General features: G+C 61.9%; 48 protein-coding genes and 1 tRNA gene (1 of these 49 cut by a window edge). 20 read left to right on the top strand and 29 right to left on the bottom strand.

Annotated elements, in window-relative coordinates:
• The first annotated feature begins 38 nt into the window (after positions 1–38).
• On the top strand, positions 39–509 hold the full coding sequence (locus tag I5R65_RS17420; RefSeq protein WP_196872200.1) for a phosphatidylglycerophosphatase A: 471 nt from the start codon (positions 39–41) through the stop codon (positions 507–509).
• A gap of 132 nt (positions 510–641) precedes the next feature.
• The gene (locus I5R65_RS17415) at positions 642–1124 is read left to right on the top strand and encodes a CinA family protein (protein ID WP_180669091.1); all 483 of its coding nucleotides are present in this window, start codon (positions 642–644) and stop codon (positions 1122–1124) included.
• Between the two features lie 88 nt (positions 1125–1212).
• On the opposite strand, the gene pyrF is transcribed toward I5R65_RS17415, so the two are convergent.
• Positions 1213–2031: an orotidine-5'-phosphate decarboxylase gene (gene pyrF / locus I5R65_RS17410; protein ID WP_180669090.1), complete on the bottom strand. Its 819-nt coding sequence runs from the start codon at positions 2029–2031 to the stop codon at positions 1213–1215.
• A gap of 165 nt (positions 2032–2196) precedes the next feature.
• Here pyrF and I5R65_RS17405 point away from each other — a divergent pair, with 165 nt between their 5' ends.
• Genes I5R65_RS17405 through I5R65_RS17395 form a run of 3 tightly spaced genes read left to right on the top strand, consistent with a single transcriptional unit; the run spans position 2197 to position 4216 of the window.
• Positions 2197–2790: a LemA family protein gene (locus I5R65_RS17405; RefSeq protein ID WP_180669089.1), complete on the top strand. Its 594-nt coding sequence runs from the start codon at positions 2197–2199 to the stop codon at positions 2788–2790.
• A gap of 21 nt (positions 2791–2811) precedes the next feature.
• Positions 2812–3687 carry a YgcG family protein gene (locus I5R65_RS17400; RefSeq protein ID WP_180669088.1) on the top strand — a complete coding sequence of 292 codons (876 nt, stop codon included), beginning with the start codon at positions 2812–2814 and terminating at the stop codon, positions 3685–3687.
• Position 3688: 1 nt separating this feature from the next.
• Entirely contained in the window at positions 3689–4216 is a 528-nt protein-coding gene (locus I5R65_RS17395) for a TPM domain-containing protein (protein ID WP_180669087.1), read from the top strand.
• A 6-nt stretch (positions 4217–4222) separates the two neighbouring features.
• Here I5R65_RS17395 and I5R65_RS17390 read toward each other — a convergent pair whose 3' ends face one another.
• From I5R65_RS17390 to dacB, 7 genes are all read right to left on the bottom strand, one after another.
• On the bottom strand, positions 4223–5383 hold the full coding sequence (locus tag I5R65_RS17390) for a JmjC domain-containing protein (RefSeq protein WP_180669086.1): 1161 nt from the start codon (positions 5381–5383) through the stop codon (positions 4223–4225).
• A gap of 10 nt (positions 5384–5393) precedes the next feature.
• A complete protein-coding gene (locus I5R65_RS17385) occupies positions 5394–6182 on the bottom strand; it encodes a hypothetical protein (RefSeq protein WP_180669085.1) in 789 nt (262 codons plus the stop codon).
• 12 nt (positions 6183–6194) lie between these two features.
• Positions 6195–6761 (bottom strand): hypothetical protein, encoded by a 567-nt coding sequence (locus tag I5R65_RS17380; RefSeq protein WP_180669084.1) that lies wholly within the window; start codon positions 6759–6761, stop codon positions 6195–6197.
• 160 nt (positions 6762–6921) lie between these two features.
• Positions 6922–7356, bottom strand: coding sequence for a hypothetical protein (locus I5R65_RS17375; RefSeq protein ID WP_180669083.1), 435 nt, complete (start codon positions 7354–7356; stop codon positions 6922–6924).
• Positions 7357–7470: 114 nt separating this feature from the next.
• Positions 7471–8841 (bottom strand): HlyD family type I secretion periplasmic adaptor subunit, encoded by a 1371-nt coding sequence (locus tag I5R65_RS17370; protein WP_180669082.1) that lies wholly within the window; start codon positions 8839–8841, stop codon positions 7471–7473.
• A gap of 37 nt (positions 8842–8878) precedes the next feature.
• On the bottom strand, positions 8879–11044 hold the full coding sequence (locus tag I5R65_RS17365; RefSeq protein WP_180669081.1) for a peptidase domain-containing ABC transporter: 2166 nt from the start codon (positions 11042–11044) through the stop codon (positions 8879–8881).
• Positions 11045–11493: 449 nt separating this feature from the next.
• A complete protein-coding gene (gene dacB, locus I5R65_RS17360; protein WP_180669080.1) occupies positions 11494–12939 on the bottom strand; it encodes a D-alanyl-D-alanine carboxypeptidase/D-alanyl-D-alanine-endopeptidase in 1446 nt (481 codons plus the stop codon).
• A 342-nt stretch (positions 12940–13281) separates the two neighbouring features.
• On the opposite strand from dacB, the gene I5R65_RS17355 reads away from it, so the two are divergent.
• Positions 13282–14487 (top strand): diguanylate cyclase, encoded by a 1206-nt coding sequence (locus tag I5R65_RS17355; protein ID WP_180669079.1) that lies wholly within the window; start codon positions 13282–13284, stop codon positions 14485–14487.
• Between the two features lie 273 nt (positions 14488–14760).
• Here the strand turns inward: I5R65_RS17355 and I5R65_RS17350 are convergent, their stop codons facing one another.
• Positions 14761–14943 (bottom strand): hypothetical protein, encoded by a 183-nt coding sequence (locus I5R65_RS17350; RefSeq protein ID WP_180669078.1) that lies wholly within the window; start codon positions 14941–14943, stop codon positions 14761–14763.
• A gap of 863 nt (positions 14944–15806) precedes the next feature.
• Here I5R65_RS17350 and mgtA point away from each other — a divergent pair.
• On the top strand, positions 15807–18569 hold the full coding sequence (mgtA, locus tag I5R65_RS17345) for a magnesium-translocating P-type ATPase (protein ID WP_180669077.1): 2763 nt from the start codon (positions 15807–15809) through the stop codon (positions 18567–18569).
• Between the two features lie 85 nt (positions 18570–18654).
• Here the strand turns inward: mgtA and I5R65_RS17340 are convergent, their stop codons facing one another.
• The 9 genes from I5R65_RS17340 to I5R65_RS17300 all read right to left on the bottom strand — a co-directional run bounded on the left by I5R65_RS17340 (position 18655) and on the right by I5R65_RS17300 (position 28721).
• Entirely contained in the window at positions 18655–19773 is a 1119-nt protein-coding gene (locus tag I5R65_RS17340; RefSeq protein ID WP_180669076.1) for a HAMP domain-containing sensor histidine kinase, read from the bottom strand.
• Entirely contained in the window at positions 19770–20405 is a 636-nt protein-coding gene (locus I5R65_RS17335; protein WP_180669075.1) for a chemotaxis protein CheB, read from the bottom strand. The genes I5R65_RS17340 and I5R65_RS17335 overlap by 4 nt, the downstream gene beginning before the upstream one ends.
• Complete coding sequence (locus tag I5R65_RS17330) at positions 20402–21253, bottom strand: protein-glutamate O-methyltransferase CheR (RefSeq protein ID WP_180669074.1); 852 nt, start codon at positions 21251–21253, stop codon at positions 20402–20404. The genes I5R65_RS17335 and I5R65_RS17330 overlap by 4 nt, the downstream gene beginning before the upstream one ends.
• Positions 21238–24738: a response regulator gene (locus I5R65_RS17325; protein ID WP_180669073.1), complete on the bottom strand. Its 3501-nt coding sequence runs from the start codon at positions 24736–24738 to the stop codon at positions 21238–21240. The genes I5R65_RS17330 and I5R65_RS17325 overlap by 16 nt, the downstream gene beginning before the upstream one ends.
• 272 nt (positions 24739–25010) lie before the next feature.
• Positions 25011–25670 carry a DUF1345 domain-containing protein gene (locus I5R65_RS17320; protein ID WP_180669072.1) on the bottom strand — a complete coding sequence of 220 codons (660 nt, stop codon included), beginning with the start codon at positions 25668–25670 and terminating at the stop codon, positions 25011–25013.
• Positions 25671–25816: 146 nt separating this feature from the next.
• Positions 25817–26350: a preprotein translocase subunit SecD gene (locus I5R65_RS17315; protein ID WP_180669071.1), complete on the bottom strand. Its 534-nt coding sequence runs from the start codon at positions 26348–26350 to the stop codon at positions 25817–25819.
• Positions 26347–26565, bottom strand: a complete 219-nt coding sequence (locus I5R65_RS17310; protein WP_102664222.1) for a hypothetical protein — start codon at positions 26563–26565, stop codon at positions 26347–26349. The genes I5R65_RS17315 and I5R65_RS17310 overlap by 4 nt, the downstream gene beginning before the upstream one ends.
• 82 nt (positions 26566–26647) lie before the next feature.
• Positions 26648–28042 (bottom strand): sensor histidine kinase, encoded by a 1395-nt coding sequence (locus I5R65_RS17305; RefSeq protein ID WP_180669070.1) that lies wholly within the window; start codon positions 28040–28042, stop codon positions 26648–26650.
• 16 nt (positions 28043–28058) lie between these two features.
• Positions 28059–28721 (bottom strand): response regulator transcription factor, encoded by a 663-nt coding sequence (locus tag I5R65_RS17300; protein ID WP_006462842.1) that lies wholly within the window; start codon positions 28719–28721, stop codon positions 28059–28061.
• A 361-nt stretch (positions 28722–29082) separates the two neighbouring features.
• Between I5R65_RS17300 and I5R65_RS17295 the strand changes: the two genes are divergently transcribed.
• Both I5R65_RS17295 and I5R65_RS17290 read left to right on the top strand, forming a co-directional pair.
• The gene (locus tag I5R65_RS17295; RefSeq protein ID WP_180669069.1) at positions 29083–31323 is read left to right on the top strand and encodes a TonB-dependent siderophore receptor; all 2241 of its coding nucleotides are present in this window, start codon (positions 29083–29085) and stop codon (positions 31321–31323) included.
• A 15-nt stretch (positions 31324–31338) separates the two neighbouring features.
• Positions 31339–32025: a Fe2+-dependent dioxygenase gene (locus I5R65_RS17290; protein ID WP_180669068.1), complete on the top strand. Its 687-nt coding sequence runs from the start codon at positions 31339–31341 to the stop codon at positions 32023–32025.
• A 31-nt stretch (positions 32026–32056) separates the two neighbouring features.
• Here I5R65_RS17290 and mdtD read toward each other — a convergent pair whose 3' ends face one another.
• The 5 genes from mdtD to I5R65_RS17265 form a co-directional block, all read right to left on the bottom strand.
• Entirely contained in the window at positions 32057–33472 is a 1416-nt protein-coding gene (gene mdtD / locus I5R65_RS17285) for a multidrug transporter subunit MdtD (protein ID WP_219341844.1), read from the bottom strand.
• A 121-nt stretch (positions 33473–33593) separates the two neighbouring features.
• Complete coding sequence (locus I5R65_RS17280) at positions 33594–34448, bottom strand: ABC transporter permease (RefSeq protein WP_180669067.1); 855 nt, start codon at positions 34446–34448, stop codon at positions 33594–33596.
• An 87-nt stretch (positions 34449–34535) separates the two neighbouring features.
• Positions 34536–35363, bottom strand: coding sequence for an ABC transporter ATP-binding protein (locus I5R65_RS17275; RefSeq protein ID WP_006462847.1), 828 nt, complete (start codon positions 35361–35363; stop codon positions 34536–34538).
• A gap of 128 nt (positions 35364–35491) precedes the next feature.
• Positions 35492–36505, bottom strand: coding sequence for an ABC transporter substrate-binding protein (locus I5R65_RS17270; protein WP_180669066.1), 1014 nt, complete (start codon positions 36503–36505; stop codon positions 35492–35494).
• 79 nt (positions 36506–36584) lie between these two features.
• On the bottom strand, positions 36585–37640 hold the full coding sequence (locus I5R65_RS17265) for an ABC transporter substrate-binding protein (protein WP_180669065.1): 1056 nt from the start codon (positions 37638–37640) through the stop codon (positions 36585–36587).
• A gap of 181 nt (positions 37641–37821) precedes the next feature.
• Here I5R65_RS17265 and I5R65_RS17260 point away from each other — a divergent pair, with 181 nt between their 5' ends.
• The 9 genes from I5R65_RS17260 (at position 37822) to xylB (ending at position 47751) form a co-directional block, all read left to right on the top strand.
• Positions 37822–38493: a response regulator gene (locus I5R65_RS17260; protein ID WP_006462850.1), complete on the top strand. Its 672-nt coding sequence runs from the start codon at positions 37822–37824 to the stop codon at positions 38491–38493.
• Positions 38486–39880 (top strand): sensor histidine kinase, encoded by a 1395-nt coding sequence (locus I5R65_RS17255; RefSeq protein WP_180669064.1) that lies wholly within the window; start codon positions 38486–38488, stop codon positions 39878–39880. Before I5R65_RS17260 ends, I5R65_RS17255 begins: the two co-directional genes overlap by 8 nt.
• 235 nt (positions 39881–40115) lie before the next feature.
• Entirely contained in the window at positions 40116–41387 is a 1272-nt protein-coding gene (locus tag I5R65_RS17250) for a sugar ABC transporter substrate-binding protein (RefSeq protein ID WP_180669063.1), read from the top strand.
• A gap of 82 nt (positions 41388–41469) precedes the next feature.
• Complete coding sequence (locus I5R65_RS17245) at positions 41470–42348, top strand: carbohydrate ABC transporter permease (protein ID WP_180669062.1); 879 nt, start codon at positions 41470–41472, stop codon at positions 42346–42348.
• Positions 42336–43148 (top strand): carbohydrate ABC transporter permease, encoded by an 813-nt coding sequence (locus tag I5R65_RS17240; protein WP_180669061.1) that lies wholly within the window; start codon positions 42336–42338, stop codon positions 43146–43148. Before I5R65_RS17245 ends, I5R65_RS17240 begins: the two co-directional genes overlap by 13 nt.
• 8 nt (positions 43149–43156) lie before the next feature.
• Positions 43157–44194, top strand: coding sequence for an NAD(P)-dependent alcohol dehydrogenase (locus I5R65_RS17235; RefSeq protein ID WP_180669060.1), 1038 nt, complete (start codon positions 43157–43159; stop codon positions 44192–44194).
• A gap of 2 nt (positions 44195–44196) precedes the next feature.
• The gene (locus I5R65_RS17230) at positions 44197–45417 is read left to right on the top strand and encodes an ABC transporter ATP-binding protein (RefSeq protein WP_180669059.1); all 1221 of its coding nucleotides are present in this window, start codon (positions 44197–44199) and stop codon (positions 45415–45417) included.
• Complete coding sequence (locus I5R65_RS17225; protein WP_180669058.1) at positions 45353–46234, top strand: AraC family transcriptional regulator; 882 nt, start codon at positions 45353–45355, stop codon at positions 46232–46234. The genes I5R65_RS17230 and I5R65_RS17225 overlap by 65 nt, the downstream gene beginning before the upstream one ends.
• Before the next feature lie 29 nt (positions 46235–46263).
• On the top strand, positions 46264–47751 hold the full coding sequence (gene xylB, locus I5R65_RS17220) for a xylulokinase (RefSeq protein WP_180669057.1): 1488 nt from the start codon (positions 46264–46266) through the stop codon (positions 47749–47751).
• A 39-nt stretch (positions 47752–47790) separates the two neighbouring features.
• On the opposite strand, the gene I5R65_RS17215 is transcribed toward xylB, so the two are convergent.
• The 6 genes from I5R65_RS17215 to I5R65_RS17190 all read right to left on the bottom strand — a co-directional run bounded on the left by I5R65_RS17215 (position 47791) and on the right by I5R65_RS17190 (position 54645).
• Positions 47791–49200: a DUF2130 domain-containing protein gene (locus tag I5R65_RS17215; protein WP_180669056.1), complete on the bottom strand. Its 1410-nt coding sequence runs from the start codon at positions 49198–49200 to the stop codon at positions 47791–47793.
• A 5-nt stretch (positions 49201–49205) separates the two neighbouring features.
• Positions 49206–51086: an ATP-dependent endonuclease gene (locus tag I5R65_RS17210; RefSeq protein ID WP_180669055.1), complete on the bottom strand. Its 1881-nt coding sequence runs from the start codon at positions 51084–51086 to the stop codon at positions 49206–49208.
• Positions 51087–52301: 1215 nt separating this feature from the next.
• A tRNA-Val gene (locus tag I5R65_RS17205) sits at positions 52302–52376 on the bottom strand.
• A 157-nt stretch (positions 52377–52533) separates the two neighbouring features.
• Positions 52534–53268: a DNA polymerase III subunit epsilon gene (gene dnaQ / locus I5R65_RS17200; protein ID WP_180669054.1), complete on the bottom strand. Its 735-nt coding sequence runs from the start codon at positions 53266–53268 to the stop codon at positions 52534–52536.
• Between the two features lie 71 nt (positions 53269–53339).
• Positions 53340–53774, bottom strand: coding sequence for a ribonuclease HI (gene rnhA, locus I5R65_RS17195; protein ID WP_180669053.1), 435 nt, complete (start codon positions 53772–53774; stop codon positions 53340–53342).
• A 76-nt stretch (positions 53775–53850) separates the two neighbouring features.
• A complete protein-coding gene (locus I5R65_RS17190) occupies positions 53851–54645 on the bottom strand; it encodes a class I SAM-dependent methyltransferase (protein ID WP_180669052.1) in 795 nt (264 codons plus the stop codon).
• Positions 54646–54707: 62 nt separating this feature from the next.
• Here I5R65_RS17190 and gloB point away from each other — a divergent pair, with 62 nt between their 5' ends.
• Both gloB and I5R65_RS17180 read left to right on the top strand, forming a co-directional pair.
• Complete coding sequence (gene gloB, locus I5R65_RS17185; RefSeq protein WP_180669051.1) at positions 54708–55502, top strand: hydroxyacylglutathione hydrolase; 795 nt, start codon at positions 54708–54710, stop codon at positions 55500–55502.
• A 342-nt stretch (positions 55503–55844) separates the two neighbouring features.
• Positions 55845–56590, top strand: partial view of a transglycosylase SLT domain-containing protein gene (locus I5R65_RS17180; RefSeq protein WP_180669050.1) — the 5' portion only. 787 nt of this gene lie beyond the right edge of the window; the window shows 746 of its 1533 coding nt (coding positions 1–746); its start codon is at positions 55845–55847; the stop codon falls past the right edge of the window.

Here is a 56590-nt window from a genome sequence, read left to right as displayed (position 1 = left end):
CACCCGCCCCGAAGAAACGCAAAGCGACCCCGCATTTCATGCTGGCCCATCCGGCCCACTGGATCGCCCAAGGTTTCGGCAGCGGCCTCTCGCCCATCATGCCGGGGACCGCAGGCACGCTGTTCGCCTGGCTCTCCTTTGCGGTGCTGTCCACCCGCTGGCCGCATGTCTTCACGGCCGCCAACTGGCTGGCCATCATCGTGGCCGGCTTCATCATCGGTATCTGGGCCTGCCATCGCACCGGCCAGGCGCTGAACTCGCCCGACGACGGCAGCATGGTGTGGGACGAGATCATCGCCTTCTGGCTGGTGCTGGTGCTGGTCACCCCGGCCAACCTCAAGACGCAGTTCGCGGCCTTCGTGGTGTTCCGCTTTTTCGACATGGTCAAGCCGCCGCCGATCGCCTGGTTCGACCGCCGCTTCAAGGGCGGCTTCGGCGTGATGTGGGACGACATCCTGGCCGCCTTCTATACCCTGCTGGTCTTTGCCTTCTGGCGCGCCTACTGGTAAGTGAACAATCAGCGCTGGTCCGATACAACAATGGCCGACATCGGAGTATGCTAGTTCGCGCAAGTTGATCAACCGACCGTGGTCCGCCCCGCACGACGGACAGAGACTGCGGCACAGCCGAGGATGACACTCATGGACAGCACGATAGACCTAGCCACCCGCGTGGGCCAGACTCTCAAAGCCAAGGGCCTGCTGCTGGCCACTGCCGAATCCTGTACCGGCGGCGGCATCGCCCACGCCATCACGGAGATCGCCGGATCGTCGGAATGGTTCGACTGCGGTTTCGTGACCTATTCGAACGCATCCAAGAATGAACTGCTGGACATTTCCGAAGCCCTGATCGCCCAGCATGGCGCCGTCAGCGAAGAGATCGCCGGTGCCATGGCCGAGGGCGCGGTGGCCAACAGCAGTTCCGACCTGGCCGTCTCCACCACCGGCATCGCCGGCCCCGGTGGCGCGGTGCCGGGCAAGCCAGTGGGTACCGTCTGCTTCGGCTGGCGGGTGGGCGACAAGACCTATACCGAGCGCCTGGTCTTCAAGGGCGACCGCCAGCAGGTACGCGCCCAGACGGTCGAGCATGCGCTGAAGGGCTTGCTCAAGCTGCTGGCAGATTGAATGCGGGCGAGCCGAATCCGGCCCCATCAAGACAAAGGCGGCGCTCCATCGGAGTCGCCGCCTTTTTCATGGCACCGTCGATTCAGGATCAGCGGAAGCGGTTGATCGCGTCACGCGTTTCGATGGCCACGCGGCGGGCGGCCGCGGCGAAGTCTTCGCCTTCCTGCGGCTTGGCGTACAGGATGGCGCGCGAGGAATTGATCATCATGCCGGTGCCGGTGGCGGTCCTGCCCGATTTCACGGTGGCTTCGACGTCGCCGCCCTGGGCGCCCACGCCCGGGACCAGCAAGGGCATGTCGCCGATGATGGCGCGCACCTGCGCCAGTTCATGCGGGAAGGTCGCGCCCACCACCAGGCCGCACTGGCCGTTGGTATTCCACTTCTCGGCCACCAGGCGCGCCACGTGCTGGTACAGCGGCTTGCCATCGACTTCCAGGAACTGCAGGTCCGAGCCGCCGGCATTGGAGGTGCGGCACAGCACGATCACGCCACGATCCTTCCACTCCAGGTAGGGCGAGACCGAGTCCCAGCCCATGTAGGGGCTGACGGTGACGACATCGGCGTCATAGCGCTCGAAGGCTTCGCGGGCATACTGCTCGGCGGTGGCGCCGATATCACCACGCTTGGCGTCCAGCACCAGTGGAATCTCGGGATAGTTGCTGCGCAGGTAGGCGCAGATACGCTCCAGTTGTTCTTCCGCGCCCAGCGCGGCGAAATAGGCGATCTGCGGCTTGAAGGCACAGGCGGCCTCGGCGGTGGCATCGATGATGGCGCGGCAGAATTCGAAGATCGCGTCCGGTTTGCCTTGCAGCTCGGCCGGGAATTTCTTGAGGTCGGGGTCCAGGCCCACGCACAGCAGGGAATTGCGCGAAGTCCACGCAGCGTTGAGTTTCTCGATGAATGTCACGGTGATGCCTTTAACTGAAAGATGCGCTATTGTAGCGCGCCGGCATGGCCGAACCTCGATATTTGACTGATGTTCAGCGGTTTTCCCGGAACATCGGGCACTTGGCGTGGATTTTCCGGTCTCATGCGCTCTCATTGCTTCACTTTTGCTACGAGGAAAGACAACATGAAAAAACTCTTCGCCTGGCTGGCCGTCGCCATGACGGCACTGACCCTCTCCGGCTGCGGCTACAACGAATTCCAGGCCAAGGACGAGGCCACCAAGGCCGCCTGGGGCGAAGTGGTCAACCAGTACCAGCGCCGCGCCGACCTGATCCCCAACCTGGTCAATACCGTCAAGGGCTATGCCTCGCACGAGAAGGACACTCTGGAAGCCGTCACCCGCGCCCGCGCCGCTGCCACCAGCTTCCAGATCACGCCCGAGGTGCTCAACGATCCGCAGGCCTTCGCCAAGTTCCAGCAGGTGCAGGGCGAGCTGTCCTCGGCGTTGTCGCGCCTGATGGTGGTGTCCGAGAACTACCCGCAGCTGAAGGCCGACGCCAGCTTCCGCGACCTGCAATCGCAACTGGAAGGCACCGAGAACCGCATCACCGTGGCCCGCCAGCGCTATATCGCGGCGGTCAAGGACTACAACATCCTGGCGCGCAGCTTCCCCACCAATATCACCGCCAAGTTGTTCAGCTATGAGGTCAAGCCCTCCTTCACGGTGGACAACGAAAAAGCCATCTCGACGGCTCCCGCGGTCAACTTCGGCAAATAAGCCACCGCCCCCCGATCCGCCATGCGCAAGCTGCTCATCACCTGCTGGCTGTTGATCTTCCTGAGCCTGGCTGGCCTGGCCCGGGCCGATGACGGCCTGGTCGCCGTGCCGCCCTTGTCGTCCCACGTCATCGACCAGATCCACCTGCTGCAGCCGCAACAGCAACAGGCGCTAGAAGGCGTCCTGACCGAGATCGAGCAGCGCACCGGCAGCCAGATCGCGGTATTGCTGATGTCCTCCACCGCGCCGGAAGCCATCGAGCAATACAGCATCCGCGTGGCCGATGCCTGGCAACTGGGTCGCAAGGGTGTGGATGACGGCGTGCTGCTCATCGTCGCCCGCGACAATCCCAAGTCGCTGCGGCGCCTGCGCATCGAAGCCGGACGCGGCGTGCAGGGCAGCCTCACCGATGCCCAATCCAGGCGCATCCTGGAAGACGTGATCGCACCGCATTTCCGCCAGAACGATTTCTACGGCGGCCTGGCCGCCGGCGTGACCGCCATCACCACCCTTCTGGAACAGGAAAAACTGCCCGCCGCCCAGCGCCACACCGGGCCTGTGCAGGCTGATGACGGTGGTGGCTGGTTGACGCTGATGGTGATCGTGCTATTCCTGGTGGTGTTCTTTGCCATGCTGCTCAAGTCGCGCCGCGGCACCCGCAACACGCTGGACAACAATGACTGGGGCCGTGGCCGGGGACGCGCCACCACGGCCGGCGTCATCATCGGCAGCATCCTCGACGAAGCGGCACGCCAGGCCGCCTCCGGACGCGGCTGGCCGCGCTCGGGGGGTGGCGGTGGTGGCGGTGGTGGAGGCTTTGGCGGCTCCTCCGGCGGTGGCGGGTTCTCCGGCGGTGGTGGCAGCTTCGATGGTGGCGGCGCTTCAGGAGACTGGTGACATGCCTCACAACACCCCAACCCCTTCCCTGCCGGCGCGCCTGCTGCGTCATCTGCGCAGCACCCGCACCACGGCGCGGCGTGCCTTCCCCTCGACCACGCTCAAGGCCATCCAGGCCAGCATCGGCGAAGGGGAGCAACGGCACCGGGCGCAGGTCCGCGTGATTGTCGAAGCCGCCTTGTCACTGGGTGCCGTACGACGCGGCGAAAGCGCCAGGCAGCGCGCCCACGAACTGTTTTCGCACTACCGCATCTGGGATACCGAAGAAAACTGCGGCGTGCTGGTCTACATCAACCTGGCCGACCGCAAGGTGGAAATCGTCGCTGATCGTGGCATCAATCGGCATGTCACGCGTGAGCAGTGGCAGCAGGTGTGCCGGCTGATGACGAGCGGTTATGCGCAAGGGAAATTCGAGGAATCTAGCCTCCAGGGGCTGGCCAGGCTCAATGCCCTGCTGGCGGAGGCGATGCCACTACGAGAAGGCGGCGGTGGGGAAAACGAGCTTTCAGACAGACCTTTGTTGCTTTGAATCCGGCTAGGCAGTCCTGCAGGAGCAGAGTATGTCCCGCTGGCAGAAATCTGTGAGCAACTGCCGCAACAGCGCCTTGTCTTCAACAGCCGAGTGTTCGAGCACAGTACAGAGAGAGACACCGGGCGACTCGCTGATAAACCTCAACGTCTCTGCCACCTGCGGATTCAGCGACATCTTTCTTCCGTCATGGATTAGGTAACCGAAGCTGAGACCACGAGCGCGATGTGCGCGCAACCTCAGGCCTGTCTCATCAGATAGGCGTGGCCCCCTGGCGTCCGCAAAATCCTCAAGCGCCAAGGAGGCTTCATCTCTCAGGCTCGAATGAAATTCGTCCATGAAACGCTCGTAGTTTTCTGGAGCGCGCATGAAACTGACGATTTCCCCCGCCAGTTCCTGAAGCACGGGTTCATCTGTGGCCCAATCGTCCAGGGATTTTCTGACGACGATGACATCTTGCATCTGGTGCATCGCCCATCCCAGGTAATCAACGACATAGGCCGGGAAGGTCCCCAGCGCCAAATGGAAACTGCCTTCGCCCAACGGCAATGGGTCGTGCCACCAACCGCGTGGAACATAGAGGACATCTCCGGCTTCGAGAATGAGATCCAGATACGGCTTCCTGGAATGGGGATATTTCGACTCATAGTCTTTGCTCTGCTGCGTGGAGAGTGGCAGTTCGAAGGTCGGTTCATAGATCAGCCAACGCTTGCGCCCGATGAGCTGGACGGCAAACACATCACGCGTATCCCAATGACTCCGGAACGAGCTCTTTTCGCCAAACACCGCGTAAGCACTGCTCACAACCTGCCGCCCGGTAAACTCTCCGACTGCACGGGCACAGGCACTCACCTTCGGCTCATGCTTGATCCTGTTTGCAATCAGGGTGGCGCCCTTGCGCATATAGTCATAGACGACGGGCTTGATAAGACGATGCCGAGCTGTCCCGATGTCCATATAGCGCTCGACATATTCCTTCTTGGGGCGCAGGCTGCCGTCATAAGACAGCTTGAAACTCGGATCTGCGACGTTACAGCGGTCAAATATTCCGCAAGCATCGCTCCATCCAAATGCGATATCACTTGCGCCGCCCTTGATGAGAAGCGGCTTCCTTTCCTGGTACTCATCGCGGAAAGCCTCCCGCGAAATGCCAAAATCGATACACATGAAAACCTCCTCAATGAGCGTGATAGTCGGTACCGTCAGCGAATGATCCGAAATTGAAGTAAGAAAAGTCAAAGTACCCACCTCCCGAAGACCCGCCGTAGTCGTCGTCCCAGGCAGACGCATTCGAACCGGAGAAGTAATTTGACACGCCCAGCGGCCCCACCAGGATCTCGCCTGCAGGAGGTTCTGCTACGGACGTTTGAGGCATCTCTTGAGGAGCGACCCAGGGATTCGGCGTTCCCGACCACCAGTCATTCAATGGCGATTGGAAGTAGTCATCAAAACCACGTGGTCCCTCCTCATTTTTTTCAATCCCTATCAGCCCGCCGCCAGGAATAAGTGGGTTCTTCAATGAAGAAAATTTTTCGATATTGCGCATTGGATGCAAGTCCCCCTCGAATCTCTCGGGGTTCATGCCGACTTGCTCAAGACCCTTCCAGACAAAGTCGACGCAACTGTTTGTCGCGGCGTGGTAATGCTGCTTATCGAATCCGTATGACTCCGAATCGTTTATGAACCGCTCAATTGCCCTAACTTGGCTGTCGGTAATTGCATAAGTAGCGGTGAAGTAAGAATTTCCAGCGTAAGACTCTTTGTCTGTTTCGATTATTCTTCCTGAGACGGATGTGACGCCGCTTTTTGTTTCAGTAGGGCCAAAACCTGCCTGAGAAGAAGTGCCGTCGGATCTAACTATCTCCATCCAGACATGACCAGCTAAAGAAGGCGAAATATGGCCACTAGGATGTGTGTACAGGGTTCCGGGCGCCTCGATGTTCAGCTTGAGCAATGCATTTTCCATTTCTACTCCTCATCAAAATTTCCGCGTATCTTTTTCGAACGCGAATAAGGTTGTGAAATCGATTTGCGGCAAGGGAGCCAAATTTTCCAAACGAACTCGATAGATTCCCTCGGGCAGTAAATCCAGGAACAATGCTTGTGCGCGCCAAATTTCTTTATCCTGGTTCATGTATTGACTAAAGGCCGGACTCCGTTCCTTGAAAATCCGGTCAACACTTCTCGTATTACTCTTTTCCAAAGGATCGATCTGCAAGCGAATCCTGAAAGGAAATGGCAATACTTCGTCATTTGCACCAAGCCAACCTTTGTGTACTCTGCGCAAGTTCTCTTTTTTCTTCATAGGCCAACTACGGTCTTCGACCAAAATCAAGTAAAGACCATGTGCCCTGTCAGCCTTCCCAACTTTGACCAGTACATCAAGCCGCTCCCCCCCTTTCTGCAGAGGGAAAGGCAAATAGGATCTGCTCTCATAAACCTTTCCGGCAATCGCAGACTCCGCCGCCCCCCCAGTCCCGCTCCTAACAACAAAGCCAAGTCCGATCAAGCCGATCAGCTTTCTAAGTTTTTTCTTGATCAACAATTTTCATCTCCTGTTAATTGGTTCTTCATCAGTACTTCCGTGTGTCCTTCTCAAACGCAAACAACGTTGAAAAATCGACCTGTGGAACAGGTGACAGATTTTCCAAGCGAACCCGATAAACTCCTTCTGGCAGCACGCTTAAGTGCAATGCTTGCGCCCGCTAAATTTCCTTGTCTTGATTCGCGTATTGGCTAAATGCTGGACTACGATCTTTTACGATCAGATCTATTCCTGTGGCATTTCCTTTTTCCAGAGGATCTATCTGCAAGCGAATTCTGAAGGGGTAGGGCAGCGTTCCTTCCTCTCCGAACATCCAACCTCGGTATAGCCTGCGTAAGTCCTCCACTTTCTTCGCAGGCCAACTAAGGTCCTCGACCAGAATCAGATAGAAGCCGTATGCCCGATTGGTCTTCTCCACCTTGACAAGAACATCAAGTTTCTCCCCTCCTTTCTGCACAGGGAAAGGCAAATAGGATCTGCTCTCATAGATCCTGTTGGCAGCCACGGAGTCCGCCGCATGCCCAATCGAGTTCTTGGCAAGCAAACCCAATCCGATCATGCCTATGAGTTTTCTAAGTTTTTTCTTGATCATCATTTTTCATTTCCTTAATTTTTCACAGTTTTCAAATCACCAAATTCAAAAGTTCCAGGCGCCTCCTTTCCTTTAATTGAATAAGATCCCAGCGACATCGCCGAATCTGCCCGACCCTCAGCGCGTCTTCAAACCCTCATCAAGGTTCTTGATAATCGGTCCGAGCAGAAAATCTATGACCCGCCGCCGGTCCGTGACGATGTCGGCCTGCACGCTCATGCCTATGCTTACCGGATACGGCAAGCCATTGCGCATGAGCTTGGTGCTGTCCGGCTTGATGTGCAGGCGATACACCAGGCTCCCTTTGAGCGGCAGGGCAGACATGTCCGCTCCCTTCGCTGTCGTGGCCGGATCACCGCCAGCCGGGGCCCGGAATTCCGCATCCGGGCTGATCCAGGTAACTTCGCCAGACAGGCTTCCGTATTGCTGGTAAGGGAAGGCATCGACCTTGATGTCCACGTGCTGGCCCACGCGCACGAAGCCGGCGTCTTCGTTGGAGAGCGTGGCTTCGATCATCAGGGGCATGTTGTCCGGGACGATGGTGGCAATGACCTGACCAGGCATGACCACCCCGCCGAGCGTGTTGACGGAGAGGCTCTGTACCTGTCCGTCCACCGGGGCGCGCAGTACCTTCTGTGACATCAATTGCGCGATCCTGGCCTGGTCGCTCTGCGCTGCCGCCATCAGGGCCTGCTTTTCCTGGACCTGCGCCAGCAGGGAACTGCGATGTTCCGCTTCCAGGAATTGCAGGCGCTGCTGCGCGGCCAGATGTTCCTGGCGCGCCGCCTTGGCTGCGGCGCGCTGTGAGGCCAGTTCGGCGGCCAGGCTGGCGGCGGCGTCCTGCAATCTGAGGTATTCGAAATGGGAGATGGACTCGCCGGCATAGGGCCTGACCCGCTCAACACGCTCCAGCGCGGTGACCAGGTTGGCCTCCAGCTTGGCGATCAGGGCCGTGGCGGCGGTTTCCTGCATCAGCCGGTGCTGGCGATTACGTTCGGCCTCCGCCGCTCTGGCCTGATGGGCGTGACACTGCGCAGTGAACAAGGCACGTTGGGCCTGGATGGTTTCCGGCAATGCATCGGTGACGTCGAAGACGGGTTCGCGATCCTCCAGAATGGCCTGCAGGCGTTCCATCTCCAGACGCAACTGGGTCAGCTTCTGCATCACCGCCTTGTGTTCTGCCAGGTTGATGGTGTTGTCCAGCTCCAGCAGCAATTCCCCCGCTTTGACACGCTGGCCGTCCCTGACGTGGATGGCGCGCACCAGCGAGATCTCCGCCGCATGCAGCAGCTTGGTCTTGCCTTCGGGCAGCACCTTGCCCGGCGCCATCGCAGCCACATCGATACGGGCCACGCATGCCCAGACCAGCATCACGGTAAACAGACACAACAGCAGCCACAGCACGGGCCTGCCGGGCGGGCGGCCCCAGTCGCCCACCATGTCTTGCCAGGCCGCCTGCGATTGGCTGTCCGCAGTATCGGGCCGCACGCGGCTGCGCCAAGGAAATTGGACCGGGAGCTTGAATTCAACGCCGGGGCGCATGATCGACGCCTCCGTTCTGCTGCCCGTCATGTGCATAGAGACGACGATACAGGCCGTCCTGCTGCATCAGTTCGTCGTGGGTTCCCGCCTCGACGAACCGACCCTGGTCCAGTACCAGAATCCGGTTGGCGTGTCGTACCGTGCTCAGTCGGTGCGCGATGACCAGCAGCGTGCAGTTCTCGCAGGCGGTGCGCAGTTTCTGCTGGACCCGGCTTTCGGATTCGTAGTCGAGGGCGCTAGTGGCTTCGTCCAGGATGAGTATCCGGGGGCGCGCATAGAGTGCCCGGGCGATGGCGATTTTCTGGCGCTGGCCTCCCGAGAGCAGGATGCCGCCACGCTCGCCGACGACCGTGTCATAGCCCTGCGGCAGAGCCATGATGAAGGCGTGGGCATCGGCCAGTTCGGCGGCGGCCATGATGGTGTCGAGGTCGGTATTGCCATCACGGATGGCAATGTTCTCGGCGATGCTGCCGCTGAACAGGAAGATGTCTTGCGGGACCACGCTGATCTGCGCACGCAGGGCAAGCGGATCATGGCGGCTGATATCGATGCCATCCATCAGGATGCTTCCCTCGGTGGGGAGATACAGACGGTGCAGCAACTTGGCCAGGGTACTCTTGCCGCAGCCGCTGCGTCCGACGATGCCGACGACTTCGCCGGGCGCCGCCACCAGCGAGATGCCGGCCAGTACGGCGGGGGATTGCGGCGTATAGCGGAATACCAGGTCCGTGACCTGGATCTTTCCGATCAGATTTGCCGGGGTCAACTGCGTGCCTTCGCTTTCCACCTCAGGCCAGGCGCTCATGATCTCACCCAGCGCATCGCTGGAAATCTTCAATTGTTGCAACTCCTGCCACACCTGGACCACATGCGTCATCGGGTGAATGAATCGCAGGGCCAGCATCTGGAAGGCAATGACCTGCCCTACCGACAGCTCTCCGGTCAGGACCAGGTGGGACCCCAGCCACAGCGCTGCCAGGACCACCGCGCGCTGGACCAGCAGATTGAAGGCTGCATTCATGCTGTTCAAGCCGCTGGCTCGGCGCGTCGCCGCCACCTGGGCAGACAGTGCCTGCTGCCAGCGGGTGAGCATGGCGGCCTCGATGGCGAGGGCCTTGATGGCGTGGATGCCTGAAATCAGCTCCAGCAGCACGCCGCCGGCCTTGGTAGCCATTGCATGTTTGCTGGCCAGCGCACGACGCATCAACGGCCTCGCAACGAGAGAAAAAACCACGAGGACGGGGATGGTCATCAGCACCAGCAAGGTCAGGGTAGTGCTGTAGCTGAACATGACGGCGAGAAAAACCACCGTGAAGATCAGGTCCACCACGCCGGAAAGGGAAGACCCGGTCAGGATCTGCCGGATCGACTCCATCTCCTTCGCCTGCGACAGCAGCGCGCCTATCGTGCGTGATTCGAAATAGCGCAACGGCAGGCGCAGCAGATGGCGCAGCACGCGCATGCCGAGCAGGGCATCAATGCGCGAGGAGACGTATGACAGCAACCTTGCTCGCAACACCGAGAACGTCGCCTCGAAGCTGATGAGCGCAATCATGCCTATACCCAGCACCTGTAGGGTGGCCAGGTTGCGATGGTTGAGCACCTTGTCGATGATCACCTGGCTGAACAAGGGAATGGCCAGCGCAAACAGTTGCATGACCAGCGAGGCAGCGAGGATTTCCCACACCAGTACGCGCTGGGCCAGTAGTGGCCGCAGCAGTTCCAGCAGACCGAAGGCCTCTTTGCGGCCGCTTGCTTCGGGCAGCGCATCCAGTTCAATCAGGCGCCGCGGTGGATCCAGACTGAACGCGTCGAGAGGCATGAAGCAGGGTTGCTCAGGTGCAGCAGGGTCGAAAAAGACCAGGTGCTGTGGCTCCATCCTGATCAGCAGTCGCCATCCTTGAGCAGGCCATTCGACCAGCGCAGGCAATCTGATGCGCCCATCCCGCACATCATCGCGGCGCCTTGCCCTGCCCCGCATTCCGCATTGCTGCGCCATGACTGCAATATCGCTACCTGCTTTCATGCCAACCGTGGCCGCCTGCCATCGGTCCGGGTCGATGACGATGCCTTGCAGGGAGGCTGCGACGCGCAGGCAGGCCAGCGCGTGCTGACGGCCCTTGTTGGTTGCTTCGGCGAACTGGTTCATGTCTTGTCCTCGTGCTCCATTCATTCAGCAGCCCCACATTGATCGATGTTTGAACGGGATGGTCGTGCGCCACATGGCTCGGATGACAATATCAATAATAAGAATCATTTACATCGTTCCTTGGAACAAGGCTGCGATCGGGACGATGCTCGCCGTCATCCACGCAAAAGAAGGAAGAAGTGAAGCTAAAGACGCGTATGACTGCCACCGCATGCGGGCTACAGCAATCGTGTAGTGATTCCTCAAAGGGTCATGATGCCCAGTGAAGTATCGAATTGGCTGACCAATTCCGACGGACCGGGGGCGATGGACGAGGGGTCAATGAGGGGGCAGAAAACGGACGCCGTGTTGTCCGTCGGGTCGGGCGTAATCAAAAAAAAACCGCTGATTCAGACGAATCAGCGGCGCGTAGCTTCGGTACTACTTGAGGGAATCAGCGACGACAGGCCCTAGCCATTCTCGTACACCCACTGCAGCAAGGCATCCTGCGCCTTCTGCCCATTGGGGGCGGCGGCGTGGTTGATCAGAAACACCACCACATAGGTCTTGCCCGAGGCGGCCTGCACGTAGCCGGCAATCGAGCGCACATCGTTCAAGGTGCCGGTCTTGATGTGGGCCTGGCCGGCCACGCTCTGCGTCTTCAGGCGCCGGCGCATGGTGCCGTCATAGCCCACCAGCGGCAACGAGGAAACGAATTCCGGCATCAATGGCGAGCGATAGGCCTGCACCAGCACGCTGGCCAGTAGCGAGGGCGTGACGCGTTCCACCCGCGACAGGCCGGCGCCATTCTCGATGGCCAGGCCGCTGGTATCGATACCCTTGTCGTTGAGCCAGCCGCGTACGGCACGCGCCGCATTGACAGTATCGCCTGGCTGCCCGGTCATCTCGGCGCCCAGCGTGAGCAGCACCTGGCGCGCCATGACGTTGTTGCTGTACTTGTTGATGTCGCGGATGACTTCCGGCAGCGTCGGCGACTGCACCTCCACCATCAGCCGCGCCGAGGGGGTAACCACCCCGTTGACCACGCGCCCGGAAAAACTGCCGCCCAGCTCGGTCCACATCTGGACAAAACTGGCGCCGACATACTGCGCATTGTTCATGCGATAGGGATGCACGTACCACACCCGGGGGCCGCAATCGGCGGCATAGGTGCCGCCAAAACTGGCACCATTGAGGTCGTTGTTGAGCATCAGCTTGCCCTGCCAGTCACCGCAAGGCTCCTGCGACAGGCGCGGCGGAGTGATGGTGAAACCGGCCATGGGCGGGTCCATGCTGACGTTGACCACGCCGGCGGCGGCATCCGGCTCGAAGCGGAAGGCCTGGGTGCGGTAGTTCAGCAGCAAGGCATCGGGGCCGGCGTTGTAGGGCTTCTGCGGATCGCCATCGAACTGCGAGGGATCATAGCTGGACTCGGCAAAATAGCTACGGTCCAGCACCAGGTTGCCGCGGATGTCCTTGATGCCGCGCGCGCGCAACTGGCGCAGGAACAGCCAGAAATTCTCCAGCACCAGCTTGGGATCACCACCGCCCTTGAGGATCAGGTCGCCATTGAGCAGGCCACCGGCGAGACTGCCATCGATGTAGGCCTGGGTCTTCCAGGTGAAGGTCGGCCCCAGCATCTCCAGCGCGGCATCGGTGGTCACCAGCTTCATGACCGAGGCAGGATTGAAAGGCTGGCCGACATTGCTGGATGCCAGCAGGCGCTTGCCGCTCTCGGCATCGACCACCACCACGCCGGTGTTCTGCTGCGGGATATGCGCCACGCGCAGCGCGCCCACCACCGGTGGCGGCAGGCCCTGCGCGAAGACCGCGGAAGCGGGGGCCAGCAGCGCGATGGCCAGCGTGAAGGACGACAGGGAGAGGCGGCGCAGCGCAGGAGAAGAGAGACGGAACATGATCAGCGGGTCGACGGGAAGCAGGCATTATAGGGGATCGACAATGTCGCTTGCGCCGACGGGAGTGGCCGGGATCAACCCTGCTGCATCGGGGCATCACGGCGTCACACCGCCGTGCGACACTGCCACCCCACTGACAAACGGACCTCGGCAAGGGTTCCCGCCCTGTTCCAGATCAAGGCTCGCGCACGCCGGGCCGATCCAGACTTGCCTGCAATGTGATAGTGGGGTTACGCTTGCGCACCCCTTTTTTGAATCGGTACGTACGTCATCGCACTGGCCCTGCAATTACGCCTGATGGCCAGCCCCGAGTGGACCGGATCGAAAGAACACCAGCACATCATGCCATCCCGTTCCAACAACGAGCAGCGCACCAGATCGCGCTCACGGCCAGCGCTGCTGCGGGCGCTACGCGAGCTGATCGACCCGGTGGCACTTTACCGCCAGCGCCCGGGCCGGGCCGACGACATGCCGCCGGAAGCCTTGATCGGCAAGGGAGTGCGCTTCGTACAGCGGATCTATCGCTTGCGGGTCATCGGTCTGGGGGTCGGTTTCTTTTGCGTGGCAGCCGGCTTCCTGCAGAATCCGGTGACCTGGCCGCTCTGGCTGGCGCTGTTCGGCCACGGCTACCTGTGGCCGCACATGGCACGCCACTGGGCGCTGAAAAGCGCCGTCCCGTATCGCGCCGAGCGGCGCAACCTGGTCATCGATGCCGCCATCGGGGGCTTCTGGATCGCTGCCCTCAACGGCAACCTGGTACCCAGTGCGGTCATCATCTCCATGCTGTCGATGGACAATATCGCCGCCGGAGGGCTGCGGCTCTTCATGCGCGGGCTGTATGCCAGCATCGTGGCCTGCCTGCTGGGCTGGTGGCTGCTGGATGCGCGCTTCCTGCCACAGTCCGACCTGGCCACCATCCTCGCCTGCCTGCCGATGATGGCGCTGTATCCGCTCGCGCTGGGCAAATCCACCTATGAGATGTCCAAAAAGCTGGCCGAGCGCTCACGCGAGTTCGAGATCGTCAGCCAGACCGATGGCCTGACCCGACTGTTCAATCGGCGTTACTGGGAAAGCCTGCTGATCGCGGAATTCGAACAGCGCAGCCAGGGGCCAAGCAGTTCCCACCAGGCCTTTCTGCTGTTGCTGGATCTGGACCACTTCAAGAGCATCAACGATACCCATGGTCACCTGACCGGCGACGAGGTGCTGCGCAATTTCTCACGCCTGCTGCGTGGCGCACTACGCGCAGATGATCTTATCGGCCGCTATGGTGGCGAGGAATTCGTGGTCATCCTGCGTGACATCGCACCCGTCGAAGCGCTGCGGCTCTCGCAGCGCCTGGTCGAGGCGGCACGCAGCGCCGATGAAGCAAACAATTTATATGGTTGCACCGTCAGCGCCGGCCTGGTGCCCTTCTCGGCGGACATGGAAGCCCACTTCGTCTGGTTGCAGCGCGCCGACCATGCCATGTACTGCGCCAAGGAAAGTGGACGTGATCGACTGGTGGTGTGGGATGCCAGCCTGGCGCGCAAGAACGGAACGCCCTGAACAGCTGCCATCGGCGATGATGGGGAGAACGGGGAAGACGATGAAAAAGCCCGGGGATGATCTGCCAGAGCGCACAGGCAGACGAGGAAAAGCAGACGCAAAAAAGGCCGATGTTTTCGGGGCCGCCACGAGACCACTGTGAAAACATCGACCTAGGGAAATCAAGGCGGGGCGATCGGCAAACTCAAAGAATAGGCTGGTTCCCTGGAAATGCCTGCACCGATGCCCCGGCCATTGCCGCAACGAGCGGCAAAGCGGGCCGTAGAAAGCCCGCTAAATTAGCACTGGCAGTGCCTCCAGTACTAAAAGCGCGAGCAGCGCGCCAAATACCGCGCCCACTGCTCTCAAACTGGTTCGGACCATCCGTGACCCCACCGGGACCTCCCCGCACAACAACAAGCCCGCCAGGGCCATCGGGAGGAAGAACATGAGGTTGTTCATGATGAGGTTGGGCATGATGCGTCTCCTGGTCGAGTTTCTTGGTCTTGCGCGTGGTGCGCGTACTCTTGATGGGGCTTGCCTCTTTTCGAGTATAGGTCGCACACCATGGAAGACAAGGCGAGGTCAGGAACAATCGGTGCTGCACAGCAGCGCAGGCATGGCCCGGAGATGCCCGTCGGGCGGCCCTGACAAAGGACTGACAACCTGCACCACAGCTGTTGCACATGCACAAATTTTTGGCAAGATCGGGCGATTTGGCTTGACCCTGTTTTCTGCGCGGGCGTAAAATTCGCCCGTTCTCATTTTCTGGAGTCCCTCTCATGGGCACTTGTTCGGGTGACAGTTGTTGCCGGTTAATTCCGGGTTAAGCCTCAGCAAGGATTTCAGCAGGACTTCTTCCTGTCGTCATCTTGCACAAGGCAGATGACGGCATCTCATGTCGGTAGCGCGCAGCCTGTTTGACGGGTTTCCCCAGCGCCCTGGCGACAGCGATATTCCCTCACAACGACAGATCGACGATCGACCGCCGCAGACACGGCGGCATAACGCATGCATCACCACGCCTTGCCAGCCCTGCGCTGCGCCGGGCTGGCCTTTGCCTGCCGCCTGCCGCATGCACGCCCGCCTGGCCCATCGCCATGCGCGGCCTGCTCTGCTTGCGCCATCAGGCGCCGATGACGGGGCTCCGCTCAACCAGGCGGAGGCTGCACACATTCCATGAATACGCGAAGACCCAGCGCGCCCTGCCCGCTCGCCCGCGCCCTCGCTGGCGGGGACCGGCCACGGCGCTGATCCGAGGCCGGCAAGTCCAAGCGCTTGCCGGTGCGATGCACATCCTTCGTCCCCGGGACGAAGACCAACAAGAAAAGAAGCACGTCATGAATCTGAACCTGCTGAAAGAAACCTTTGCCAGCTTCATCCGCGCACGCGGCATGGATCGCCACTTCCGCCGCCTGGGCATGGACATGTTCCGCAGCGCCCCGGTCACCCGCGAAGTCCCGCAAACCCTGGCCGAGCAATTGAGCGAAGCCTCCCGCAGCCAGGCGCAAGTCCTGCTGCAGCGCCTACAGTCGCGGCCCGACGGTCTCACCGAATCCGAGGCCGACGCCATCCGCGTCCACAGCGGCCCCAATGAAGTCGAACACGAAAAGCCGCTGACCTGGCCGGTCCACCTGTGGCACTGCTACAAGAACCCCTTCAACCTGCTGCTGACCCTGCTGGCGGCCGTGTCCTTCTACACCGAGGACATGAAGGCGGCCACCGTCATCGGTACCATGGTCGTGGTCTCCACGCTGCTGCGCTTCGCCCAGGAAGCCCGCTCCAACACCGCCGCCGACAAGCTCAAGGCCATGGTCAGCAACACCGCCACGGTGATGCGCCACGACCAGGTCGAAGAGATCGCCGCCGAAGCCCAGCGCTACTTCGACGTGACCCTGCATCCCAAGGGCGCGCGTCGCGTCGAGGTGCCGATCCGCAATCTGGTGCCGGGCGACATCGTGCTGCTCTCGGCCGGCGACATGATCCCGGCCGACCTGCGCCTGCTGTCGGCCAAGGACCTGTTCGTCAGCCAGGCCGCAATGACCGGCGAATCGCTGCCGGTGGAAAAGTTCGTCACCCCCAGCAACCTCAACACCAGCAGCCCGCTGGAGCTGGACAATCTCTGCTTCATGGGGACCAACGTGGTCAGCGGCTCGGCCAGCGGCGTGGTTCTGACCACCGGCAAGCGCACCTATTTCGGCGCCCTGGCCGAACGCGTCACCGCCACCGACCGCACTCCCACTGCCTTCCAGGCGGGCGTGAACAAGGTCAGCTGGTTGCTGATCCGCTTCATGCTGGTGATGACGCCGGTGGTGTTCTTCATCAACGGGTTCACCAAGGGTGACTGGGTCGAAGCCTTCCTGTTCGGCCTGTCGGTGGCCGTGGGCCTCACCCCCGAGATGCTACCCATGATCGTGACCTCGACCCTGGCCAAGGGCGCAGTGGCGCTGTCGCGCAAGAAGGTGATCGTCAAGCGGCTCGACGCCATCCAGAACTTCGGCGCCATGGACGTACTGTGTACCGACAAGACCGGCACCCTGACCCAGGACAAGATCTTCCTGGAACGCCACACCGACATCCACGGCGAGCCCGATGACGAAGTGCTGCAGTACGCCTACCTCAACAGCTACTACCAGACCGGCCTGAAGAACCTGCTGGACGTGGCCGTGCTGGAACACGCCGAACTGCAGCGCGAGATGTCGATCGCCTCGGCCTATCGCAAGGTCGATGAAATCCCCTTCGACTTCCAGCGCCGCCGCATGTCGGTGGTGGTGTCCGAGCGCGAAGACCACCATGAGCTGATCTGCAAGGGCGCGGTGGAAGAGATCGTCTCGGTCTGCTCGCACGCCCGCGTGAACGGCCAGATCGTACCGCTGACGGCCGGACTGCTGGAGGAAATCCGGGCCACCACCGGCAGCCTCAACGCCGAAGGCCTGCGCGTGGTCGGCGTGGCCGCCCGCGAGCTGCCGCCGACCAAGGAGGTCTACAGCCTGGCCGATGAATCGGAGCTGGTCCTGATCGGCTACATCGCCTTCCTCGACCCGCCCAAGGAATCCACCGCACCGGCGCTGGCCGCACTGCGCGCCCATGGCGTGAAGGTCAAGATCCTCACCGGCGACAACGAACTGGTGACCGCCAAGATCTGTCGCGAGGTCGGACTGGAGGTCAAGGGCATGCTGCTGGGATCCTATGTGGAAAAGATGAGCGACGCCGAATTGTCGGAAGCGGTGGAAACCGTGACCGTCTTCGCCAAGCTCTCGCCGGCCCACAAGGAGCGCATCGTGCGCGTGCTGCATGACCGTGGTCACGTGGTCGGCTTCATGGGCGACGGCATCAACGACGCCCCGGCCCTGCGCGCGGCCGACATCGGCATCTCGGTCGATACTGCCGTCGATATCGCCAAGGAAGCGGCCGACCTGATCCTGCTGGAAAAGAGCCTGATGGTATTGGAAGAAGGCGTGCTGGAAGGCCGCAAGACCTTCGCCAACATGCTGAAATACATCAAGATGACGGCCAGTTCCAACTTCGGCAATGTCTTCTCGGTATTGATCGCCAGCGCCTTCCTACCCTTCCTGCCGATGCTGCCCTTGCATCTGCTGGTGCAAAACCTGCTGTACGACGTTTCACAGATCTCGATCCCCTTCGACAACGTCGACAAGGAATTCCTGGAAAAGCCGCAGCGCTGGGATGCCGGCGACATCGGTCGCTTCATGGTCTTCTTCGGCCCGATCAGCTCCATCTTCGACATCAGCACCTTCGCGCTGATGTGGTTCGTCTTCGGTGCCAGCTCGCCGGAACACCAGACCCTGTTCCAGTCCGGCTGGTTCATCGAAGGCCTGCTTTCGCAGACCCTGATCGTGCACATGATCCGTACCCGCCGCATCCCCTTCTTCCAGAGCCGCGCCTCCTGGCCGCTGATGGGAATGACGCTGGTGATCATGGCCATCGGCATCGCCATCCCGATGACGTCGCTGGCGCACTACTTCAAGCTGGAAGCGCTGCCGCTGTCCTACTTCCCGTGGCTGGTGGCGATCCTGGTGGCCTATGCAGTGCTGATCCAGGCCATGAAGGGCTGGTATGCACGGCGGTATGGCTGGCAATAGTCCGGTCGCGCCCAGAAAAAAGCCAGCTCCACGAAGCTGGCTTTTTTACGTCCATCGCGTCACCGCCAGGACCAATCCGCATGGTTCAACGACGCGGCAGTCGCACCGTCACCGCGGTCTGCATCTGGTCATCGGAAGTCATGCTGATGCTGCCGCCATGCGCCTTGACGATCTGCTGGGCGATGAACAGGCCCAGTCCCAGGCCTTCCTTGCGTCCGAGCTCGCGCTCGCCACCGCGGAAGGGGTCGAAGATCACCGGCAGCAACGCTTCCGGGATTACGCCACGATTGGCGATCACGATGACCACCTCGTGTTCGCTGCGTCCGTCGATGCCAATGCAGACCGGATGGCCCGGCACGCCATGCTGCAGGGCATTGCCCAACAGGTTGGCCGCCACCTGGCCCAGGCGGTCGCCGTCCCAGTAGCCATTGTCGTCACCCTCGATGCGACGTTCGATGACGCTGCCCGGGTAGGTGGCCTGGTATTCCTGCACCACCCGCTCGGTGATCTCGCCCAGGCAGGCACTGGCGCGCACCAGCGGAATGCCGCCCGCCAGGCGGGCGCGGGCCAGGTCCAGCATGTTCTCGATCAGCTTGGCCATGCGCTTGCCGCCGTTGAGGATCTGCTGCGAGGCCTTTTGCGCCACCTCTTCCTTGTAGGTCCGCTGCATCAGCGTGGCCGCCATCACCACGGCACTGAGCGGGTTGCGCAGATCGTGGCCGAGGATGGCGATGAACATCTCGTTCAGGCGCAAGGTCTCGGTGCGCTCGCGCAGTTCCAGCGCCAGTTGCTGTTTCTGGCGATACAGCTGGAAGAATACTTCCGCCTTGTTGCGCAGGATGTGCGGCTCGATGGGCTTGTAGAGGAAGTCCACCGCGCCGCTCTCGTAACCCTTGAACAGGCGACGCTCGTCGCGTACGCCGGCCGTCACGAAGATCAGCGGGACGTTGCGGGTGCGCTCGCTGCCACGGATCAGTTCGGCCAGTTCGAAGCCGTCCATGACCGGCATCTGCACATCGATGAAGGCCAGGGCCACCTCGTGCTGCAGCAGCAGCTCCAGGGCTTCCATGCCCGAGCGCGCCAGCAGCAGTTCGACATCGTCACGCTGCAGCAGCGCTGACAAGGCCAGCAAGTTTTCCTCGAGATCGTCGACCAGCAGGAATTTCACCCGTGGCAGGTCTCTTTGTTTCTGTTGTTCTATCACCTGCGTTCCTTTTCCTGGTCATTCCCCTGTACGCCCAGGGTACGCAGCAGATCGGCGATCTGCGAGAGCGTGAGCACATGGTCGATCTTGCCCAGTGCCAATGCCTGTGCCGGCATGTAGGGCACTTGGGCCTGTTGCGGGCTTTGCACCACCGTCATGCCGCCGGCGCGGCCGATGGCCTGCAATCCGGCCGCACCATCGTGGTTGCCACCGGTGAGGACAATGCCCAGCAGCCGCTCGCGGTAGACATCGGCAGCCGACTCGAACAGCACATCGATGGCCGGTCGCGAAAAGTTGACCAGTTCGTCATTGGACATGGCCAACAAGGGCCCATCCTCGCCACGATCAACCAGCAGATGATAATCCGGTGGCGCAAAATGGATCACGCCAGGCAGCGCAGGCAGCTTGTCCTGTGCTTCCACCACCGGCTGGGCGCACCTGTCGGCAAAGATCTGTGGCAGCAGGCTGGGCCGTTCGCGCGGCAGGTGCAGCACCACCATGGTCGCTACCGCAGCATCACGGCGCAGGGCCGGCAAGATCTCCGAGAGGGCCTCTACGCCCCCGGCGGAGGCGCCGATGACCACGGCTTCGATGGGGCGGCCCTCCAGCGAAGGCAAGGCGACGGCACTCACAGCTCACCCTTTTTCTGGAAGATGCGCTCCTCGCGGTCCACTTCGTCGAAGGCCATGCCATGCGAGGAGAATCGCAGCGACTCCTTCGAGCCCAGCCCAAGGAAACCCTTGCGCACCAGTGATTCGCGGAACAGTCCGAGCGCGCGCTCCTGCAGGTGGCGATTGAAATAGATCAGCACATTGCGGCAAGACACCAGATGCATCTCTGCAAACACACTGTCGGTGGCAAGGCTATGGTCGGAAAAGACCACGTTTTTGCGCAGAGACTTGTCGAACACGACGGCACCATAGGCCGCCGTATAGTAATCCGAAAGCGAAGTCCTTGCTCCGGATTTCTGGTGATTGCTGGTAAAGCCGGGAATGCGGTCAAGCTCGTAGACACCGGCCTCGGCCTTCTTCAGCGCGGTCTGGTTGATGTCGGTGGCGTAGATGATGCTGCGCTCAAGCAGGCCTTCCTCACGCAGCAGGATGGCCAGGGAATAGACCTCCTCGCCACTGCTGCAGCCGGCCACCCAGATTTTCAGCGACGGATAGGTACGCAACAGCGGCACCACCTTCTCGCGCAGCGCCTTGAAGTAACCAGGGTCGCGGAACATCTCGCTGACCTGCACCGTCAGGTAATCCATCAGGGCGGGGAAGACGGTGGTGTCATGCAAGACCTTGTCCTGCAGCTGCGAAAGGGTCTCGCAGCCGAAGCGGATCATGGCCGTGGCCAGGCGGCGCTTCAGGGACGCCCCGGCATAACCGCGAAAATCGCAGTGGTATTTCAGGTAGATGGCGTCCAGCAGCAACTGCATCTCGATATCGAAATGCCGGTTTGCCAGAGCCTGTTTTATTTGGGCATCCATACGCGTACCAGGGACAGCAGTTTTTCCACATCCAGGGGCTTGGCGATGTAATCGTTGGCACCGGCGGCCAGGCATTTCTCCTGGTCATCCTTCATCGCCTTGGCGGTCAGCGCAATGATGGGCAGGCGCTTCCAGATGGCCTGCTTGCGAATCTCGCGCATGGCGGTCAGGCCATCCATCTCCGGCATCATGATATCCATCAGCACCAGGTCGATGACCGCTCCGGGCTTGTCCTGGCTGCGTTGCAGCGCATCCAGCGCTTCCCGGCCGTTACGGGCGATCTCGACCTTCATGCCCTTGGGCTCCAGCACCGAGGAGAGCGCGAAGATGTTACGCACATCGTCTTCGACCACCAGGATGCGGCGGCCTTCGAACACCGTCTCGCGGTCACGCGCCACCTTGAGCATGCGTTGGCTTTCCGGCGGCAGCGTGGTTTCCACCTGGTGCAGGAACAGCGTCACCTCGTCCAGCAGTCGCTCCGGTGAACGCGCGTCCTTGATGATGATGGAGCGCGAGAAACGGCGCAGGTTCTGCTCTTCCTCGGCAGACAGCGAGCGGCCGGTGTAGACGATCACCGGCGGGAAGGCCACGTGCTCCTGCTCAGCCATCTTTTCCAGCAACTGATAGCCGGACAGATCGGGCAGGTTCAGGTCCATCACCATGCAGTCGAAGGTGGTCTCGCGCAGACGCGCCAGTGCATCGGTGGCCGTGCGTACGCCGACCAGGTTGATGTTCTCGCCGGCCAGCAACTGGCGGATGCTGTCGAGCTGGCGGGCATCGTCCTCGACCACCAGAACATGGCGCAGACCTTGCAGGAACTTGGCTTCCAGCTTGCGGATGGCGCCGATCAGTTCTTCCCGCTGCACCGGCTTGAGCGCATAACCGATGGCGCCACGCTCCATGGCCTCCTGTGAATAGTCGGCCACCGACACCACATGCACCGGGATATGGCGGGTCTTGGGATTGCGCTTGATCTGGTCCAGCACGCCCAGGCCGGAGAAGTCGGGCAGGTTCATGTCCATCAGGATGGCGCTGGGGCGATACATCTCGGCGGCGGCCACGCCTTCGTTGGCGGAATGCGTCACCACGCACTGGAAACCCATCTCGTGGGCCAGGTCGCGCAGGATCATGGCGAAGGCCGGATCATCCTCGATCACCAGGATCAGGCGCGAGGACGCTTCGATGCGGTGGCGATCATCATCGATGGCGATCTCCTGCAGGCGTGCCGGTGCGGCGGCCGTCGCCGAGGCGCTCGGAACGCGCACGTCCGGCGCCGTCGCCACCTGGGCCGCCTGCAGCGTAGAGGCCGCGGCAGCCGCATTGGCCGTCTTGGGCATCGTCGCGGGTGCACGCAGGATGGCCTGGTCGCCGCTGTAGACCTGCGGCAGCGAGAGCGTAAAGATGCTACCTTCGCCCGGCCGGCTCTGCACGGTGATATCGCCGCCCAGCAGCTGGGCCAGATCACGCGAGATCGACAGTCCCAGACCGGTGCCACCGTATTTGCGATGGGTACTGCCATCGGCCTGGCGGAAGGCTTCGAAGATGAACTGATGCTGGTCCTCGCCGATGCCGATGCCGGTATCGCGCACGGCGAAGGCGATGCGGTTCTGGGCGTCGGCATAGACGCGCAGGCTGACCTCGCCCTTCTCGGTAAACTTGATGGCGTTGGAGAGCAGGTTCTTGAGGATCTGGCCCAGGCGCTGCATGTCGGTTTCCATGCGCTGCGGTGCGCCCGGCTCGACGTCGACCTTGAAGGCCAACCCCTTCTGCTGCGCGGTCATGGCGAAGCTGGCCTTGAGTTCCTCGGCCAGCTTGGTCACCACGAAGGATTCGGAGACGATATCGAGCTTGCCGGCCTCCATCTTGGAGAGATCGAGGATATCGTTGATCAGCGCCAGCAGATCGTTGCCGGCAGAGGAAATGGTCTGGGCGAAACGCACCTGCTCGTCGGTCAGGTTGCCCAGCTTGTTGTCGGCCAACAGCTTGGCCAGGATCAGGGTGGAGTTCAGCGGGGTGCGCAGTTCGTGGCTCATGTTGGCCAGGAACTCGCTCTTGTACTGGTTGGCGCGCTCCAGTTCGGTGGCCTTGTCCACCAGCACCACCTGAGTCTTGGCCAGGTCGTCCTTCTGGATTTCCAGCAGTTGGGCCTGCTCTTCCAGCTGGGCATTGGTCTCTTCCAGCTCGGCCTGCTGGGTTTCCAGGCGCAGTTGCGAGGCCTTCAGGGCCTGGCCCTGCTCTTCCAGCTCTTCATTGTTGACCCGCAGTTCTTCCTGCTGGGCCTGCAATTCCTCGGACTGGCGCTGGGTCTCTTCCAGCAGTTCTTCCAGGCGGGTGCGGTCCTTGGAGGAGCGCACGGCGATGGCGATCTGGTCCGACAGGCGCGCCAGCAGTTCTTCTTCCTCGGGGCGTACCTGGCGCAGGAAGCCGAGTTCGAACACGGCCTGCACCATGCCATCTACCGAGGCCGGCACGATCAGCAGTTCACGTGGCTGGTGACGACCCACGGCCGAGGAGATGGTGAGATAGTGCTCTGGCACGTCCTTGACATGCATGGCGCGATTGAGCTTGGCCGCCTGGCCCAGCAGGCCCTGGCCGTCGCGCAGATTGGGCTGGATCTGCTGCTCGCCGCCATCCTCCAGGGCATAGGCCGCGAAGCGCTGGAAATCGCCGGCGTCGGTGCGCAGATAGATGGCGCCGACCTGGGCGTTCAGATAGGCCGTCAGGAAGGCCAGCGTGTTTTCGCCCAGCGCACTCAGGCGCTGCTCGCCCTGCAGGCGTTCGGCCAGGCCCATCTGGCCGCTGCGAATCCACGTCTGCTTTTCCCGCGAACGATAGTCACGCGAGGTGGTGACGGCGGCAGCGGCGATCAATACCAGCAGCAAGGCCGAACCGCCCCAGGCCACGGCGGTGGAAAAGGCGACTGCGTCACGCCAGTCGGCCTGACGTGTTGCCAACAGATCGCGCTCCTGCTCTTCCATATCGCGGGTCAGGGTACGCACGCGGTCCATGGACATCTTGCCACGGTCCGATTGCACCACGGACAGTGCGCCGGCGGCGTCGCCATTGCGGCGCCGGGTGATGGTCTCGGCCAGTTCTTCCATCTTGTCGTTGACCACCCGTTCCACCTGCGACAGGCGCTTGACCTGCTCCGGATTGTCGGCGACCAGTTCGCGCAGGCGCGTGATCTCGCCCGGCAGGGCGGCCCGTGCCTGGTTGTAGGGATTGAGATAGGTTTCGGTACCGGTCAGCAGGAAGCCGCGCTGGCTGGTTTCGGCATCCTTCAGCGTGGAGACCAGGCTCTGCAACTGCTCGCGCACCTGCATGGTGTGCGAGACGGCATTGGCCGCTTCGCCCCGGCTGACCGAGGCCTCGTAGGTGAACAGGGCGATCAGGATCACCGCCACGATCGCCACCGAAAATCCGATCAAGGGGCCCATCGGCAGCGGTGGGCCGGAAAATGCGCCCTTGCCCTGGCGCTTCAACATGGCAATACGTTCTTCTGCTTGGCTGGAATAAACCCGCACGGTGCGCTCCGTCGTTCGAATCGTTGGTCGAGCTGCGGGGGTTCTTTGTCCCCCTCCCCTGGTCTTGCCTTTTGCCACACGGAAAGCCGGCCATTATACGGTGGCCTACCGGTTCACGCTGCGCCCGGCCTGGGACTGTCTGGGACTGCATGAACCCGGCTAGGACAGACGCCCGCCGGTTCGGTTCCATTGCGCTGACATCCTGGCGCCGACAACCAGTGGCGCCGACCGGCTCAGCTGCCGGCCAGGCCGGCGGCGATGTTGATGGACAGGCCGATGATGGCGGCATTGAAGATGAAGCAGATCAGCGAGTGGGCCAGCACCAACTTGCGCAGCGAGCGCGAGGCCACGCCGACATCGGAAGTCTGCACCGCCACGCTGATGGTGAAGGCGAAATAGAGGAAATCCCAGTAGTCGGGACTGCGCTGCCCTTCGGGAAAGCGCAGCGGCAGGGCGTCGGGATCGTCATCGTCGGCATAGAACAGCCGCGCATAATGCAAGGTGAAGATGGTCCCGATCAGGGCCCAGGAACCAAATACGGTGGAAGCCGTAAAGGCATACCGCAGCAGGCGCCCGCCTTCGCTATGGTGACTGCCCCCGGCCAGTTCCAGCAGGATCGCCAGCAGGCTGGCGATGGCGGCCACGCAGACCATCACCAGCACCACCTGGGCACTCTCGTCCTCGGTCTCGGCCAGGCGCTTGACGGCGCCGGCATCGGCCCGCACCATCATCAGCCACAGGCTCAGGAGATAGAACCACACACCTGCGTTCCAGCCGATCAGGCTACGACCTGTCCAGGTGGACGCGGGAATGCAGACGGCGGCGACGATGCCCACCCCAATGCCGATCAGCAAGCGTGGGTGGACCTGGACGATATGGCGGGCGACGGACATTGTTATTGTTGGGCTCGTACGTGAAGCCGCGGTGGCGTGCAATGGGCAGGACATTAGCATGCCCTGCCCGGCCGGGCCAGTGCTTGCTTGCCAGGGCCGCTCCCACCTAATCTGCAGGTGTTGAAGTGATGAAGTGTAAAGAGGCCCTAACGATTGGGGAACAGACGTGCCAGGCGCACCGCTTCCTCGAAACTGGGCAAGCCGGTCAGGGCCATGGTATTGATGGTCATCGGCCCCTCCACCCTGGCCACGTTGGTGACACGGCCTTCCAGCACCGCCGCCAGCTGGCGCCCCATGAATTCACGCGAAGCCGCCGCCAGCCTGGCCGTCCCGACCGACGAGAATTGCAGTACCAGAATGGCGCGACCGGCCGCATCCTTCTGCGCAGTGGCGCGCTGCACGTCGCTGGCATCCAGGGCCACACGCGGCGCCAGGTAGATGTCGCCGCCCGGGGGATCGCTGATCTGCGCCTTGACCCAACCCTGGGTCGGCACCGTGGTGGCACCGCGCAGTTCGAACAGGGTCGAGGAGGATGGTGCCGCGCTGTCCCGCATGCCACTGGAGGCGCAACCGGCCAGCACCAGTGCGGCAGCGGCGGCGGCCCCCAGCAACAGGGTGCGGCGGCGTGGCGACCCCGAAGGCGGGGCGCAGGGGGTGAGGGAAAACACCGGGGCGCTCAAAATTCATGCTCCTTCAAGGCCCGCTGGGCGCGCTCACGGGCGCTGGCCAGGGCCTCTTCCTCGGTCGGGAAGAGGCCCACGGGAATGTAGGTCTCGGCGATCTCGGGTTCACGCGAGAGGCGCACGAAGACCTGCGCCTCGAATCCCTCGTCGGGTTTTTCCACCGCTTCATAGCGGGCGATGTGGGTACCGCTCTGCAGGACCTTGTCCGTCATGTTGACTCCTGGATTGTCACGAAGAAGGCGTTTAGACAGAACTGGGAGAGCGAGGTTCGGATGCGGCGCAAGGCGCCAGGTATCAGGCCGCCAGCGGGAAGCGCACCGTGAAGAGCGTGCCCAGCCCGTGCTCGCCGCTATCGACGCTGATCACGCCGCCATGGTCATGCGCAATCTCGCGCACGATGGCCAGGCCCAGGCCGCTGCCGGCCACCTTGTCGTTGGCGCGATAGAAACGGTCGAAGATCAGCTCGCGATGTTCCGGCGCAATGCCCGGCCCGGAATCCTCCACCGTCAGCACGGCAGCACCGTCCTCCGCCAGGCAGCGCACCGTGACCGTGCCATGCAGGGGCGAATAGCGCACGGCGTTATCGATGAGGTTGTCGATCAGGTCGCTCAGCAGGAATCGGTCGCCGCGCATGCGCGCTGGCCGCAGGTCGAAGCCGAGGTCGATGCGCTTCTTGTCGGCCTCTTCGATGAAGTGCTGGACCGACTCTTCCAGCAGTTTGTCCAGCGACAGCTCCTCCAGCTTGCGGCTCTCGAACAAGCCCGGCTCGGAACGCGCCAGGGCCAGCAACTGGCGACTCTGGCGGATCATGCGTTCCACCGAGGAATTCATCATCGCCAGGGAACGGGCCGTATCGGGCTGGTCCTGATGCTTGTCGTGCAGCAGCTCCAGTTGCAGCTTGAGCCCCGTCAGAGGCGTGCGCAACTGGTGAGCGACATCGGCCATGAAGTTCTGCTGCGCCTGTTCGCCCTTGTTGATGCGTGCCAACAGTTCGTTCATGGCCACGATCAATGGCTGCAGTTCGACCGGCGCGCCGGCGCCATCGATGGCGCCCAGCTTGCCGTGGTCGCGCTGCTCCAGATTGCGCTGCAGGCTCTTGAGCGGACGCAGACCACGCCGCACGGCAATCAGCACCACCGACAGCGAACCGAAGGTCAGCGCGCCGTCCAGCAGCAGGAAGGAGAGCAGGATGGTGTAGTGGGCCCGGTCGCGCTTGCGGATGGTTTCGGCCACCGCCACCGAAATGATGCCGTTCTTCACGCGTACCTGCATGGCGGCGATGCGCACCGGCTCGCCACGCATCTCTCCATCGAAATTGATGGGTCGGTCGAAGACATCACTCTCCGGCAGATTCGGAAAGCCCTTGTCGCCCACCACGATCTGGCCTTCGGTATTGCGCACGGCGAAGAAGGTGGTATCGGAGTGGTTGCTGCGCAGGATCTGCTCGGCCTGCTGGGTCAGTTCGGCGGTGGTGCGTTCCTGCCGGTGGCGCACCTGGGCGTACAGGCCCCAGGTGGAATCCATCAGGTTCTGGTCGAAGGCGTGCTGGGCCGGCAGCCAGGCCAGCCAGTAGGTCAGGCCGGCGCCGACCAGGTTGAGCAACAGCAGCGGCGCGATCAGCCACTTGAGCAGGTCGCGCCGGATGCTGGCGTGGGTCGGCGATGGGCTGGCCGCGGCGGTGTCGGACATGCGCTGCCAGCCGGGATCAGGTCTCGCTCTTTTCGAGCATGTAGCCAAAACCGCGGATGGTGCGGATCACCACCCCGGAGTCGGCGATCTTGAGGCGGATGCGCGAGACATAGACTTCCACCGCATTGATGGTGAAATCCTCGCCCCAGGGCAGAACGGCGTCGATGATCTGCTGCTTGGAGACCACCCGCGAGGCGTGCTGCATCAGATATTCCAGTACCGTCCATTCGCGCAGGGACAGCTCGATCTTGCGACCATCGATGTCGGCGCGCTTGGTGGCGTTGTCCAGCGACAGGCCGCCCACGGTCAGCTGTGCCGGCTGCGGCGCGCTGCGACGGATCAGGGCCTTGATGCGCGCTACCAGTTCGGGCGTGGCGAAAGGCTTGACCAGGTAATCGTCGGCGCCCAGTTCCAGGCCATGCACGCGGTCGGGAATGGTGTCGCGCGCCGTCAGCAGCAGCACCGGCGTGTTGTTGCCGGCCGCGCGCATGCGCCGCAGGACCTCGAAACCATCGATGCCGGGCAGGCCGATGTCCAGCACCAGCACGGCCGCATTGAAACGCTGCGACAGGGCATCGTGGCCGTTGTTGACGGTATGCACGGTGAATCCATGCGAATTGAGCACGCGCGACAAGCCGTCGGTGAGCACCGGGTCGTCTTCGACCAGCAGAACATTCATAGGAACTTCGAAAGAGAAAAAACAGCGCAAAACCTCTGCGTGACGCTGCATCGTATTGCAGCCGCGCCAATGCTGCAAATCGGGGATTGCCCTAGGCAGCCCGGGGCCGGCGGACGGTGTTACTTTTTTGTCACACTCAGTTTGGCGTCAGCTTGATGACAGTCATTTGTCAGCTTGCCTGCTTAATCTTGCCAGCCGTGCCTGTGAATAAAAATCATTGGCATGTACAGAACAACAATACTGGTCATCAGCCAGCCAAACGGTCTTCATGTCGAAGGACGGAGTAGCCAGCCATTGGAGCCAATCCGGCGCGAGCCGGATTGGCTTCTCGTTTCTCTACTCCACTCACCTCGACACGAACATGAACCGTCTCACGCCGATCGCCGCCGCATTGCTGGCCACCTTTGCCGCTCCCCTGCCCCTGCTGGCGCAACAGACTGCGCCCGCTTCTGCATCCGCTTCTGCGAATACTTCTGCGACCGCCAGCAACCAGCTGGCCCCGGTCACGGTGGAAGGCCGCCGCGACGATTTCGCCAGCACCGGCACCGCCATCAGCAAACTGCCCGCCGACCTGCACGACGTGCCGCAATCGGTAACCGTGGTCAACAAGGCGCAGATGCAGTCGCAGGGCGTGAGCTCGCTGGCCGACGCGCTGCGCAATGTGTCCGGCATCACCCTGGGTGGCGCCGAGGGCGGCCAGATCGGCAACAACATCAACTTGAACGGCTTCTCGGCCCGTACCGACATCTACCTGGACGGCTTCCGCGACCGCGGCCAGTACTACCGCGACACCTTCGCCATCGAGGAAGTGGAAGTGCTGATGGGCCCGTCCTCGATGCTCTTCGGACGGGGCTCCACCGGCGGCATCATCAACCAGGTCAACAAGAAGGCCAACCTGAAGACGGCCACCGAAGTCTCGGCCTCGGTCACCACCAACGGCCTGGTGCGCAGCACCGCCGACGTCAACCGCGCACTGTCGGATACCTCCGCCCTGCGCATCGAAGCCATGGCCCAGAACGGTGCGGCCAGCACCCGCAACCAGACCGACGTACAGGACTTCGGCCTGGCCGGCTCCTACGTCTGGGGCATCGGTACGTCCACCGAGATCACCCTGTCGGCCCTGCTGCAGCACAACCACGACCAGCCCGACTACGGCCTGCCACCGCTGAACGGCCATCCCGTCAATGTCGACCGCAACACCGCCTATGGTCTCAACAGCGACCGCACCAACCAGGACGTGGCCTCCTTCAATGCCGGCATCAAGCACAAGATCGCTCCCGACGTGACCCTGCGCAGCCAGACGCAGTTCAACTACGTGCATACCGATGCCGTGGAAACCGCGCCCAATACCATCGGCACGGTCTCTTCCAGCGGCTTCACGGCACTGACCAATGCCACCAGCAACCTGCCGCTGTCCAGCCTCTACGTGCGCGGCCAGAGCCATGACCGCGACATCCGCGACTACTCCATCTTCAACCAGACCGAGCTGGCGGCCAAGTTCGCCACCGGCAGCGTCAAGCACGATGCCCTGGTGGGCGTGGAAGTGGGCCATGACGGCTACGACAACCAGAACTACTACCGCAACGGCAGCTGCAACGGCCGCTCTCTGAATGCCGCAGGCGCCACCACCGGCTACATGGATTGCGTCAGCGTGGTCAATCCCAGCTACAGCGCCGCCGGCAGCAGCGTGGCCGATACTGCCGGCAACCATGCCGGTGGCAGCGCCAACACCCTTGCCGCCTATGTCGGCGACACCATCGAACTGGTGCCGCAGTTCAAGCTGGTCGGCGGCCTGCGCTATGACCGCTACATCGCCAGCATCAGCAACTCGATCAACGCCGGCAACACCTCAGGCTCCACTGCACTGGCCTCTGCCGACCAGACCGTCAATTTCCTGAGCGTGCGCTCGGGCGCGATCTGGCAGCCCAGCGCAGCACAGGCCTACTACCTGTCCTATGGCACCTCGTTCAACCCCTCGCTGGAACAGTTGACGGGTACCCTGGGCCAGCAGAACCTGGACCCGGAAAAGAACCGCTCCTATGAACTCGGCGGGAAATGGGACCTGGCCGATGGTCTGGCCCTGAGCGCAGCAGCCTTCCAGATCACCAAGGAAAATGCCCGCAGCCTGGTCTCGACCGGGATCTATGCCCTGGCCGGCACGGTACGGGTGAACGGCGCACGGGCCGGCGCTACCGGTCGCATCACGCGTGACTGGCAGGTCGCCGCCAATTACACCTACCTGGATGCCCAGGTCATCGGCGGTGCAGTCTCCGATACCTCGGTCGGCAAGGTCCCGGTCAATACGCCCAAGCACACCCTCACCACCTGGACCACCTACGACCTGGCCCCGCACTGGCAGGTCGGCGGCGGCGCGACCTACATGTCGCAGCGCTATGCCAATGCCACCAACACGGTGCAGGTCGGTGGCTACACCCGCTATGACGCCATGCTGGCCTACACCACCAAGGCCTATGACATCCGCCTGAACCTGTACAACCTGACCGACAAGATGTATTACGATGCGCTGATCCAGTCCGACGGTGGTCGTTCGGTCCCGGGTTCGGGCCGTACCGCGCTGCTGTCGCTCACCTATCGCATGTAAGGCAGAAGAAAACCGATGCTCGTCACCATCCCTCAGTTGCTGGACCCGGCCACCCTGCAGACGGTACGCGACCTGCTGGAGGCCGCCGGTCCCGCCTGGGTGGATGGTCGCGTGACCGCCGGCTACCAGGGCGCGCCACTGAAATTCAACCAGCAGATCGACGAGCGCGCCGAGGTAGCCCTGCAGTGCCAGCACCTCATCGTCGGGGCACTGGAGCGGCATCCTCGCTTCATCAGCGCGGCGCTGCCCAACCTCATCTATCCGCCCATGTTCAACCGCTATGGCGAAGGCATGGGCTTCGGGGCGCACGTCGATGGCAGCGTGCGCATCCATCCGCACAATGGTCGCAAGCTGCGCACCGATGTCTCGGCTACCTTGTTCCTGGCCGACCCGGCCGAGTATGACGGGGGTGAATTGCAGATCGAAGACAGCTACGGCATGCACAGCGTCAAGCTGGCCGCTGGCGACATGGTGCTCTACCCGGCCACCAGCCTGCACAGCGTGACCCCGGTCACGCGTGGCGTGCGCATGGGCTGTTTTTTCTGGGTGCAGAGCCTGGTACGCGACGATGGCCAGCGCCAGATGCTGTTCGACATGGACAACGCCATCCAGCGCCTGAACCAGACCGACGCCGACGCCCAGGCGCGGCGCACGCTGGTGGGCTGCTACCACAACCTGCTGCGACAGTGGAGCGACACCTGAGCGCTGCCGCTCTGAAAATCCCTTAGCTCATTTACTTGAAATAACGCGGGTCCATCCGGCGGAACACCCAGGCCGAGACCAGGGTGATCACGCCCACGATCACGAAGGTGATCTGGAAGCTGGCATTGGTGGCGACTCCCTCAGCGCTCTTGAAGGCATTGACCATGGTGCCGCCGATGGTCACGCCCAGGCCGATGGCCAGCATCTGCACCATCGAAAAGAGACTGTTGCCACTGCCCGCATCATCCTTGCGCAAGCCCTTGAGGGTGACGCTGTTCATGGCCGCGAACTGCATCGAGTTGGACGCCCCGAAGATGGCCAGTTGCACGATGGCCGCCACCAGCGGCCAGCCCGGCGTGATCAGGGCGAAGGACACGATGGACACACCCACGATGGCAGTATTGACCAGCAGGAAACGGTCATAACCATGGCGCTTGACCAGCGGCGCGATCCACGGTTTGGCGATGGTGCCGGCGATGGCTGCCGGCAGCAGCAGCATGCCCGCATGCAGGGGTGAATACCCCAGCCGTACCTGCAACAGCAAGGGCAACAGGAAGGGCACGGCGGACGAACCGATGCGACAGACCAGGTTGCCGGCCAGGCCGATGCTGAAATTGGGTTCACCGAACAGGCCCAGCCGGAACAGCGGCCGCACATGGCTGCGCGCATGCCACCAGTACCCCAGCACGGTGGCCGCCGCCAGCAGGAACAGGGCGGCGCTCCAGGCTCCGCGCTGCGTATCGCAGGGCACATCCAGCGCCAGCGAGAACGCCACCATGCAGGCCGACAGCAAGGCACAGCCCAGCAGGTCGAAGCGCGGCGTGCCGGCCAGGCTGTCGTCGGGCAGGAAGCGCAGTACCGCCGCCATCCCGACCACACCGATGGGCACATTGATCAGGAATATCCAGTGCCAGGACAGGCTTTGCACCAGCCAGCCGCCCAGTACAGGCCCCACCACCGGCCCCAGTTGTCCGGCGATCGAGATCGAGGCCAGCGCGGCAATGTACTGCGCTCCCGGCACGGCCCGCAGCACCGCCAGCCGCCCCACCGGCAACAGCATGGAACCACCCAGCCCCTGCACCACCCGCGCCGCCAGCAGCATCGGCAAGGTGGGTGCCATGGCGCACAGGATGGAACCGACCACGAACAGCAGGATCGCCGCGAAGTACATGCGGCGCGTACCGAAACGGTCGGCAAGCCAGCCCGAGGCGGGCGTGAGCGAAGCCATCGTCAGGGTATAGGCCACCACCACCGGGTGCATGTTCAGGACCGGCTCGCCCAGGCTGCGGGCCATGGCCGGCAAGGCGGTGTTGACGATGGTGGTGTCCAGCGTCTGCATGAAGAAGCCGGAGGCGACGATCCACAGCAAGGCGCGCTGGGTGACCGGGTCATTGACGGAAGAAGCGGCGGGAGACTCGTTCAGGCGTTGCGGCTGGTCGGCGGACATGGTGGAAGGCGGCTGAAAGAAGAAGGCAACACGATGGACAATGCAATGACAAAAAGCGGCGGGGACACGAAATCGTGTCCCCGCCTCACTTCATCATTCTAAGACTTTTGCGGCCGGCCCATCAGAAGGCCTGCGGACGCCACTTCAGCAGGCGCCTTTCCAGCGCGTGCAGCAACCAGTCCGCCGCCAGCGCCACCACCGCCAGCACGATCATGGCTGCGAACACGCCGCTGGCATTGAAGGCACCCTGGGCGGTGGAGATCAACAGGCCGATGCCTTGCTTGGAACCCAGGAACTCGCCCACCACCGCACCCACCAGCGCAAAGCCGAAACTCACATGCAGGCTGGCCAGGATCCACGACAGCGCCGAGGGCACCACCACCGCCATGGTCACCTGCCGGCGCGAGGCGCCGAGGATCTGGGCATTGGCGATCATGTAGCGGTCAGCCTCGCGCACGCCCTGGAAGGCATTGGCAAACACCACGAAGAACACCATCACCACCGCCAGCGCCACCTTGGAAGCCATGCCCAGGCCGAAGGCGATGACGAAGATGGAACCCAGCACCACGCGCGGAATCGAGTTGGCGATCTGGATGTAGAGGCTGAACACATCCGAGAGCAGCTTGTTGCGACCGAGCACGATGCCGGCGATGACGCCGGCCACCGAGCCGATCAGGAAGCCCAATACCGTTTCTTCCAGCGTGACCAGCACCTGGGTCCAGAGCGAGCCCTGGGACGTGCCTTCCACCATCCAGTCATAGATCTGGATCACGATCAGCGAAGGCTGGGAAAAGAAGAAGGGATCGATCCAGCCGATGCGGGCGCAGACTTCCCAGCCGCCCAGCACGATCACCAGGATGGCGATGCGCAGGCCGATGACCAGGTTGCGGCGGCCGCGAATCTTGCGCTGCGCCTCGGCTTCGACGGCGGCGATGTCCATCGTCGCGGCGGAATGGCTTGCTTGTGCTTGTGTCATGTTGCTCACCTGTGGTCGGATTTCGTTATTCAGATTCGTTGTCGGGAAAGGTCGCTGGTGGCTACCTGGTGCCAGATGCCTGATCCCTCAGGCGATATGGACTTCCTCGCGCAGATCGGCCCAGATGCGGCGCGAGATGTCGATGAAGCGCTGCTCGTAGCGCACCTCTTCCATCACGCGCGGACGCGGCAGGTCGATGGGATAGACGCTCTTCAGGGTGGCCGGGCGGGCCGTCAGCACATAGACCTTGTCGGCCAGGGCGATGGCTTCTTCCAGGTCGTGGGTGACGAACACCACCGAGCCGGAATGGGCCGACCACAGGCGCAGCAGTTCGTCCTGCATCAGGGTACGGGTCTGCATGTCCAGAGCCGAGAAGGGCTCGTCCATCAGCAGGATTTCGGGGCTGTTGATGAAGGTCTGCGCCAGCGCCACGCGCTTGCGCATGCCGCCGGAGAGCTGGTGCGGATAGTGGTCACCGAACTTGTCCAGACCCACCCGGCGTATCCATTCATCGGCCAGCGCATGCGCCTGGGCCTTGGACTGGCCGCGGAACATGGGGCCGGCGGCGACGTTGTCGCGCACGCTGCGCCAGGGGAAGACGGCATCGTTCTGGAACACGAAGCCGATGCGCGGATCGATGCCGTTGACCGGCTGCCCCATCACGCGCACCTCGCCCATGGTGGGCTTCAAGAGACCCGTGATCAGCGACAGCGTGGTCGACTTGCCGCAGCCGGTGGGGCCGACCACGGCCACGAATTCGCCCCGGGCCACGCTCATCGAAAAATCACGCAGGGCCACGGTGGCCTTGCCGTCGGCAGTGATGAAGCGGCAGGTCACGTTGCGCAATTCGATGGCCGGGGTTTCCTGGGCGGCGTTGCCGGCGGGGGTGAAGGCGTGCTGGTTGATCGCATTCATCGGGTGGCTCTTTCGGGGCTGGAGGTTGAGTACCGCCCTGACGCGAAATTTCGCATCATGGCATCAAGCATGGTTCGGAAGCGGGACCGGCGGCGGCGCCCGTCCCGGGGTGCTATCGGACGCTGATCCTATTTCACGGCGTCGACGAATTCATCCGTATAGGTCTTGGACAGGTCCACGTGCTTGCCCTTGACGTTGGGATTGAATCCCGAGAGCACGGCCAGTACGGTTTCCGGCCCGCCCTTGGGCATCTTGCCGTCCTGCGAATACATGGGCAGCGAGTTGCTCAAGGCCTGCACGTACAGCGGCTTGTTGTTGCCGTAGTAGTCCTTGGGCATCTTGTCGGCGATCTGTTCGGCGCTGTGGGTGTTGATGAACTTGAGCGTCTTGACGAAGGCGCGCGCCAGTTTCTGTGCATCGTCCTTGTGGCTGTTGAGCCAGCTGCGCTGCACATAGACGCTGGAAGCCGGATACAGGCCACCCAGCGCCTTGACCGTGCCTTCCACGGTGCGCATGTCGATCAGCACCTGGGCGTCGCCCATCTTCAGCAATTGCGAGGCGGTCGGCTCGGTGGTCATGCCGGCATCGATGCGGCCCTGTTTCATGGCGGCGATGAAGGTATTGTCTGCGCCCACCGGCAGCACCGAGAACTGCTTGGAGGTAATGCCATGGCGCGAGGCCAGGTACTGAGTCAGGAAGTTGGTGGACGAGCCCAGCCCGGTCACGCCCAGGGTCTTGCCCTTGGCATCGGCCATACTCTGGAAGTGCGGCGCGGCCTTGGTGGAGACCAGCTCCACCTCACCCGGCACCTGGCCCAGGATGGTGATGGCGGTGATTTCCTTGCCCTTGGTCTGCAGGTCGATGGAGTGGTCGTAGAAACCGACCACGGCCTGCACGGCACCGGCCAGCAGTTCGTTCTCGGCGTCGACCCCGGCCGGCTGCGACTGCAGCTCGACGTCCAGGCCCTCTTCCTTGAAGTAGCCCAGTTGCTCGGCCAGCTTGGCCGGCAGATAGACCATCTTGTTGATGCCGCCCACCATGATGGTGATCTTGGCGGCAGCCGAGGCCTGGCCGGGGAAAGCGGCCAGGGTTGCGCCGGCCACGGCCAGCGACAGCAAGGTTTGGCGAATGTTCTTGTTCACGATGTCTCCTGTTGGTCGAATCGGGATGCTGCGGATGCAGCGGATTCTAGGGTGTTCGGCGCGTGCGTGCAGGGAGGCCTTACTTCACCTGATCGACGAACTCGTTGGTATAGGTCTTGGACAGATCGATGTTCTTGCCCTTGATGTTGGGGTTGAAGCCGGCCATCACCTTCAACACCTGCTCGGGGCCACCGGCGGGCATCTTGCCATCGGGCGAATACATGGGCAGCGACGCCTTCAGCGCCTGCACGTAGATGGCCTTGTTGCCGCCGTAGTAATCCTTGGGCATCTTGTCGGCGATCTCTTCGGCCGAATGGGTCTGGATGTACCTGAGGGTCTTGACGAAGGCGGTGGCCAGCTTCTGCGACTCGGCCTTGTGGCTGTTCATCCAGGAGCGGTGTACATAGACGCTGGAGGCCGGATAGAGCCCACCCAGTGCGGCGCGGGTGCCATCGACGCTGCTCATGTCCACCAGCACCTTGGCCGCGCCCGTGGACAGCAGGATGGAAGTGGTCGGCTCGGTGGTCCAGGCCACGTCCACGCGCTTTTGCTTCATGGCGGCGATGAGCGTATTGCCGGCGCCGACCGGCAGCATCGAGTAGTCACCCGACTTCAGGCCGGCGCGGCTGGCCAGGTACTGGGCCAGGAAGCTGGAAGACGAGCCCAGCCCGGTCACGCCCAGGGTCTTGCCCTTGAGGTCGGCCATGCTGCGTACGCTGTCGGCCAGGTCGGCGCGCACCATTTCCATGCCGCCCGGTACCAGCAGCAACTGGGTGATGGAGGTGACTTCCTTGCCCTTGCTCTGCAGGTCGATGGAGTGGTCGTAGTAGCCGACCACGGCCTGCACGGCGCCGGCCAGCAGCTCGTTCTCGGCATCGACCCCGGCCGGCTGCGACTGCAGTTCCACGTCCAGGCCGGCTTCCTTGAAGTAACCCAGGCTTTCGGCCAGCTTGGGCGGCAGGTAGATGAGCTTGTTGATGCCGCCGACCATGATGATGATCTTGTCGGCGGCATGGGCCTGTGGCGCGGCCAATGCCAGGGCGCAGGCGGTGATGGCGGTGGCGCCGGCGGCGATGAGGGTACGGCGTAAAGGGGTGGCGCGGGCGGACGAAAACACACGAACGGCGTGACGCATTATGATTGCCTCCTGATTATGGGTGGGATGGTCTGTCGCCATCTTCACTTTTTATTGATCTGCGGGCCTATTCTAAGAAGCCGAAACCTTCATCCAGCTTTCCAAAAAACGGCTTTTTTATTTGCAGCGCAACAAAAAAGATGCCAAAGAAACACGAGACTACCAAACACGAGACTACCGCATGAAATTGCTCCTGATCGAAGACAATCCCCAGCTTGCCCACTGGCTGGAGCAGATTCTCAAGGAACACAAGTTCAAGGTCGATATCGCCGCCGATGGCGAGATCGCCGACCAGGTGCTGCGCGACGAGAACTATGACGTCGTGCTGCTGGACCTGATGCTGCCCAAGATGCATGGCAAGAACGTGCTGCGCCGCCTGCGCGAGCGTCACAACGGCGTGCCGGTGATGATCCTGACCGCCAGCGGCTCCATCGACGAAAAGGTGGAATGCCTGGGCGCCGGGGCCGACGACTACCTGGTCAAACCCTTCGAGATCCGTGAACTGGTGGCGCGCATCAAGGTACTGGTACGCCGCCAGACCCCCGACAAGGCCGCCGAAATCCACTGTGGCGACCTGGTCTACGACAGCAACACGCGCCAGTTCGCGGTGGCCGGCACCACCCTGGCGCTGCCGGCACGCGAGCACGATGTGCTGGAAGTGCTCATGCTCAAGCAGGGCAAGACGGTCTCCAAGACGGCGCTGATGAAAGGCGTCTTCAGCCTCTCCGAAGAACCCAGCGCGGACGCCATCGAAATCTACATCTCGCGCCTGCGCAAGAAGCTGGAACATTCCTCGGCCGCCATCATGACCCTGCGCGGGCTGGGCTACCTGCTGCGCCAGAAAGATGATTGACAGCCTGCGCCTGCGGCTGCTGTGGTGGCTGCTGATCCCGATGGCGGTCTATGTGGGCCTGTCCACCAGCGACGCCTACGACAACGCCGTCTCCAGCGCCACCCTGGTGCAGGACCGCGCCCTGCTGGCCTCGGCCCGCATGATCGCCGGCCAGGTGGGCTGGAACGAGGGCGCGCCAGTGGTCTCGGTGCCGCCGGCGGCGCTGGAACTGTTCGCCTCGCCGGCCCAGGATGCGGTCTATTACCAGGTGCGGATGGATGACGACACGCTGCTGGCCGGCCGCCCCGATTTTCCCGCCCAGCCCGACTTCGCGGCGCTCTACCCGGTCTATACGACCACTACCTTCGAAGGCCGGCCGCTGCGTGTGGTGAGCTATATCCGCGCCCTGTTCGACGAGGGGACGCTGCGCATGGTGGCGGTCTCGGTGGGCCAGACCATGCAGGGTCGCCAGCAGATGATCGACGACCAGTGGCATGCCTCGCTGCGGCGCCAGATCGTGCTGTTGCTGTTGGCCATCAGCCTGGTGGTGCTGGGCCTGACCATGGAATTGCGGCCCATCCTGGCGGTCAAGGACGCACTGGCCACACGCCAGCCCGATTCGCTCACGCCCCTGCAGGCCGGTGGCCTGCAGCAGGAACTGCGGCCCATCGTGGAGGCGATCAACCAATACATCTTCCGCCTCAATGCCCAGGTCACCGTGCAGAAGCGCTTTGTGGCCGATGCCGCGCACCAGTTGCGTACGCCCCTGGCGGTGATCGACTCGCAGATCCAGTTCGCCCGCCAGCTCGAGGATCCGCAGCGGGTGGCCCAGGTGCTGGCCTCGCTGCAGGAGGGCAGCCGCAGCATGACCGACCTGACCAACAAGCTGCTGTTGCTGTCGCAGGCCGAAGCCTCCAATGGCAGCGCCTTCCCGCGCGGCCCGGTGGACCTGCTGTCGGTAGCGGCGATGGTGCTGGAAGAACTGGCCGGGCTGGCCCTGAAGAAGAACATCGACCTCGGCCTGGAGACCACCCTGGAGAGTGCCATGGTCACCGGCAACGAAGCCCAACTGGGCGGCATGCTGATGAATCTGATCGACAATGCCCTGCGCTACACCCCGGAGGACGGCAAGGTCACCGTGGGGCTGGAGCACAGGCGCAAGCAGATCATCGTCACGGTGACCGACAATGGTCCCGGCATCCCCGCAGAAGTGCGCGAACGCGTGTTCGAGCGCTTCTATCGCAATGCCCGCCCGGACCAGCCCGGCTCCGGCCTGGGCCTGGCCATCGTGCGCGAGATCGTGCAAGCCTCGCAGGGCGCGATACGGCTGGAAGTGCCGGCCACCGGCACGGGTCTGGTGGTGGTCGTCAGCCTGCCGGCCATGGCGGCGCCGCCCACTGTACGCTGAACGCGCCACCGGCAATACAAAATCCCGCAGCGCACATAAAACCTGAGCAAAAAGTATCACCGCCCTTCACGCTTTTGGCGTGGAGCGCCGCGCCCTGGGCTCGTACTCTTGGCCTGGCCGTCAGACAGGCTGTGTTGGCACTCCGCTATGTTCCCCCGAAGCGGTTGCGCGCAATACGTGACACGTCAACGTGACACGTGACTGGTGATCGATAAAAAATATCAGGAGACAAATCGTGAACAGGTTCTACTTGGGCGCCGCGTGCGCCGTCCTTGGTGCTGCGCTGCCGCTGTCGGTATCGGCGCAGTCCTGCAACGTCCCCGTGCTGAAGGTACTGGCCCAGAAAAGCCTGGGCCTGACCGTGATGGAAAAATCGCTGGCCGATTACCAGAAGCGCAGCGGTACCCGCGTCGAGATCAGCTACTTCGGCGAGAACGACCGTCGTGCCAAGTCGCGCCTGGACGCCTCCACCAAGGCCGGCTCCTACCAGGTCTACTACGTCGATGAAGCCAACGTGGCCGAATTCGCCTCGGCCGGGTGGATCGTGCCGCTGCTGAAGTATTTCCCCAAGGAAGCCGACTACGACGACTTCCTGCCCGGCCGCCGCGCCGTGGCCAGCTACAAGGATGTGGCCTACTTCGCGCCGCTGATCGGCGGCTCGGACTTCCTCTTCTATCGCCGCGACCTGCTGGAGAAGGCCGGCCTGCCGGTGCCGCGCACCCTGGACGAACTGGTGGCCGACATCAAGAAGCTGCATTCCCCGCCCAGTGTGTATGGCTGGGTGGCACGCGGCCAGCGCGGCTCGGGTATGAACGTGTGGCGCTGGGCGCCGTTCATGCTGGCACAAGGCGGCAGCTGGACCGACAAGAACAACCAGCCGGCCTTCAATTCGCCGGCGGCAGTGAAGGCCACGCAGCTCTATGCCGACCTCTTCAAGTACGCGCCACCGGGAGCTGCCACCTACGACTGGAGCAATGCGCTGGAAGCCTTCCGCTCCGGCAAGGTGGCCTTCATGATCGAGTCCACGCCCTTTGCCGACTGGATGGAAGACAGCAGCAAGTCCAGCGTGGCCGACAAGGTCGGCTATGCCCGTCCGCCCGCCCCTCTGCCCTCGGCCGCCTATGGCCACGGCCTGGCCATCTCGGCCGTCGGTGCCAAGGATGAATGCACGCGCCAGGCAGCCGGCAAGTTCATCGCCTTCGCCACCGGCAAGGAACAGGAACAGGCCCGCCTGCGCGAAAAGGTGTTCAGCGACTACAACCGCAACAGCACCGTCCAGAGCGACTACTTCCAGAAGAACGTCAAACCGCAGATCCTGGCCGGTCTGAAGGACACCACCCCGGTCTCCAAGCTGACCATCTGGCCCAGCCCGCAATGGCCGGACATCGGCGACAACCTGGGCGTGGCGCTGGAGGAAGTGTTCACCGGCACACAAAAGGACATTCCGCGCGCGCTCAACGATGCTGCGCAATATGCGCAGGATGCGATGGAACACGCACGCAAGTAAGCCGGCCCCTCAGCGGCTTGACAACGACCTTTGACGATGTCGCCGCCATGGCCCTGCGCCGCGGCGGCTTCCGGAGTCCTGCATGTTCAATCGTGGAAAGACCTCGCTGCCCTACCTGTTCCTGGGACCGTCGCTGCTGGTGATGCTGGTGCTGGGCCTGGTGCCGACGGTGGCGGCCATCAACCTGGCCCTGAAGAACCGCGTACTGCGCTATCCCGACAGCGACTATGTCTGGCTGCGCAATGTGGAAAGGCTGCTGTCGGACCGGCGCTTCCTCAACGCCATCGAAGTCTCGGCGATCTGGGAAGTGGTGACCGTGGTCGGCGCCGTGGTGGCGGGTGTACTCATCGCCATCTATCTCTTCGAAAACGTCCACGGCAAGTGGCGACACGCCATGTGCGTGCTGCTGATCACGCCGGTACTGCTGCCCCGGGTGTCGGCGGCCTTCATCTGGAAGTTCATGTATTCGCCGCTGACCGGCATCCTGGGCTGGCTGCTGGGGCTGGTGGGCATCCATGACACGGCCTTCCTGTCCGACCCGGTGATGGCGCTGTATGCGGTGGCGCTGGTGGATATCTGGCAATGGGGCCTGTTCTTCGCCGTGATCGTGCTGAAACTGCTGGAAACGCTGCCTCCTGAACCACTGGAAGCGGCGCGGCTCGACTATGCCCGCACCTGGCAGGTGTATGCCTACATCGCCCTGCCGATGCTGAAGGCGCCCTTGATGAGCCTGGTCTTCATCAAGATGGTGGAGTCGCTGCGCTCCTTCGACCTGATCTACGTGATGACCAAGGGCGGCCCCGGCGTCACCACCGAGACGCTGGACATGTATGCCTATGCCCAGGGAATCGGGCTGTCGGGCAAGGTCTCGTATGCCTCCACCATGGCGGTACTGATGATGGTGGCGACCACGCTGATCTTTACCCTGATCTGGAAGCGGGTGAGCAAATGGGAAGACTGATCACACGCTGCGCCGTCTGGGGCGTGGGCATCCTGCTGGTGCTGATGGCGCTGTTTCCGCTGCTGTGGGCGCTGCTCAATTCGCTCAAGACGCTGCTGGACATCGTCACGCCCACGCCGCGCTTCATTTTCACGCCCACGCTGGAGAATTACCGGCAGGTCATCGGCAGCCCGGAAGTGTTGACCGGCCTGACCAACAGCGCCGTCATCGTCGGCAGCGCGGTACTGCTGGGCACGCTCATGGGCGTACCGGCAGCCTATGTGATTGCCCGCTATCACGTGCCGGGCAAGCGCGACATCCAGTTCTTCCTGCTGTCGCTGCGCTTCCTGCCGCCGGTGGCTGTGGCCATCCCGCTCATTGCGATCTGGGTCGACCTCGGCCTGTACGACACGCGTTTCTCGATGATCGTGACCTATCTGCTGACCACGCTCTCGACCATCACCTGGCTGTCGATCCCGGTGTTCCAGCGCATGCCGCGCGAGATCGAGGAAGCCGCCACCCTCGATGGCTACGGCCCCTATGCGGTGTTCTGGAAGATCGCCCTGCCCAACTGCGCGGGCACCCTGCTGGGCGGGATCATCTTCAGCTTCGTGCTGGTCTGGAACGAGCTGATGATCGCCCTGGCCCTGACCTCGTCCAACAGCGCCACCTTGCCGGTGGTGGCTTCGGCCTTTACCTCGATGGGCCAGGAAGTACCGTGGGGGGTGATCAATGCCTCCACCGTACTGCTGGCGCTGCCGCCCCTGATCTTCGTCGGCGTATTGAGCCGGCTGTTGAATTCCATGCTCAAAGCGAAATAGGAGACTCCATGCAAGCCCTCGTACTCGAAGCCACCCGCGAACTGAAGCTGCGCGAGATCGACCTGCCGCAACAGGTGGGACCGCAGGATGTACTCATCCGCATCCATACCGTCGGCATCTGCGGCAGCGACCTGCATTACTACACCCATGGCAGCATCGGCCCCTTCAAGGTGGAAGCGCCGATGGTGCTGGGCCATGAGGCCTCCGGCACGGTGGCCGAGGTCGGGGCCGAGGTCACCCATTTGAAGGTGGGCGACCGCGTCTGCATGGAGCCGGGCATCCCGCGCCTGGATTCGCCGGCCACGCTGCGCGGGCTGTACAACCTCGACCCGGCGGTACGCTTCTGGGCCACGCCGCCGATCCACGGCTGCCTGACCGGCAGCGTGGTGCATCCCGCCGCCTTCACCTATCGCCTGCCGGACAATGTCAGCTTCGCCGAGGGTGCCATCGTCGAGCCGCTGTCCATCGGCCTGCAGGCCGCCACCAAGGCGCGCATGAAACCGGGCGACACGGCCGTGGTAATCGGCGCCGGCACCATCGGTGCGATGACCGCTCTGGCCGCCCTGGCCGGTGGCGCGGCACGGGTGATCCTGGCCGACGTGGTGGCGGAGAAACTGGCGCACTTCGCCGGCAACCGCGCCGTCACCACGGTCGATGTAACGCAGCATTCGCTGGTGGACGTGGTGCATCAGCTCACCGGCGACTGGGGCGCGGATGTGGTGTTCGAAGCCTCCGGCCATGGCGGCGTCTATCAGAGCCTGATGGACCTGGTCTGCCCGGGCGGCTGCGCGGTGCTGGTGGGCATGCCGCCGGAACCGGTGGCGCTGGACGTGGTGGCCATGCAGACCAAGGAAGTGCGGCTGGAATCGGTCTTCCGCTATGCCAACATCTTCCCCCGGGCGCTGGCCTTGATCAGCTCGGGCATGATCGATGTGAAGCCTTTCATTTCACGCAAATTCCCCTTCTCGCAAAGCATCCGCGCTTTCGAGGAAGCTGCCAGCGGGCGTCCCCAGGACGTCAAGATCCAGATCGAGATGGAAGGCTGACCATGGCCGACATCCACTGCCAGGGACTGGCCAAGCACTATGCCGGTGGCCCGCCGGTGCTGCACCCTCTGGACCTGCACATCGGCGACGGTGAATTCGTGGTCCTGCTGGGCCCTTCCGGCTGCGGCAAATCCACCATGCTGCGCATGATCGCCGGCCTGGAAGACATCTCCGGCGGCACCCTCGCCATCGGCGGCCAGGTGGTCAACGCGCTGCCGGCGCGGGATCGCAACGTGGCCATGGTGTTCCAGAACTATGCGCTCTACCCGCACATGAATGTCTATGACAACATCGCCTTCGGCCTGCGGCGGCTCAAGCGACCCGCCGCCGAGATCGACCGCCGGGTGCGCGAGGTCGCCGCCATGCTGAACCTGGACACCCTGCTGGAGCGCAAGCCCCGCGCCATGTCCGGCGGCCAGCAGCAGCGCGCCGCGATTGCCCGGGCCATCATCAAGACGCCCTCGGTGTTCCTGTTCGACGAACCGCTCTCCAACCTGGACGCCAAGCTGCGCGCCCAGTTGCGCGGCGACATCAAGCGCCTGCATCAGCGCCTGCGCACCACCACCGTCTACGTCACCCACGACCAGCTGGAAGCGATGACCCTGGCCGACCGCGTGGTCCTGATGCAGGAGGGCCGCATCGTCCAGGCCGGCAGCCCGGCCGAGCTCTACCGCTACCCGCGCAACCTGTTTGCGGCCGGCTTCATCGGCACGCCGGCCATGAATTTCCTCTCCGGCGTGGTACAGCGGCAAGGGCAGGACGTGATCATCGACACAGCCCATCAGAGCTGGGCGCTAAAAGGTGAAAGGTTTTCACGCCTGCGCCAGGGAATGGCGGTAAAGTTGGCGATACGTCCCGACTACGTCCGCATTGCCGGCCAGCGGGACACAGCCGCCAGCCTGACCTGCCCGGTCAGCGTGGAACTGGTCGAGATTCTCGGTGCCGACGCACTGCTGACCACCCGCTGCGGTGAAGAGACGCTGACCGCACTGGTCCCTGCCGAGCGCCTGCCGCAAACGGGCGCGCCGCTGACACTGGCCTTCGATCAGCATGACCTGCATGTGTTCGATGTAGCAAGCGGAGAGAACCTGTCGCTGCCCGAGGGCGCCCTGCCGGCCCCCTGGCATGACGACGGCCCGCATGGCAAGGAGACCAAGCATGAGTCCGGATCTGGAACTGGTGCATACCCGCCAGGACGAATCGTTCAGGGCCTGGGTGCATGACTACCCGCACACGGTGGCCAAATGGCACTTCCATCCCGAATATGAAGTCCACGTCATTACCGCCTCCAGCGGCAAGTTCTTCGTGGGCGATTGCATCGACGACTTCGGTCCCGGCAACCTGGTGCTGACCGGCCCCAACCTGCCGCACAACTGGGTCAGCAACCTGGGGCAGGATCAGCACCTGGCCGGCCGTGACCTGGTACTGCAGTTCTCGCGCCCCTTCGTGGAGCGCATGGTGGGTGCCATTCCCGAACTGGCCCCCTTGCAGGAACTGCTCGATGGCGCAGCGCGTGGCCTGCAGTTTCCCGATGCATTGGGGATATCGATCACCCCGCTGATGCAGGAACTGGCCCAGGCCGGCGGTGCGCGGCGCGTGGTACTGATGATGTCGGTGCTGGAACAGCTGGCGTCCTGCCCCGAACGCAGGCCGCTGGCCGGTCCGGGTTACGACCTCAACGCGCAACGCCACATGTCGTCCACCATCAACCAGGTGCTGTCCTATATCCGCCAGAACCTCGGCAGTAACCTGCGCGAGACGGACGTGGCCGACCTGGCCGGCATGAGCGTGAGCAGTTTTACCCGCTTCTTCAAGCGCCATACCGGCTGCACCTTCATCCAGTACCAGAACGGCCTGCGCCTGAACGAAGCCTGCGAACTGCTGATGTGCACCGAACTGAGCGTGACCGAGGTGTGCTACCGGGTGGGCTTCAACAATCTTTCCAATTTCAACCGCCAGTTCCTGGCCTGCAAGGGCATGCCGCCCTCGCGTTTCCGCTCGCTGCACCGGCTCAATGACGACGTCCGGGCAGTGGCCTGACCCCTACTCTGCAAGCAAAGGAAATTGATTTGAGCTATCTGGGCATCGACCTCGGCACTTCCGAAGTGAAGCTTGTCCTCACCGACGACGACTCCCGCGTCATCGCCATCACCGGTGCCAGGCTGCGCGTGGACAACCCGCACCCGCTGTGGTCCGAACAGGCGCCGCAATCGTGGTGGAACGCCACGCAGGACGCCATCGCCGCGCTGCGCACCGAGGCCCCGCAGGCCTTCTCGGCGCTGCGCGGCATCGGCATCTCCGGCCAGATGCATGGCGCCACCCTGCTGGACCGCAATGGCAACGTACTGCGCCCGGCCATCCTGTGGAACGACATGCGCGCCCACGCCGAGTGCGTGGAACTGGAAGCGCTGGTGCCGGATGCCGCCCTCATCACCGGCAATCGCGCCATGCCCGGTTTTACCGCGCCCAAGCTGCTGTGGCTGTCGAAGTACGAACCGGCGGTCTACCGTGCCATCGACAAGGTCTTGCTGCCCAAGGATTACCTGGGCTGGAAGTTGACCGGCGAGTTCGTCTCCGAGATGTCGGACGCGGCCGGCACGCTCTGGCTGGACGTGGCGCGGCGCGACTGGTCCGAGCGCATGCTCGCGGCGACCGGACTGGACCGCAGCCACATGCCGCGCCTGGTGGAAGGCAGCGCCGTGGCCGGCCAGCTACGCGAGGAATTGCGCCGCGAATGGGGCATCGGCGGCCCGGTGGTAGTGGCCGGCGGCGCCGGTGACAACGCCGCCAGCGCGGTGGGCATCGGCGTGATCCAGGCGGGCGATGCCTTCCTGTCGCTAGGCAGCTCGGGCGTCCTGTTTGCCGCCACGGAGCGGCACGCCCCCAACCCGCAACAGGGCGTGCACGCCTTCTGCCACTGCCTGCCAGGACAATGGCACCAGATGAGCGTGATCCTGTCAGCCGCTGCCAGCCTGCATTGGCTGTCCGGCGTGGTCGGTCGCGAGGTGGCCGAACTGGTCGCCGGCGCCGAACGCCTGAGCGTGACGCAACAGGCCCAGGCACCGATCTTCCTGCCCTATCTCAACGGCGAACGCACTCCGCACAACGATGCCAATGCCAAGGGCGTGCTGTTCGGCATGACACCGGCGCATGACAGCGCCCACCTGGCCTATGCCGTGATGGAAGGTGTGGCCTTTGCCATGGCCGATGGTTACGCAGCGCTGCAGTCGGCGGGCACCGTGTTGCAGAGCGCCGCCCTCGTTGGCGGCGGATCGCGCAGTGCGTTCTGGGGTGAATTGTGTGCCACGGCGCTGGGGATTCCCTTGCGGCGACATGCGGGGGCAGAGGTCGGCGCGGCGCTGGGGGCAGCGCGCCTGGGGAGGTTGGCGCATACGGGGGAGGATGTGGGAAGGGTCTGCGTGGCGCCTGAAGTCTTGGAGGCGTATCAGCCGGACACCACGAAACAGACCCAGACAGCCCACAGATTGCAGCAGTATCGGAATCTGTATGGATCGTTGCGGGAAGCATTTTCCACCTTCACGGCAGTGCGAACTTAGCCGTACTGCCAAGAGTCGGCGAAGATTCGCTCCGGCGCATCATTGCTCGCTATCGGAGCTATCCTTCTTGAGATCGGCAAACTTGTCAGCCATGGTCGGATTACCCCGCGTGAGCCGCTTGATCGTGACATCCTGCGCCTTGTCGTTGGCCAGGCGCAGGTTGCGGTCGGTGCCAAGCAGGGCTTCCTTGGTCTTCTGCAGGTGGTCGATGGACTTGTCGATTTCCTCTATCGCTGTCTGGAAGCGACGTGACGCCAGGTCGTAGTTCTTGGCGAAGGCGGTCTTGAAGGTATCGAGCTCGGATTCGAAGTTGGTAATGTCGATGTTCTGCGCCTTCACCAGTGCCAGCTCGGTCTTGTATTTCAAGGAATTGAGCGCGGCATTCCTGAGCAGGGTGATGATGGGAATGAAGAACTGCGGGCGGACCACGTACATCTTCGGGTAGCGATGGAAGACGTCGACGATGCCAGTGTTGTACAGCTCGCTCTCGGGTTCCAGCAGCGAGACCAGGACGGCGTATTCGCAGCCCTTTTCCTGGCGGTCCTTGTCCAGCTCCTTGAGGAAGTCCTCGTTGCGGTTCTTGGTGGCGGTACGATCGCTCTCGTTCTTCATCTCGAACATGATGGAGACGATCTCGGTACCCGCCTCGTCCGTATCGCGGAAGATGTAGTCGCCCTTGCTGCCGCTGCGGGCATCGTTGTCCTTCTCGAAGTAGGCACGCGGGAAGGCGGTGGCACGGATACGATTGAACTCGGTCTCGCAGTGCTGCTCCAGGGTTTCACCGACCATCTTGGTGGAGAGCCGCGCCTTCATGTCGCGCAGGCGCTCGATCATGTCTTCGCGGTCCTTGATCTGGGTTTCGTACTTGTCCTTCAGCGATTTCTCGGCCAGCTGCTTTTCCAGTTCGGCGCGCACCAGGCTGCTCTTGAGCTCATCCCGCTGTTTTTCCACCACGCCGACCGCTTCGTTGACGGCCAGTTTCTGGGTGATGGCGATGGATTCCATCCTGGCCTTGAGCGCCTGGATCTCGGCATCCTTTTCGCTGACGGTCTGCTGCAGTTGCTGGGCCAGGCGGGCCTCGGCCAGTTGCAGGTCGGACAGCTTTTCCTTTTTCGCCTGCTCCAGGTCATGGGCCAGCCGGTCACGTTCCTTTTCCACGTTGGCCATGGCTTCGGCCACGGCCATCTTCTGGGCGAGTTCACCGGCCTCCAGGCGGGCCTTCAATTCCTGGATTTCGGCATCACGTGCAGCGGCGGCCTTCTGCGACTCGCCCTCAGCCCGGGCGCGGGCCAGTTCGACGGCGTTGCGCTTGTCCTGCTCGGCCAGCTCCAGGCGTTCATGCAATTGCTGCTCGAAGGCATTGTCACGGACTTGCTTGAGGATGTCGGCATAACCGGCTTCGTCGATCTTGAAGGCTTTGCCGCAGTGGGGGCAGATGATGTCGTGCATAGGTTTTATTTTCCTTCCGCTTTCTCAAGTACCTTCACCAGCATTTCTGGTACATCACCCTGAGCGCGCTTGGTAGCGATTCTGTATCCGTTTTGATTTTTATCCATTTTCATACCTGTCTCAGATTCAACGCTATCTCGCGCAGCGCACCAGGCTGCCCAATTTTTTTCCAGATATGACTCAAGGTGGTCTTCAAAAATAGCAACTTTTTCCGTCACAACCTCTTTTGGAAAGTCGGACTCTTCAATATTGAAATAACGCAACAACGTTCGATTTGCAGAAACATGGGATCGACGTTCTTCCTCAATCTTCTCTTCCGACTTCCCTTTGCTCTTAGCACGTTGAGCGAAATTCGCATCAGCATCGAATAATGAATAGACCGGGACACCAAGCAAAGACAAGATCGTATGTGCTAAAGGTAGTGAAGACTTTCCGAGTACTGGGACGATTGCTGTCCCTCCAGCCTCAATAGACCCATCTGACCTACGATCACCAATACCGTGAAATACAGCTGACTCCGTCGTCCCTTCCACAAGAAAAGCACGATGGGCAAAAAGTGCTGTAGCAAGCTGATTCGCAACCATGCCATCCAACTGCTGATCAATCGTGTTTGGTTTCACGACTCCATTGAGCCTCTTCTTCACGTCACTGATTGAAGCGAAATGCATTTGAACAGAAGGGTTTTCTCCCGGCACCCTATCGAGTCTCCTGACCTGCCCAAACCGACGAGATTCAATAAAATATGGGCTGTGTGTAGCGTAAGTGACCTGAACCCGCTTAGTTGGATCTTCTGCAAGCGATCTCAAAACCCTCGAGAAAGTCTGAGCTTGAATTGGATGCTGGAACAGTTCTGGCTCTTCGATTGCAAGGCAGATTACTCCCTCAGTTGCGGCAGCACCTGATTGAGCTAATAGTTGAAGAGCTGAAATCAGAAGCGTCCGCTGGAAACCATGCCCCTGCCGTTCAACTTGTGTTTCAGTTTTTCCGTCGAGTATTGCAACCTCGAAAGTAGTTCGCGAAGCCTTTAGCTCTATCTCTGCCGGAGTCACCGCCACGGAGCGTCCTGGTGAATATCCTGCAATAACAGTATTTAGCTCTCTTGTTAGTACCTCAAGCTGCCCCTTAAATTTCTCTTCATAGACAGCCTGTTGCCTGGCGCGAGAGTCTTCAACGATCCTGGCGATATCGGAATCCGCGGCAGCTCGGTCAACAGAGCGCTCTAATATCCGCGAAATGATGCTCGACTTCGTATCTGACGATTCTTCGCTCGCCCGGAGATCTGCTGTAATTAAAACAAAATCAAACAATCCACTCATTTTCCCTTCGCTATTGAAGCCGAAAAAATTTGTTTGAAGCCCTTCTGAAGCGTCGGAGAGCATATCTATGTGCGCAGACTCCCAACTCATCATTGCCTGATCGACGGCTCCTGCTGTACCGGCGCTAGGAAGATTCAATTCCGGCTGCGCGTTCCTTAATTCAGCATACAGCGCCTTTTTTGCTCCTGCGGTGGTGGCCGCCTTTATCTTTTCAAACTCTGAAAAACCCTTAGCATTTGCAGAAATCATTTCTATGCCTTCCGGAGATCTGCTTTTCCATGCTGTAAACGTATCCGCCTCAGCGGGCGCATATTTCCCAAGGGCTTCACGGTCTTTTTTGCTCAAATCACAGAAAGTTACTCTCACCTCGATACTCCGCTGGGTATCGCCAAATGAACAGTCCGCTTCTGACAGAGTTCCTGCCTTACCATTGAAATACCAATCGAGAGCTCTAAGCACCGTCGACTTACCGACGCCGTTAGGTCCGATGAACGTCGTGACTGAGTCAAATGGAATGGTCACGTCAACCAACGTTCTGAAGTTCTTTATGCTTACGCTTTGAATTTTCATTATGGTCAACTTCAGTTTCAGAAAATAAAATCCTGAAAGTCTCGCGAGAAGATATCTGGTTGATCAGCCAGTCAAGTCGGCTGAGGCTGACTTACATACCGCGATCTATCAGCAAACATCTATTACACTTTGCGTGCGGCGGGACGACAGCAGAGTGTGATCTAACAACCGATGCGGATACTTACCATCGACGTGCGTAAGAAGTCGGGCTTCTCAGATTTTTTCCTATGTAGCTGTTAAGGCCTTGACCAGCTTTTGCTAAAGTCTGCAACTTCTCCACGTGCATCTTGCCTGGCTGATTGTGATCATATAAATAAAAACGGTGGGTTCCAGAAGCAAACTCCACCGTTATAGAATCGTCGCGTATCTCATACCGCACGACGTTCGAGTCCCCACCTAAATTTAGATATGTTTGCATGCTCTTCTCCGGCTACTTTGAATTAATTATTACGCCGCCCCGCTGAGCTCTTATACCAAACTAATTAACAGAAAATCAACGATTTGAATAAACATTCTACGTGGGAACTTTTCGTCCTTCATACGCCTGCGGACAGGTAGTTTTAGGCGAAGAGCAGATATAAAGGAAGCGCATATCGACAGAGCAGGCACCGATATCTGATGATTGACGGAGTGAGCGTGAAAATGATGAATACCGACAGTCAATATCTAAGGCGCCAAAAGCCTTATTTAAGGTCTATTGCGACACAAAATATTCTGTCATTCGGACTTGAATCGTAGGATGGCAGGTTACCAGCCACTTCGACCTGAAAGGAATTGAAGCCTGAAGAAACGGCTAAACGAAGCATCACAAGCAGTGCCTCTCTTTGGATATCGGCAGATGTCTAACTTGATTGCTTCGGGAGAACGCACATGCGAAAGCCATGTGGGCGCTATATGGAGCTTACACTTCACAACAATAAGATCAGGCGATGACTGTGCTGCCATCCATAGCCCGCCCCAATTGCTGGCATGCCCGCCCTAGCAAATCGTATTTGTGAATAAATTCAACAGCAGGCTGCACGTCGATATGTTAAGTGGGAGCAACTCAAATTTTCATCGACCGATCTAGTTTCGGAAGATATCCCGAGTCTCAGTTTTAGGCCGCATGCTTCTTGACTCGTCTCCAAACCCGCATTGCACCGACCACAGAAGGGTCGTTTAAAAATATTGAATCTGCAAAGCGAAAAGCCCGCGCAAGGCGGGCTTTTCTGAATTTGGTGGAAAGTGCAAGTTTCGAACTTGCGACCCCTGCAGTGTGAATGCAGTGCTCTACCACTGAGCTAACCTTCCATACCTGACCGGCTTTTTGCTGCAGCGCCAATCGAGAGACGAGATTATGCCAATCTTTTTCGTGGTGTGCAAGCGCCTCGTAAATAATTCTTCATTTTTACCGCCATGCAAAATCCCGTGGGCAGCCCGGCCACATTCTGTCGCCGGGCCCACCTGCTCAGGCTGCTTCCGCGGCAGCCTCGGGTGGCGGCGGTTCGAAGCGCCAGACGCAACTGCCGCGGGCTTCCTTGTCCAGCTGGTTGAGCACGTCTTCGTGCAGGCCTAGCTCTTCTTCGCTGGCGGCCAGCACGATCACTTCTGACAGCGGGGCCAGTTCCAGCTTGCCGTCACCGGTGCTGACTTCTTCCTCGGTACCCAGGTCCATGGTCAGCGAGTTCTGTCCTCGCGTCATGGAGAGATAGACCTCGGCCAGCAGCTCCGCATCCAGCAGCGCACCGTGCAGGACGCGGTGGGCGTTGGAGATGCCGTAGCGGTCACACAGCGCATCGAGCGAATTGCGGCGCCCCGGGTGCAGCTCCTTGGCCATCTGCAGCGAGTCCACCACGTCGGCGATGTGCTCCCTGAAGGGAGGCAAGCCCAGCAAGGCGAGTTCGGCATCCAGGAAGCCGACGTCGAAGGGGGCGTTGTGGATGATGATCTGGGCGCCGCGCACGTAGTCCAGGAACTCGGCGGCGATCTGCTTGAAGGTCGGCTTGTCGGCCAGGAATTCGGTGGTCAGGCCGTGGACGGCCAGCGCGCCTTCTTCGGAATCACGCTCGGGGTTGATGTAGAAGTGCAGGTTCTTGCCTGACAACTGACGGTTAAGCACCTCTACACAACCGATTTCCAGGATGCGGTTGCCGGCGCGCGGCGAGAGGCCCGTGGTTTCGGTATCGAGAATGATCTGACGCATGCTTGCTCCTGCTGGTGTTGACGCTGGTGTTGATGTTGATACGAATGAACTGAAAATCGACGGAGGGCCGTTTAACGGAGGCTGTCCACGCCACGATTGGCCAGTTGGTCGGCGCGCTCATTGCCGGCGTGGCCGTTGTGGCCGCGGACCCAGCGCCATTCCACCTGGTGCTGCTGCTGGGCGGCGTCCAGCGCCTGCCACAGGTCGGCGTTCTTGACCGGTTCCTTGCTGGCGGTCTTCCAGCCGCGCGCCTTCCAGCCGTGGATCCACTCGCTGATGCCCTTCTGCACGTACTGGCTGTCGGTATGCACCACGACCTCGCAAGGGCGCTTCAAGGCATTGAGCGCCTGGATCACCGCCATCAGCTCCATGCGGTTATTGGTGGTGTTGGGCTCGCCACCGAAGATTTCCTTTTCCTGGCCGCCGGCCACCAGCAAGGCGCCCCAGCCGCCACGACCAGGATTGCCCTTGCAGGCACCATCGGAATAAATCTCTACTTTGTCCATACTCTTCCATCTATTTGCTCGGGTGGGCGGGCCGCGATGATACCTGATCGCGCAGCCCCGGCCCGTTTTGTCGGTGTCAGTCGGTCTTGTGGATGCGGTTGGTCACCGGCACGCCACGCGGCGCCTTCAGTTTCTGCCGCTGCAGGGCCGGGCCGATCAGGCGCATGCCGGGCACGCGCTTGATCGCCTGCACGATATAGACCGCACCGAAGTAAGGCCACCAGCGGTCGCCCGCCTTTTCCATGAAGCCGAAACGGTCCAGCCACTGGGTGGTCTCGCAGGGCGGTGCGTAGCAGCCGAAGTGGCCGCGATTGACTTCCATGTTCAGCAGCTTGAGCCAGTCCTTCAGGCGCGGCAGGCGGATGAATTCGCCATCCTGCGGCAGGAAGTGCGCGCCGGTCAGGCGCCCCGCCGCCTGGCGCATGCCCCACAGGCTGCTGGGGTTGAAGCCGCAGATGATGACCTGCCCTTCCGGAATCAGCACGCGTTCCACCTCGCGCAGCACCTGGTGCGGCTCGGCGGCAAACTCCAGCACATGCGGCAGCACCACCAGGTCCAGGCTCTGGCTGGCGAAGGGCAGTTCGCCGAAGTCGGGCGTGACGACCTGCGGCACTTCCAGCTCGGATTGGCCTTCCACCGGCATGTGCTTGTCGGCCAGCCAGCGATATGGCATGCGGTTGGCCTGCAGGGCGTGGATCTGGGGAGAGCCGATCTGCACCGCATTGAAACCGAAGATGTCGGCCGTCAGGGCATTGAGATGGTGCTGCTCCCACTGCCGCAGGTAATTGCCGATGGGCGTCTGCAACCAGGTGGCCAGGTCTATAATTTCGGGATTGCCAGCATTGTGGGCATGTTCAGCCTTGTCAGCCATCTCTTCTTTCGCGCCTCATGACCCAGCCAGCCAAGCCAGCTCAAGCAGATCAGAAAACTTCATTGGACGTCCTGGCCGTACCGGCGTTCGACGACAACTACCTGTGGATCATCCACGACGGGCGCTACGCCGCCGTGGTCGATCCCGGCGATGCCACGCCCGTACTGGCCGCATTGCAGGCCGAAGGCCTGACGTTGGCCGCTATTCTACTGACTCATCATCATGCTGACCATGTCGGCGGCGTGGTCGAGCTGGCAAGGCAGGCGGTGAGCGACGACTTCCCTGTCGTTCCGGTCTATGGTCCTGCACGTGAACAATCCCGCATCAAGGGGATCACCGTCCCGCTGCACGGGAACGAACAGGTCAACATCACCGCGTTGGGCTTGCAACTGGAGGTCATCGAGGTCCCGGGTCATACCCTGGGTCACCTCGCCTACTACAGCGCCCGGCAGCAGATGCTCTTCTGTGGCGACACGCTCTTTGCCGGCGGATGTGGACGGCTGTTCGAGGGCAGCCCGCAGCAGATGCTGGATTCCCTGGGCAAACTGGCCAGCCTGCCGGCCACCACCCAGGTCTATTGCGCCCACGAGTACACCCTGTCGAACCTGAAGTTTGCCGCCGAGGTGGAACCCGGCAATGCCGAGCTGGCGGCCCGCATCGTCCGCGAGCGCGCCCGCCGCGAGCAAGGCCTGCCTACCGTGCCCAGCACCATCGGGCTGGAGCGCGAGACCAATCCCTTCCTGCGGGCGATCTCACCGGAAATCCATCAATCCCTGCAGAAGGCAGGCCGTTTGGCGCAATTGGACGAAGTTAGTAGCTTTGCGGCGCTGCGCGAATGGAAAAATACCTACAGATAGACCGACGTTGGGGGAAAATTAGGGCGCAATTCCCTGCAAATCAAGGACTTGGCTTTGTAACAGGCGCCAATTTTTACTTGACTGCGAAAAAGGGTCTTCCGTACACTCCTCCAATTCCCCAATGTGGGCACCAGCGTTTTTACGATTTTTTACGAACCGGTGTCCGCCCTGCACCACGCCGGGGAAACTCGCAGCTTCCGACCTTGCATTACCGTCAACCTGCACGCGACCGTGATCGGACTGATCCGGACCCCGCCGGCAGGAGGTGTCGAGCTTCAATCACAGCTCTGCAACGGAAGCGCCGCACGCAAACTTTTGCCTCTGGCACAGGATATCGCCCACATGCAGCGTACTTTGAAACAACTTGCCATTGCCGCCCTGTTCTGCGCTGGCACCCCGCTGCTCTCCTACGCCAACGATATCTCGATCTACCCCGCTCCCTTCAATGCGATCAATCCCGAACTGGCCGGCAATGCCCTGCCTGGGATGAACGACATCGACATCTGGACACGCATCCGCAAGGGCTTCGGGATTCCTGATCTGGACAATGCGCTGGTGGAGAGCCAGACCCAGTGGTACAGCTCCCGTCCCGACTACATCCAGCGCACCACGGTGCGCGCTTCGCGCTACCTGTTCCACGTGGTGCAGGAGCTGGAAAAGCGCGGCATGCCGACCGAACTGGCGCTGCTGCCCTTCATCGAATCGGCCTTCAATCCGGAGGCGCTGTCCACTGCCAAGGCCGCCGGCATGTGGCAGTTCATCCCCTCCACCGGGCGTGACTACAACCTCAAGCAGAACATGTTCACCGACGAGCGCCGCGATGTGCTGGCCTCGACCGATGCGGCGCTGACCTACCTGCAGAAGCTCTACGGCATGTTCGGCGACTGGCAGCTGGCCCTGGCGGCCTACAACTGGGGCGAAGGCTCGGTGCAGCGTGCCGTGAACCGCAACCTGGCCGCCGGCCTGCCGATCGACTTCAACACCCTGTCGGCGCAGATGCCCAACGAGACCCGCAACTACGTACCCAAGCTGCAGGCGGTCAAGAACATCATCGCCAACCCGGCCAGCTACGACATCGCCCTGCCCAA

The sequence above is a fragment of the Herbaspirillum sp. AP02 genome (genome assembly GCF_015767275.1).
Lineage (GTDB): Bacteria > Pseudomonadota > Gammaproteobacteria > Burkholderiales > Burkholderiaceae_D > Herbaspirillum.
This window is presented reverse-complemented; position numbering and strand designations above follow the sequence as displayed.

Excerpts from the sequence above, each read along its gene's own strand:
- I5R65_RS17330 (WP_180669074.1), bottom strand. The coding sequence starts at position 21,253 with ATGGATGCCCAAATAAAACAGGCTCTGGCAAACCGGCATTTCGATATC.
- dacB (WP_180669080.1), bottom strand. The coding sequence starts at position 12,939 with ATGTTCCGTCTCTCTTCTCCTGCGCTGCGCCGCCTCTCCCTGTCGTCC.
- I5R65_RS17375 (WP_180669083.1), bottom strand. The coding sequence starts at position 7,356 with ATGATGATCAAGAAAAAACTTAGAAAACTCATAGGCATGATCGGATTG.
- I5R65_RS17320 (WP_180669072.1), bottom strand. The coding sequence starts at position 25,670 with ATGTCCGTCGCCCGCCATATCGTCCAGGTCCACCCACGCTTGCTGATC.
- I5R65_RS17230 (WP_180669059.1), top strand. The coding sequence starts at position 44,197 with ATGGCCGACATCCACTGCCAGGGACTGGCCAAGCACTATGCCGGTGGC.
- I5R65_RS17395 (WP_180669087.1), top strand. The coding sequence starts at position 3,689 with ATGCCTCACAACACCCCAACCCCTTCCCTGCCGGCGCGCCTGCTGCGT.
- I5R65_RS17235 (WP_180669060.1), top strand. The coding sequence starts at position 43,157 with ATGCAAGCCCTCGTACTCGAAGCCACCCGCGAACTGAAGCTGCGCGAG.
- I5R65_RS17245 (WP_180669062.1), top strand. The coding sequence starts at position 41,470 with ATGTTCAATCGTGGAAAGACCTCGCTGCCCTACCTGTTCCTGGGACCG.
- I5R65_RS17190 (WP_180669052.1), bottom strand. The coding sequence starts at position 54,645 with ATGGCTGACAAGGCTGAACATGCCCACAATGCTGGCAATCCCGAAATT.
- I5R65_RS17210 (WP_180669055.1), bottom strand. The coding sequence starts at position 51,086 with ATGAAAATTCAAAGCGTAAGCATAAAGAACTTCAGAACGTTGGTTGAC.
- I5R65_RS17400 (WP_180669088.1), top strand. The coding sequence starts at position 2,812 with ATGCGCAAGCTGCTCATCACCTGCTGGCTGTTGATCTTCCTGAGCCTG.
- I5R65_RS17355 (WP_180669079.1), top strand. The coding sequence starts at position 13,282 with ATGCCATCCCGTTCCAACAACGAGCAGCGCACCAGATCGCGCTCACGG.
- I5R65_RS17300 (WP_006462842.1), bottom strand. The coding sequence starts at position 28,721 with ATGAATGTTCTGCTGGTCGAAGACGACCCGGTGCTCACCGACGGCTTG.
- I5R65_RS17390 (WP_180669086.1), bottom strand. The coding sequence starts at position 5,383 with ATGTGTATCGATTTTGGCATTTCGCGGGAGGCTTTCCGCGATGAGTAC.
- I5R65_RS17215 (WP_180669056.1), bottom strand. The coding sequence starts at position 49,200 with ATGCACGACATCATCTGCCCCCACTGCGGCAAAGCCTTCAAGATCGAC.
- I5R65_RS17310 (WP_102664222.1), bottom strand. The coding sequence starts at position 26,565 with ATGACGGACAAGGTCCTGCAGAGCGGTACCCACATCGCCCGCTATGAA.
- I5R65_RS17295 (WP_180669069.1), top strand. The coding sequence starts at position 29,083 with ATGAACCGTCTCACGCCGATCGCCGCCGCATTGCTGGCCACCTTTGCC.
- I5R65_RS17225 (WP_180669058.1), top strand. The coding sequence starts at position 45,353 with ATGAGTCCGGATCTGGAACTGGTGCATACCCGCCAGGACGAATCGTTC.
- dnaQ (WP_180669054.1), bottom strand. The coding sequence starts at position 53,268 with ATGCGTCAGATCATTCTCGATACCGAAACCACGGGCCTCTCGCCGCGC.
- mgtA (WP_180669077.1), top strand. The coding sequence starts at position 15,807 with ATGAATCTGAACCTGCTGAAAGAAACCTTTGCCAGCTTCATCCGCGCA.
- I5R65_RS17240 (WP_180669061.1), top strand. The coding sequence starts at position 42,336 with ATGGGAAGACTGATCACACGCTGCGCCGTCTGGGGCGTGGGCATCCTG.
- I5R65_RS17385 (WP_180669085.1), bottom strand. The coding sequence starts at position 6,182 with ATGGAAAATGCATTGCTCAAGCTGAACATCGAGGCGCCCGGAACCCTG.
- I5R65_RS17255 (WP_180669064.1), top strand. The coding sequence starts at position 38,486 with ATGATTGACAGCCTGCGCCTGCGGCTGCTGTGGTGGCTGCTGATCCCG.
- rnhA (WP_180669053.1), bottom strand. The coding sequence starts at position 53,774 with ATGGACAAAGTAGAGATTTATTCCGATGGTGCCTGCAAGGGCAATCCT.
- I5R65_RS17305 (WP_180669070.1), bottom strand. The coding sequence starts at position 28,042 with ATGTCCGACACCGCCGCGGCCAGCCCATCGCCGACCCACGCCAGCATC.
- I5R65_RS17420 (WP_196872200.1), top strand. The coding sequence starts at position 39 with ATGCTGGCCCATCCGGCCCACTGGATCGCCCAAGGTTTCGGCAGCGGC.
- I5R65_RS17280 (WP_180669067.1), bottom strand. The coding sequence starts at position 34,448 with ATGACACAAGCACAAGCAAGCCATTCCGCCGCGACGATGGACATCGCC.
- I5R65_RS17265 (WP_180669065.1), bottom strand. The coding sequence starts at position 37,640 with ATGCGTCACGCCGTTCGTGTGTTTTCGTCCGCCCGCGCCACCCCTTTA.
- I5R65_RS17405 (WP_180669089.1), top strand. The coding sequence starts at position 2,197 with ATGAAAAAACTCTTCGCCTGGCTGGCCGTCGCCATGACGGCACTGACC.
- I5R65_RS17275 (WP_006462847.1), bottom strand. The coding sequence starts at position 35,363 with ATGAATGCGATCAACCAGCACGCCTTCACCCCCGCCGGCAACGCCGCC.
- I5R65_RS17415 (WP_180669091.1), top strand. The coding sequence starts at position 642 with ATGGACAGCACGATAGACCTAGCCACCCGCGTGGGCCAGACTCTCAAA.
- I5R65_RS17325 (WP_180669073.1), bottom strand. The coding sequence starts at position 24,738 with ATGTTGAAGCGCCAGGGCAAGGGCGCATTTTCCGGCCCACCGCTGCCG.
- I5R65_RS17260 (WP_006462850.1), top strand. The coding sequence starts at position 37,822 with ATGAAATTGCTCCTGATCGAAGACAATCCCCAGCTTGCCCACTGGCTG.
- I5R65_RS17290 (WP_180669068.1), top strand. The coding sequence starts at position 31,339 with ATGCTCGTCACCATCCCTCAGTTGCTGGACCCGGCCACCCTGCAGACG.
- I5R65_RS17365 (WP_180669081.1), bottom strand. The coding sequence starts at position 11,044 with ATGAACCAGTTCGCCGAAGCAACCAACAAGGGCCGTCAGCACGCGCTG.
- mdtD (WP_219341844.1), bottom strand. The coding sequence starts at position 33,472 with ATGTCCGCCGACCAGCCGCAACGCCTGAACGAGTCTCCCGCCGCTTCT.
- I5R65_RS17350 (WP_180669078.1), bottom strand. The coding sequence starts at position 14,943 with ATGCCCAACCTCATCATGAACAACCTCATGTTCTTCCTCCCGATGGCC.